General features: G+C 68.8%; 55 protein-coding genes and 3 pseudogenes (1 of these 58 running past the window's edge). 30 read left to right on the top strand and 28 right to left on the bottom strand.

Annotation, left to right across the window (positions count from 1 at the left end; translation table 11 throughout):
• The 7 genes from ACZ7M3_RS49035 to ACZ7M3_RS49005 all read left to right on the top strand — a co-directional run.
• Window positions 1–699: the final stretch of a sugar ABC transporter ATP-binding protein gene (locus ACZ7M3_RS49035; RefSeq protein ID WP_472072809.1), read on the top strand. 855 nt of this gene lie to the left of the window's left edge; the window shows 699 of its 1554 coding nt (coding positions 856–1554); the start codon falls outside the window, past its left edge; the stop codon is at window positions 697–699.
• Window positions 696–1706 carry an ABC transporter permease gene (locus tag ACZ7M3_RS49030; protein WP_351311521.1) on the top strand — a complete coding sequence of 337 codons (1011 nt, stop codon included), beginning with the start codon at window positions 696–698 and terminating at the stop codon, window positions 1704–1706. The genes ACZ7M3_RS49035 and ACZ7M3_RS49030 overlap by 4 nt, the downstream gene beginning before the upstream one ends.
• A gap of 27 nt (window positions 1707–1733) precedes the next feature.
• Entirely contained in the window at window positions 1734–2783 is a 1050-nt protein-coding gene (locus tag ACZ7M3_RS49025; RefSeq protein WP_472072807.1) for a substrate-binding domain-containing protein, read from the top strand.
• Between the two features lie 94 nt (window positions 2784–2877).
• On the top strand, window positions 2878–4089 hold the full coding sequence (locus ACZ7M3_RS49020) for a Gfo/Idh/MocA family protein (protein WP_472072805.1): 1212 nt from the start codon (window positions 2878–2880) through the stop codon (window positions 4087–4089).
• Window positions 4086–4979, top strand: a complete 894-nt coding sequence (locus tag ACZ7M3_RS49015; protein ID WP_472072803.1) for a sugar phosphate isomerase/epimerase family protein — start codon at window positions 4086–4088, stop codon at window positions 4977–4979. The genes ACZ7M3_RS49020 and ACZ7M3_RS49015 overlap by 4 nt, the downstream gene beginning before the upstream one ends.
• A 200-nt stretch (window positions 4980–5179) precedes the next feature.
• The gene (locus tag ACZ7M3_RS49010; RefSeq protein ID WP_472072801.1) at window positions 5180–6700 is read left to right on the top strand and encodes a sigma-70 family RNA polymerase sigma factor; all 1521 of its coding nucleotides are present in this window, start codon (window positions 5180–5182) and stop codon (window positions 6698–6700) included.
• Between the two features lie 844 nt (window positions 6701–7544).
• A complete protein-coding gene (locus tag ACZ7M3_RS49005; protein ID WP_472072799.1) occupies window positions 7545–11816 on the top strand; it encodes a discoidin domain-containing protein in 4272 nt (1423 codons plus the stop codon).
• Window positions 11817–11968: 152 nt separating this feature from the next.
• On the opposite strand, the gene ACZ7M3_RS49000 is transcribed toward ACZ7M3_RS49005, so the two are convergent.
• From ACZ7M3_RS49000 to ACZ7M3_RS48985, 4 genes are read right to left on the bottom strand one after another with little or no spacing between them, the layout of a single operon-like run.
• Window positions 11969–13159: an RNA-guided endonuclease InsQ/TnpB family protein gene (locus ACZ7M3_RS49000; RefSeq protein ID WP_472072797.1), complete on the bottom strand. Its 1191-nt coding sequence runs from the start codon at window positions 13157–13159 to the stop codon at window positions 11969–11971.
• Between the two features lie 22 nt (window positions 13160–13181).
• Complete coding sequence (locus ACZ7M3_RS48995; RefSeq protein ID WP_472072795.1) at window positions 13182–13430, bottom strand: helix-turn-helix domain-containing protein; 249 nt, start codon at window positions 13428–13430, stop codon at window positions 13182–13184.
• A 16-nt stretch (window positions 13431–13446) separates the two neighbouring features.
• Window positions 13447–13962, bottom strand: coding sequence for a DUF6879 family protein (locus ACZ7M3_RS48990; protein ID WP_472072793.1), 516 nt, complete (start codon window positions 13960–13962; stop codon window positions 13447–13449).
• Complete coding sequence (locus tag ACZ7M3_RS48985; RefSeq protein ID WP_472072791.1) at window positions 13934–14188, bottom strand: hypothetical protein; 255 nt, start codon at window positions 14186–14188, stop codon at window positions 13934–13936. The genes ACZ7M3_RS48990 and ACZ7M3_RS48985 overlap by 29 nt, the downstream gene beginning before the upstream one ends.
• A 233-nt stretch (window positions 14189–14421) precedes the next feature.
• On the opposite strand from ACZ7M3_RS48985, the gene ACZ7M3_RS48980 reads away from it, so the two are divergent.
• Together ACZ7M3_RS48980 and ACZ7M3_RS48975 are read left to right on the top strand one after the other, a co-directional pair.
• On the top strand, window positions 14422–14805 hold the full coding sequence (locus ACZ7M3_RS48980) for a DUF6415 family natural product biosynthesis protein (RefSeq protein ID WP_472072789.1): 384 nt from the start codon (window positions 14422–14424) through the stop codon (window positions 14803–14805).
• Window positions 14802–15002 (top strand): hypothetical protein, encoded by a 201-nt coding sequence (locus ACZ7M3_RS48975; protein WP_472072787.1) that lies wholly within the window; start codon window positions 14802–14804, stop codon window positions 15000–15002. Before ACZ7M3_RS48980 ends, ACZ7M3_RS48975 begins: the two co-directional genes overlap by 4 nt.
• 65 nt (window positions 15003–15067) lie before the next feature.
• Here the strand turns inward: ACZ7M3_RS48975 and ACZ7M3_RS48970 are convergent, their stop codons facing one another.
• The 4 genes from ACZ7M3_RS48970 to ACZ7M3_RS48955 all read right to left on the bottom strand — a co-directional run bounded on the left by ACZ7M3_RS48970 (window position 15068) and on the right by ACZ7M3_RS48955 (window position 17779).
• The gene (locus tag ACZ7M3_RS48970; protein ID WP_472072785.1) at window positions 15068–15502 is read right to left on the bottom strand and encodes a hypothetical protein; all 435 of its coding nucleotides are present in this window, start codon (window positions 15500–15502) and stop codon (window positions 15068–15070) included.
• A gap of 22 nt (window positions 15503–15524) precedes the next feature.
• Window positions 15525–16025 carry a nuclear transport factor 2 family protein gene (locus ACZ7M3_RS48965; protein WP_472072783.1) on the bottom strand — a complete coding sequence of 167 codons (501 nt, stop codon included), beginning with the start codon at window positions 16023–16025 and terminating at the stop codon, window positions 15525–15527.
• Window positions 16026–16519: 494 nt separating this feature from the next.
• A complete protein-coding gene (locus tag ACZ7M3_RS48960) occupies window positions 16520–17443 on the bottom strand; it encodes a response regulator (RefSeq protein WP_472072781.1) in 924 nt (307 codons plus the stop codon).
• Window positions 17444–17479: 36 nt separating this feature from the next.
• On the bottom strand, window positions 17480–17779 hold the full coding sequence (locus tag ACZ7M3_RS48955; protein WP_472072779.1) for an SbtR family transcriptional regulator: 300 nt from the start codon (window positions 17777–17779) through the stop codon (window positions 17480–17482).
• Here ACZ7M3_RS48955 and ACZ7M3_RS48950 point away from each other — a divergent pair.
• Window positions 17771–18526 (top strand): SDR family NAD(P)-dependent oxidoreductase, encoded by a 756-nt coding sequence (locus ACZ7M3_RS48950; protein WP_472072777.1) that lies wholly within the window; start codon window positions 17771–17773, stop codon window positions 18524–18526. The two genes, ACZ7M3_RS48955 and ACZ7M3_RS48950, sit on opposite strands and share 9 nt — an antisense overlap.
• Before the next feature lie 89 nt (window positions 18527–18615).
• Here ACZ7M3_RS48950 and ACZ7M3_RS48945 read toward each other — a convergent pair whose 3' ends face one another.
• Complete coding sequence (locus ACZ7M3_RS48945) at window positions 18616–19104, bottom strand: Lrp/AsnC family transcriptional regulator (RefSeq protein ID WP_472072775.1); 489 nt, start codon at window positions 19102–19104, stop codon at window positions 18616–18618.
• On the opposite strand from ACZ7M3_RS48945, the pseudogene ACZ7M3_RS48940 reads away from it, so the two are divergent.
• Window positions 19079–20443, top strand: a pseudogene (locus ACZ7M3_RS48940) (pyridoxal phosphate-dependent decarboxylase family protein); the annotation flags it as partial. The gene ACZ7M3_RS48945 and the pseudogene ACZ7M3_RS48940 overlap by 26 nt on opposite strands.
• A gap of 133 nt (window positions 20444–20576) precedes the next feature.
• Window positions 20577–21128, top strand: coding sequence for an MmyB family transcriptional regulator (locus ACZ7M3_RS48935; protein WP_472072844.1), 552 nt, complete (start codon window positions 20577–20579; stop codon window positions 21126–21128).
• Window positions 21129–21306: 178 nt separating this feature from the next.
• Here ACZ7M3_RS48935 and ACZ7M3_RS48930 read toward each other — a convergent pair whose 3' ends face one another.
• Window positions 21307–21720: a (R)-mandelonitrile lyase gene (locus tag ACZ7M3_RS48930; protein WP_472072773.1), complete on the bottom strand. Its 414-nt coding sequence runs from the start codon at window positions 21718–21720 to the stop codon at window positions 21307–21309.
• A 162-nt stretch (window positions 21721–21882) separates the two neighbouring features.
• Between ACZ7M3_RS48930 and ACZ7M3_RS48925 the strand changes: the two genes are divergently transcribed.
• The 4 genes from ACZ7M3_RS48925 to ACZ7M3_RS48910 all read left to right on the top strand — a co-directional run bounded on the left by ACZ7M3_RS48925 (window position 21883) and on the right by ACZ7M3_RS48910 (window position 24293).
• Entirely contained in the window at window positions 21883–22824 is a 942-nt protein-coding gene (locus ACZ7M3_RS48925) for a helix-turn-helix transcriptional regulator (RefSeq protein WP_472072771.1), read from the top strand.
• A 13-nt stretch (window positions 22825–22837) separates the two neighbouring features.
• A complete protein-coding gene (locus ACZ7M3_RS48920) occupies window positions 22838–23212 on the top strand; it encodes a nuclear transport factor 2 family protein (protein ID WP_472072769.1) in 375 nt (124 codons plus the stop codon).
• Window positions 23213–23279: 67 nt separating this feature from the next.
• Entirely contained in the window at window positions 23280–23846 is a 567-nt protein-coding gene (locus ACZ7M3_RS48915) for a hypothetical protein (protein WP_472072767.1), read from the top strand.
• Window positions 23847–23870: 24 nt separating this feature from the next.
• Window positions 23871–24293 (top strand): hypothetical protein, encoded by a 423-nt coding sequence (locus ACZ7M3_RS48910; RefSeq protein ID WP_472072765.1) that lies wholly within the window; start codon window positions 23871–23873, stop codon window positions 24291–24293.
• A gap of 72 nt (window positions 24294–24365) precedes the next feature.
• Here the strand turns inward: ACZ7M3_RS48910 and ACZ7M3_RS48905 are convergent, their stop codons facing one another.
• The 4 genes from ACZ7M3_RS48905 to ACZ7M3_RS48890 form a co-directional block, all read right to left on the bottom strand.
• Window positions 24366–25172, bottom strand: coding sequence for an SDR family oxidoreductase (locus ACZ7M3_RS48905; RefSeq protein WP_472072763.1), 807 nt, complete (start codon window positions 25170–25172; stop codon window positions 24366–24368).
• Between the two features lie 26 nt (window positions 25173–25198).
• On the bottom strand, window positions 25199–26038 hold the full coding sequence (locus ACZ7M3_RS48900) for an SDR family oxidoreductase (RefSeq protein ID WP_472072761.1): 840 nt from the start codon (window positions 26036–26038) through the stop codon (window positions 25199–25201).
• 123 nt (window positions 26039–26161) lie between these two features.
• Window positions 26162–26371 carry an SIP domain-containing protein gene (locus tag ACZ7M3_RS48895; protein ID WP_472072759.1) on the bottom strand — a complete coding sequence of 70 codons (210 nt, stop codon included), beginning with the start codon at window positions 26369–26371 and terminating at the stop codon, window positions 26162–26164.
• 5 nt (window positions 26372–26376) lie between these two features.
• A complete protein-coding gene (locus tag ACZ7M3_RS48890; RefSeq protein WP_472072757.1) occupies window positions 26377–26625 on the bottom strand; it encodes a low temperature requirement protein A in 249 nt (82 codons plus the stop codon).
• A gap of 237 nt (window positions 26626–26862) precedes the next feature.
• On the opposite strand from ACZ7M3_RS48890, the gene ACZ7M3_RS48885 reads away from it, so the two are divergent.
• Window positions 26863–27906: an NAD(P)-dependent alcohol dehydrogenase gene (locus tag ACZ7M3_RS48885; RefSeq protein WP_472072755.1), complete on the top strand. Its 1044-nt coding sequence runs from the start codon at window positions 26863–26865 to the stop codon at window positions 27904–27906.
• A 326-nt stretch (window positions 27907–28232) separates the two neighbouring features.
• On the opposite strand, the gene ACZ7M3_RS48880 is transcribed toward ACZ7M3_RS48885, so the two are convergent.
• The 4 genes from ACZ7M3_RS48880 to ACZ7M3_RS48865 all read right to left on the bottom strand — a co-directional run bounded on the left by ACZ7M3_RS48880 (window position 28233) and on the right by ACZ7M3_RS48865 (window position 32472).
• Entirely contained in the window at window positions 28233–29201 is a 969-nt protein-coding gene (locus ACZ7M3_RS48880; protein WP_472072753.1) for an alpha/beta hydrolase, read from the bottom strand.
• Window positions 29202–29335: 134 nt separating this feature from the next.
• Entirely contained in the window at window positions 29336–30232 is an 897-nt protein-coding gene (locus ACZ7M3_RS48875; protein ID WP_472072751.1) for an MBL fold metallo-hydrolase, read from the bottom strand.
• A 480-nt stretch (window positions 30233–30712) separates the two neighbouring features.
• Complete coding sequence (locus ACZ7M3_RS48870; RefSeq protein ID WP_472072749.1) at window positions 30713–31435, bottom strand: FUSC family protein; 723 nt, start codon at window positions 31433–31435, stop codon at window positions 30713–30715.
• A gap of 98 nt (window positions 31436–31533) precedes the next feature.
• Window positions 31534–32472: a helix-turn-helix transcriptional regulator gene (locus ACZ7M3_RS48865; RefSeq protein ID WP_472072747.1), complete on the bottom strand. Its 939-nt coding sequence runs from the start codon at window positions 32470–32472 to the stop codon at window positions 31534–31536.
• A 299-nt stretch (window positions 32473–32771) separates the two neighbouring features.
• Here ACZ7M3_RS48865 and ACZ7M3_RS48860 point away from each other — a divergent pair, with 299 nt between their 5' ends.
• From ACZ7M3_RS48860 to ACZ7M3_RS48830, 7 genes are all read left to right on the top strand, one after another.
• Entirely contained in the window at window positions 32772–33830 is a 1059-nt protein-coding gene (locus tag ACZ7M3_RS48860; RefSeq protein WP_472072745.1) for a hypothetical protein, read from the top strand.
• 156 nt (window positions 33831–33986) lie between these two features.
• Window positions 33987–34412 carry an organic hydroperoxide resistance protein gene (locus ACZ7M3_RS48855; RefSeq protein WP_472072743.1) on the top strand — a complete coding sequence of 142 codons (426 nt, stop codon included), beginning with the start codon at window positions 33987–33989 and terminating at the stop codon, window positions 34410–34412.
• Between the two features lie 548 nt (window positions 34413–34960).
• Window positions 34961–35206 (top strand): hypothetical protein, encoded by a 246-nt coding sequence (locus ACZ7M3_RS48850; RefSeq protein ID WP_472072741.1) that lies wholly within the window; start codon window positions 34961–34963, stop codon window positions 35204–35206.
• Window positions 35203–36399, top strand: a complete 1197-nt coding sequence (locus ACZ7M3_RS48845) for a DMT family transporter (protein ID WP_472072739.1) — start codon at window positions 35203–35205, stop codon at window positions 36397–36399. Before ACZ7M3_RS48850 ends, ACZ7M3_RS48845 begins: the two co-directional genes overlap by 4 nt.
• Before the next feature lie 462 nt (window positions 36400–36861).
• Window positions 36862–37557, top strand: coding sequence for a DUF4232 domain-containing protein (locus ACZ7M3_RS48840; RefSeq protein ID WP_472072737.1), 696 nt, complete (start codon window positions 36862–36864; stop codon window positions 37555–37557).
• 168 nt (window positions 37558–37725) lie between these two features.
• The gene (locus tag ACZ7M3_RS48835) at window positions 37726–38205 is read left to right on the top strand and encodes a hypothetical protein (RefSeq protein WP_472072735.1); all 480 of its coding nucleotides are present in this window, start codon (window positions 37726–37728) and stop codon (window positions 38203–38205) included.
• A gap of 555 nt (window positions 38206–38760) precedes the next feature.
• Window positions 38761–39234, top strand: a complete 474-nt coding sequence (locus tag ACZ7M3_RS48830) for a hypothetical protein (protein ID WP_472072733.1) — start codon at window positions 38761–38763, stop codon at window positions 39232–39234.
• A 4-nt stretch (window positions 39235–39238) separates the two neighbouring features.
• On the opposite strand, the gene ACZ7M3_RS48825 is transcribed toward ACZ7M3_RS48830, so the two are convergent.
• The gene (locus ACZ7M3_RS48825; protein WP_472072731.1) at window positions 39239–40918 is read right to left on the bottom strand and encodes an amidohydrolase; all 1680 of its coding nucleotides are present in this window, start codon (window positions 40916–40918) and stop codon (window positions 39239–39241) included.
• 241 nt (window positions 40919–41159) lie between these two features.
• Here ACZ7M3_RS48825 and ACZ7M3_RS48820 point away from each other — a divergent pair.
• Window positions 41160–41906: pseudogene (locus ACZ7M3_RS48820) on the top strand (IS982 family transposase); the annotation flags it as partial.
• Between the two features lie 63 nt (window positions 41907–41969).
• On the opposite strand, the pseudogene ACZ7M3_RS48815 reads toward ACZ7M3_RS48820, so the two are convergent.
• The 8 genes and pseudogenes from ACZ7M3_RS48815 to ACZ7M3_RS48780 all read right to left on the bottom strand — a co-directional run bounded on the left by ACZ7M3_RS48815 (window position 41970) and on the right by ACZ7M3_RS48780 (window position 51937).
• Window positions 41970–43113, bottom strand: a pseudogene (locus ACZ7M3_RS48815) (IS3 family transposase).
• A gap of 976 nt (window positions 43114–44089) precedes the next feature.
• The gene (locus ACZ7M3_RS48810) at window positions 44090–44311 is read right to left on the bottom strand and encodes a hypothetical protein (RefSeq protein WP_472072729.1); all 222 of its coding nucleotides are present in this window, start codon (window positions 44309–44311) and stop codon (window positions 44090–44092) included.
• Between the two features lie 399 nt (window positions 44312–44710).
• Window positions 44711–46450: an SMI1/KNR4 family protein gene (locus ACZ7M3_RS48805; protein WP_472072727.1), complete on the bottom strand. Its 1740-nt coding sequence runs from the start codon at window positions 46448–46450 to the stop codon at window positions 44711–44713.
• 166 nt (window positions 46451–46616) lie between these two features.
• Entirely contained in the window at window positions 46617–47894 is a 1278-nt protein-coding gene (locus ACZ7M3_RS48800) for a TolB family protein (protein ID WP_472072725.1), read from the bottom strand.
• A gap of 110 nt (window positions 47895–48004) precedes the next feature.
• Window positions 48005–49285, bottom strand: a complete 1281-nt coding sequence (locus tag ACZ7M3_RS48795; RefSeq protein WP_472072723.1) for a TolB family protein — start codon at window positions 49283–49285, stop codon at window positions 48005–48007.
• 376 nt (window positions 49286–49661) lie between these two features.
• Window positions 49662–50570: a hypothetical protein gene (locus tag ACZ7M3_RS48790; RefSeq protein ID WP_472072842.1), complete on the bottom strand. Its 909-nt coding sequence runs from the start codon at window positions 50568–50570 to the stop codon at window positions 49662–49664.
• Between the two features lie 376 nt (window positions 50571–50946).
• A complete protein-coding gene (locus tag ACZ7M3_RS48785) occupies window positions 50947–51522 on the bottom strand; it encodes a hypothetical protein (protein ID WP_472072721.1) in 576 nt (191 codons plus the stop codon).
• A 160-nt stretch (window positions 51523–51682) separates the two neighbouring features.
• Window positions 51683–51937: a hypothetical protein gene (locus tag ACZ7M3_RS48780; RefSeq protein ID WP_472072719.1), complete on the bottom strand. Its 255-nt coding sequence runs from the start codon at window positions 51935–51937 to the stop codon at window positions 51683–51685.
• 525 nt (window positions 51938–52462) lie between these two features.
• Between ACZ7M3_RS48780 and ACZ7M3_RS48775 the strand changes: the two genes are divergently transcribed.
• From ACZ7M3_RS48775 to ACZ7M3_RS48755, 5 genes are all read left to right on the top strand, one after another.
• Window positions 52463–52717: a hypothetical protein gene (locus ACZ7M3_RS48775; RefSeq protein ID WP_472072717.1), complete on the top strand. Its 255-nt coding sequence runs from the start codon at window positions 52463–52465 to the stop codon at window positions 52715–52717.
• A gap of 243 nt (window positions 52718–52960) precedes the next feature.
• Window positions 52961–53431 carry a helix-turn-helix domain-containing protein gene (locus ACZ7M3_RS48770; protein ID WP_472072715.1) on the top strand — a complete coding sequence of 157 codons (471 nt, stop codon included), beginning with the start codon at window positions 52961–52963 and terminating at the stop codon, window positions 53429–53431.
• Window positions 53364–54116 carry a Mu transposase domain-containing protein gene (locus ACZ7M3_RS48765; RefSeq protein WP_472072713.1) on the top strand — a complete coding sequence of 251 codons (753 nt, stop codon included), beginning with the start codon at window positions 53364–53366 and terminating at the stop codon, window positions 54114–54116. The genes ACZ7M3_RS48770 and ACZ7M3_RS48765 overlap by 68 nt, the downstream gene beginning before the upstream one ends.
• Entirely contained in the window at window positions 54113–54895 is a 783-nt protein-coding gene (gene istB, locus ACZ7M3_RS48760; RefSeq protein WP_472072711.1) for an IS21-like element helper ATPase IstB, read from the top strand. Before ACZ7M3_RS48765 ends, istB begins: the two co-directional genes overlap by 4 nt.
• A 129-nt stretch (window positions 54896–55024) precedes the next feature.
• Window positions 55025–55594 (top strand): hypothetical protein, encoded by a 570-nt coding sequence (locus tag ACZ7M3_RS48755; protein WP_472072709.1) that lies wholly within the window; start codon window positions 55025–55027, stop codon window positions 55592–55594.
• Window positions 55595–55771: 177 nt separating this feature from the next.
• Here ACZ7M3_RS48755 and ACZ7M3_RS48750 read toward each other — a convergent pair whose 3' ends face one another.
• Window positions 55772–56254 (bottom strand): DUF2690 domain-containing protein, encoded by a 483-nt coding sequence (locus ACZ7M3_RS48750; RefSeq protein ID WP_472072707.1) that lies wholly within the window; start codon window positions 56252–56254, stop codon window positions 55772–55774.
• Between the last annotated feature and the right edge of the window lie 214 nt (window positions 56255–56468).

The following is a 56468-nucleotide window of genomic DNA, read 5'->3' as shown; positions in this document are numbered from 1 at the left end:
GGGGAGTTCGAGGCGGTCGACTTCCGGCTCCGACCAGGGGAGATCGTCGGCCTGGCCGGCCTGGTGGGATCCGGCCGCTCCGAGATCCTGGAGACCGTGTACGGCGCCCGCAGGCCGACTGCCGGCCGGGTGTTCGTGGACGGCGAGGAGATCCGGCCCGGTGACGTCCGCGCCGCCGTTCGCGCTGGCATCGGTCTGGCTCCCGAGGAACGCAAGACGCAGGCCCTGCTGATGCTGGAGTCCGTCACTCGCAACGTCTCCGTGTCCACCCTCCGCAGATTCTCTCGCCTCGGCTGGATACACCGAGCCGCGGAGCGTACCGCCGCGCAACAGGTCACCCGTGACCTCGCGCTTCGCCCGGACAACCCGGACACCCAGGTCAAGAACCTCTCCGGCGGCAACCAACAGAAGGCCGTCCTGGCGCGTTGGCTGCTCCGGGGTTGCCGCGTCCTGCTCCTGGACGAACCCACCCGCGGCGTCGACATCGGAGCCCGCGCCGAGCTGTACGCCGTGATCCGGCGCCTGGCCGACGAGGGCCTGGCCGTCCTCATGGTCTCCAGCGAGATCCCTGAGGTCCTCGGCCTCGCCGACCGCGTTCTCGTGCTTCGCGAGGGCCGCGTCGTGCACACCGCCCCCGCCCGCGAACTGGACGAACACCGCGTACTCGATCTCGTACTCGAAGGGAACCACGCATCATGACGCAGTCCGCGGCCGCACCCGCCGCAGAGAAGCCCGCTCCCGTGGCGCCGCCGCCGCGTCGGCCCGCGCTCGGCCTCCGGCTCGATGTGCGTACTCTGTCGCTGCTCGGCGTGCTCGCGATCCTCGTGCTCGTCGGCGGAGTCACCAAGCCGGACGAGTTCCTCGCCGTGAGCAACCTTCAACTCGTGCTCACCCAGGCTTCGGTGATCGGCGTGGTCACGGTCGGCATGACCTTTGTGATCATCAGCGGTGGGATCGACCTGTCGGTGGGCGCGATCGTGGCACTGGCCTCGGTGTGGGCGACCACGGTCGCCACCCAGGACTTCGGATCCGCCGGAGTCCTGTTCACAGCGATCGTGGTGGGTCTGGGCTGCGGTCTGGTCAATGGCGTGCTGATCGCCTACGGCAGGATGGTCCCGTTCATCGCCACCCTCGCCATGTTCGCCTCGGCCCGTGGTCTCGCCCTGCAGATCACCGACGGGCGCACCCAGGTGGTGACCATCCGCGGCATCCTCGATCTGGGCAACAAAGACGCGTATGTCCTTGGCGTGCCGCCCCTCGTGATCGTCTTCGCGGTGGTCGTCGTCATCGGCTGGCTGCTGCTGAACCGTACGACGTTCGGACGACGCACCGTCGCCATCGGCGGCAACCCGGAAGCCGCCCGGCTCGCCGGCATCGACGTCCGCCGCCAGCGCGTCTACCTGTACCTGCTGTCCGGTCTGTGCTGCGGCATCGCCGCCTTCCTGCTGATCATCCTGTCCGGATCGGGCCAGAACACCAACGGCAATCTCTACGAACTCGACGCCATCGCCGCAGCCATCATCGGCGGCACCCTGCTCAGCGGCGGCCGCGGCACCATCACCGGCTCCGTCCTCGGTGTCCTGATCTTCACCACGATCACCAACATCTTCGCGCTCAACAACCTCCAGAGCGCGACCCAGCAGATCGCCAAGGGCGCGATCATCGTCGCCGCCGTCCTCGTTCAGCGCCGCACTGCCCACGAGTAGAGCGCCACGCCAAGGAGACACAGAAACATGGCACAGCAAGTGAACACCACCCGCAGAGGACTGCTCTTCGGTACCGCCGCCGTGTCGGCCGGCGCGCTGCTCACCGCATGCACCTCCAACGATGCCGGCGACTCCAAAGGCGGCTCGGCCGAACAGGCCCCCCTCGCCGACGACAAGGCCGGCAAGCACGTCACCATCGGGTTCGCCGGCCCGCAGGCCGACCACGGCTGGCTCAACGCCATCAACGTCAACGCCCGCGACCGCGCCAAGAGGTACAAGGACGTCTCGCTGGAGATCACCGAGGGCTCGAACGACACCGCCACTCAGATCGGCCAGGTCGAGACCCTCATCAACAAGAAGGTCGACGTCCTGGTGATCCTGCCTGCCGACGGCAAGGCACTCACCCAGGTCGGGCTCAAAGCCATGCGCGCCGGCATACCGGTCGTCAACCTGGACAGGATTTTCAACTCACCCCAGGCGTACCGCTGTTGGATCGGAGGCGACAACTACGGCATGGGCCTCAACGCCGGCCGCTACATCGGCGAGAGGCTCAAGGGCAAGCAGAACGCCCGTGTCGTCGAACTCGCCGGGCTCGACAGCCTGGAGCTGACCAGGCAGCGCACCAAGGGTTTCGACGACGCTCTGAAGAACTACCCGAACATCAAGAAGGTCGCCCGCCAGGCCGCTGAGTTCACGGTCGAGTCCGGCCAGTCCAAGATGGCGGCGCTGCTCCAGGCCAACAAGCACTTCGACGCATTGTGGAACCACGACGACGACCAGGGCGTCGGCGCGCTGCGCGCCATCGAGCAGGTCGGGCGGGACGACTTCTTCATGGTCGGCGGCGCGGGAGCGCTCCCCGCCTTCCAGGCGATCAAGGCCGACAGCGGCGTCCTGAAGGCGACCGTCCTCTACCCGCCGACCATGGCCGCCTCGGCCATCGACCTGGCGCGGGCGCTCGGACAGGGCAAGGGGATCGGAGGCATGGCGGAGTTCGAGGTCCCCTCTTCCGTCACCCTCTACTCGGCAGTCGTCGACAAGGAGAACGTCGACCGTTACATGCCGACCGGCTTCAACTAGATCGCTCCGAGGACTCACATCCATCGTCGCCGATGGTCGGGGCCGGCGTGCCGCACCGCGCCCGCCCCGACCGCGTCAAGGAGAACTCGCGCATATGGAATGCATCGTCGCCCGCAAGCCGCGACTCGGGATCGGCATGGTCGGCTACGCCTTCATGGGTGCCGTCCACTCGCAGGGCTGGCGCACGGCCGGCCGCGTCTTCGACCTTCCGAGCGAGCCACATCTGACCGCGGTGTGCGGCCGAAACCGGCAGGCGGCGCGCGCCGCCGCGGACAAGCTGGGCTGGGCATCCGCCGAGACCGACTGGCGGGACCTGATCAGACGCGACGACATCGATCTCGTCGACATCTGCACCCCGGGCGAAAGCCATGCGGAGATCGCCATCGCCGCGCTCGACGCCGGCAAGCACGTGCTGTGTGAGAAACCGCTGGCCAATACGGTCGAGGAGGCCGAGGCCATGGTCGCCGCGGCGGCACGCAACCCGGGCCGTATCGCCATGGTCGGATTCAACTACCGACGCACGCCCGCTCTTTCCCTGGCCCAGGCCATGATCGGGGCCGGTAGGCTCGGCGCGCTCCGGCACATCCGCCTCACTTATCTCCAGGACTGGCTGGTAGACCCCGACTTCCCCCTCACCTGGCGTCTGAGGCGCGAGACAGCCGGCTCCGGCGCCCTGGGTGATCTGGGATCGCACATCGTCGACCTCGCCCAGTTCCTGGTGGGCGAGCCGCTGGCCGGCGTCACCGCGCTCACGACGACCTTCGTGCCCGAACGCCCCGTCCTGGCAGGCGCGTCAGCGGGACTCACCACCTCCCCAGAAGTCGACCGCGGCCAAGTCACCGTCGACGACGCCGCCCTGTTCACCGGCCGCTTCCCGTGCGGCGCACTCGCCTCCTTCGAGGCCACCCGCTTCGCCCAAGGCCGCAAGAACGCACTGCGGCTCGAGGTCAACGGGGAGGGCGGCTCTCTCTTCTTCGACCTGGAGCGCCTCAACGAACTCCACTTCTACGACGGCACGGCACCCGGAGCCGAAGCGGGTTTCCGCCGCATTCTGGTGACCGAACCCGACCATCCCTACCTCGCCGCCTGGTGGCCCCCTGGCCACGGACTCGGCTACGAGCACACGTTCGTCCACCAGGCCCGTGACCTTGTTCAGGCTGTCGCCGACGGCACCCGGCCCTCCCCGTCGTTCGCCGACGGGCTCCAAGTGCAGCGGGTGCTCGCCGCCGTCGAGGACAGTGCTTCCAAGGACAGCGTCTACACACCCGTCTCCCCTTCCAAAGACGGAGAAGGACGTGCGTCATGACCCATCGTTTCACTCTCTTCACCGGTCAATGGGCGGACCTGCCTCTTGAGGAGGTCTGCAAGATCGCCCGGGATGCCGGGTTCGACGGCCTGGAACTCGCCTGCTGGGGTGACCACTTCGAAGTGGGCAAGGCTCTCTCCGACCCGGCCTATCTGGACTCCCGTCGCAGGCTTCTGGAGAAGGACGGCCTGAAATGCTGGGCCATCTCCAATCACCTGGTCGGACAAGCCGTCTGTGACGCGATCATCGACGAGCGTCACCAGGCCATTCTCCCGCCCCAGATCTGGGGCAACGGTGACGCCGAGGGAGTCAGGCAGCGGGCGGCCGCCATGATGAAGGACACGGCACGCGCGGCGGCCGCTTTCGGCGTCGACACCATACTCGACGTCTTTGAGGCGGAAGGCGTCCGCTTCGCCAACGAGGTGCATCCCCGTGAGATCGCCTACGCCTACTGGACCACCGACCGTGCCCTGCGCGCCGTGGACCACCGTCCCGGCTTCGGCCTCAACTTCGACCCATCGCACTTCGTCTGGCAGGACATCGACCCGGCAGGTTTCCTCTACGACTTCCGTGACCGCATCTACCACGTCGACAGCAAGGACGCCCGCAAACGCCTCGCCGGCCGTAACGGACGCCTTGACTCCCACCTGCCCCGGGACCACCCACGACGTGGCTGGGGCTTCGTCTCCGTGGGCCACGACGACGTGCGCTGGGAGGACATCTTCCGCATGCTCCGCTTCATCCGATACGACGGCCCCGTTTCCGTCGAATGGGAAGACGTCGGCATGGACCGGCTCCACGGCGCTCCGGAGGCGCTGGCCCGTCTGAAGGCGTACGACTTCAGTCCACCGTCCTCCTCTTTCGACGCGGCCTTCGGGGGAAGCCGCTGAGCGGGCCCTCGCCGGAATCGATGTTCGCGCGGCAGTACATCTCCGCGTTGCCGAAGTCCGCACCGGGTACACACGCTGCACCTCGCTCACAAAAGTCATGTTATCTGGCGCTATTTATAGATAATCGCTTCCCAATCTTCACAACAGGCACCACACTGTCTCCCGCATCACGACCGACGCACTCCCCGGGGGACGAACCCATGCCGGCATCTGACGGAGAACTGACCCGCGCCATCCGGGAGTCAGGACGGCACAGCGACAGCGCGGCCGGTGCCCTCGATGAGCTCTACCGCCGACACCGCCCGGCCGTCCTCGCCTACGCGCGCACCTGCTGCCGCGATGGACACACCGCCGAGGACCTGGCGTCCGAAGCCTTCGCCCGCACCCTGCAGGCGGTACAGGCCGGCCGCGGTCCCGAGTCCGCGTGGCGCCCGTACCTCCTGTCAGTGGTCCGCCGTACCGCCGCCGACTGGGCGGCCACCGCCCGCCGCACCGCCCTTTCACCGGACTTCGAACGCTGGATGGAGTCCGCCCCGGTCGAAGAGAGCGGCGAGGAGCGTGTCCTGCGCCAGGAGGACGATGCCTTGCTCGTGCGCGGCTTCCGCTCCTTGCCGGAACGCTGGCAGGCGGTGCTGTGGCACACGGTCGTCGAGGGCGAGTCGGCCGAGCAGGTCGGCGCGCTCCTCGGTATCAGCCCCAGCGGAGTCGGCTCGCTGGCCGCCCGTGCCCGCGAGGGCCTGCGCAAGGCCTACCTCACGGCACACATCGAGTCCGTCGAGTCCGCGGACCAGCCGGAGTGCCGGCACTACAGCGGTCTCCTCGCGACCGCCATACGCCGCCCCGGCGGACGGCCCAACAAGGACCTGACCCGACACCTCGACGGATGTGCCGACTGCCGCCGCGCCATGATGGAACTGACCGACCTCAACGAGCGCCTGCGGATCGTCCTGCCCGGCGCGCTGCTGTTGTGGGCGGCCCCCGCGTACCTCACCTCCCGGCTGGCACAAACCGGCACAGCGGCCGGCGGCACCGGGCATGCCGCTGTCCACCCTCCGAAGTTCACGCTGAACCCGCTGGGCGCCGGCCTCGCGGCAGGAGCCGTGATAGCGGCGGCTGCAGGAGGCTTCCTGGTCCTGTCCGACTCAGGAAACGACACCCACACCGCAGCAGCGCCTGCCTCCGCACCCAGTCTCTCGCCCACACCCTCGAAGACCACCTCCCCGTCGCCGAGCCCGCCCCGCACCAGTCACCCGGTTCGCACGCGGACACCGACCCTTTCCAGTGACAGCAATCTCCCGCAGAGCGGCACGGTCACGGTCAACGGCGCGGTCCGGACCGGGCAGATGGTCTCCGGCGTCGCGGCCGACCTCTGCCTGGACAACCACTGGGCATCCGCCGCTGACGGATCGCCCATCACCATCTACCGCTGCAACGGCACCATCGCCCAGAAGGTGACCGTGACCAGCGACCACCGCCTCAAGATCCAGGACAAGTGTGTCGACGTCTCGGGCGGCGGCACTGCCAATGGCACGCCGGTCCAGCTGTTCTCCTGCAGCAGCGACAACCCCGCACAGGTCTGGATGCCGCAACCCGACGGCTCCCTCCTCAATCTCCAGTCGAACAAGTGCCTGGACGATCCCGGCGCCACCCTGCAGGAAGAAACACAGCTGCAGATCTTCGACTGCAACAAGACCGCCGCACAGCGCTGGCGCATCCCCTGACCATCCCCCTCGAACGTGGCATTCCGCCTGTACGGCGCTCCCTGGTTGGCAACTTCAAGAAGGTCTCTCCGTCGCCCGGGCCTGCCGTAACTGACACAGTTCCGTGCACCTCACGGGGCCGGCCCCGCCCGAGGATCAGCGCAAGTCCAGGCAATCAGCCCTCTCCCCCGCCCGCACCGGCACGCACGCACGCACGCACGGACAGTCGCACAAGGCCAGGCTCAGCGTGCACGCGGACGCTGCCGGACTTCCTGACTACTCGCCAGCAGAGTCAGCAAGAGGTCGGCAAGTGCCTGATCAGGCTTGGCTCTGTGCGATCTCGGCCTCGGTGGAATGGGCCGCGCACAGGCCGGAATCGAGCGGCCCAGGAGCACGCCGAGGACGAGGACTTTGCCGCGTCGGTAACCCACCACCCATGACGCATGGATCGCGCAAGAATTTGCGCACCTTGCGTTCACTTGCGGTCTCGGAGCGCAAGCCCGCAACCGCCGCCGACTCGCGGACCGGACTGGGCGGACCCGTAAAACCGGCCCCGACGCCTGCCATTTGACCGCTTCAGCTGCTCGGAAGTGGCGCCCGCGCCGCCATCACTCCTGAGTGATGGGTGCTTCTGGTGAATATTGTGCCGTTCCGGCTGTAGACCCATCCATGCGGCTCTGCAATATTTCGATGAAACGACGCAAAATACTGCCTCCCAGTGCCCATAACGCGGTGCCGAACGCACTGCACCCCGCTCCGCACCTCACCGCACAGTTCGCCCTGCACCTTTCTGCACCACTCCGCCAGGAATGAGCCGCCCTCGCCGCCCCACCGGCGCGCGAGCCTCCGCAGGAAGTGACCCCGCATGACTCGACACAAGCAGAGATCCACAAGACGCCGCGCAGCGACCGCCGCGCTCGCCTCCGCCGTCATGGTTCTGGGCCTGCCCGCCGTCGGCGCACACGCGGCCGGCGGCCCCCACGCCGCCGCGGACGCCGTGACCACGGCGGGCAGCACCCGCGGCGCACACGCCGCAGCCAACGTCACCGACGGTGACACCGACACCTACTGGCAGGCCGGAAAGAAGTCGGCCCAGTGGGTGCAGACCGACCTCGGGCGGACGAAGCGCGTCCGCCAGGTCGTGCTGCGGCTGCCCGAGGACTGGCAGACCCGCAAGCAGACGCTGGCGCTTCAAGGCAGCGCCGACGGAAAGAGCTTCGCCACGCTCAAGTCGTCGGCGCAGTACGTCTTCAGCCCCGGCAACGACAACACGGTGAAGGTCTCCCTTCCCGCGACTCTCGCCCGGTACGTACGGGCCGATTTCAGCGCCAACTCGGTTGCCGGCACCGCTCAGCTCGCCGAGATGCAGGTCCTCACAACGGCCGCCGCGACCCCCAACCTCGCCCAGGGCAAACCCTTCAGCGAGAGCGGGCACGCCGACGTCTACGGCGCTGCCAACGCCGGTGACGGCAACCGCACCACCTACTGGGAGAGCACGAACAACGCCTTCCCGCAGTGGCTCCAGGTCGACCTCGGCTCCTCGGTCAAGATCAACCAGGTGACGTTGCGGCTGCCCAGCGGCTGGCCGAGCCGCAGCCAGACCTTCAAGGTCCAGGGCTCGACCGACAATCAGAACTTCACCGACCTCACGGCCTCGAAGGCGTACACCTTCGACAGCACCAACGACCAGTCGACGACCATCAGCTTCGACACGACCACCACGCGATACGTGCGCGCGCTGTTCACCGCCAACACCGGCTGGCCCGCCGGGCAGGCGTCCGAGCTGGAGGTCTACGGACCGGCGACCGGCGACACCCAGGCACCCACCGCACCGTCCGACCTGGGCTACACCGAGCCGGCCACCGGGCAGATCAAGCTGACCTGGAGCGCGGCCACCGACGACACGGCCGTCACCGGCTACGACGTCTACGCCAACGGCCAGTTGCGGGCGAGCGTCGCCGGGAACGTCCTGACCTACACCGACACCCAGCCGACCGGCAGCGACATCACCTACTTCGTGCGGGCCAAGGACGCCGCGGGCAACGTCTCCGCCAACAGCAACAGCGTCACCCGCAAGGGATCGAGCGGCGACACCCAGGCCCCCACCGCACCCGGAAACCTCGCCTACACGCAGTCCGGCAACGACGTGAAGCTCACCTGGCAGGCGTCGAGCGACAACGTCCAGGTCACCGGCTACGACGTCTACGCCAACAACCAGGTCGTCAAGACCGTGGCGGGTGACGTCACGACGTACACCGACACTCCGTCGGCGGGGGCCACGGTCACCTACTACGTCAAGGCCAAGGACGCCGCCGGGAACGTGTCGGTGGCGAGCAACAGCGTCACCAGGACCGGTTCCGGCGCCGGTTCCGACCTCGCCCAGGGCAAGCCCATCGAGGCCTCCTCGTACACCTTCACCTACGTCGCCACGAACGCCAACGACGGGCAGACAGCGACCTACTGGGAGAGCGCGGGCGGTGCCTACCCGGCCACGCTCACCACCAAGCTGGGTGCCAACGCCGACCTCAGTCAGGTCGTCGTCAAGCTCAACCCCGATGCCGCCTGGTCCACGCGCACGCAGAACATCCAGGTGCTCGGCCGCGACCAGGACGCGACGGCGTTCACCAGCCTCGTGGCCGCGAAGGACTACACGTTCACCCCGGCGAGCGGCAACACGGTGACCATCCCGGTCTCCGGCTCCGCCGCCGACATCCAGCTCAAGTTCGCCTCCAACTCCGGTGCTCCGGGCGCTCAGGTCGCCGAGCTCCAGGTGATCGGCACCCCGGCTGCCAACCCGGACCTCAAGGTCACCGGCATCACCAACACACCCGCGGCCCCGGTCGAGTCGGATGCCATCAGTCTGTCGGCGACCGTCACCAACAGCGGCAGCAAGCCGTCCAAGGCAACCGACCTGAACTTCACGCTCGGCGGCACCAAGGCCGCCACCGCGGACGTCCCGGCCCTCGCGGCCGGCGATTCGACGACGGTCACGGCGAGCATCGGCACCCGGGATGCGGGCAGTTACCCGGTCGGCGCCGAGGTGGACCCGTCGAACAAGGTCATCGAGCAGAACGAGGGGAACAACGTCTTCACCCGCTCCGACGCCCTCGTCGTCAAACCGGTCTCCAGCTCCGACCTGGTCGCCGCACCGGTCGCCTGGACCCCGTCCAGCGCCTCGGCGGGCGACAACGTCACGTTCACCGTGGCGATCAAGAACCAGGGAACGGTGGCCTCGGCCTCCGGCGCCCACAACGTCACGCTGACGGTCCAGGACTCCAACGGCGCCACCGTCAAGACGCTCACCGGCTCCTACAGCGGCGCCATCGCGTCCGGCCAGACGACCGCACCGGTCGGCCTCGGCTCCTGGACGGCCGCCAACGGCAAGTACACCATCAAGACCGTCATCGCCGACGACGCCAACGAACTGCCGGTCAAGCGTGCCAACAACACCACCACGCAGGCCCTGTTCGTCGGCCGCGGCGCGGACATGCCGTACGACATGTACGAGGCCGAGGACGGCACCGTCGGCGGCGGCGCCAAGGTCGTCGGACCGAACCGCACGATCGGCGACATCGCGGGCGAGGCGAGCGGCCGCAAGGCGGTGACCCTCGCCGGGACCGGCCAGTACGTCGAGTGGACCACCCGGGCTGCCACCAACACCCTGGTGACCCGCTTCGAGATCCCGGACGGCACCGACACGACGCTCAATGTCTACGTGGACGGACAGTTCCTCAAGCCGATCGACCTCACGTCGAAGTACGCCTGGCTCTACGGCAACGAGACCTCTCCGGGCAACTCGCCCGGCTCCGGTGCCCCCCGCCACATCTACGACGAGGCGAACCTGCAGCTCGGCAGGACCGTTCCGGCCGGCTCCAAGATCCGTCTCCAGAAGGACGCGGCCAACACCTCCACCTACGCCATCGACTTCATCAACACCGAACAGGCGACAGCGATCCCGAACCCGGACCCGGCCGCCTACACGGTCCCGGCCGGCTTCTCCCACCAGGACGTGCAGAACGCGCTCGACAGGGTCCGCATGGACACCACGGGCAAGCTCGTCGGCGTCTACCTGCCCACCGGAGACTACGAGACCTCCAGCAAGTTCCAGGTCTACGGCAAGGCGGTCAAGGTCGTCGGAGCCGGGTCGTGGTTCACCCGCTTCCACGCACCCGCCTCGCAGGAGAACACCGACGTGGGCTTCCGGGCCGAGGCAACCGCCAACGGCTCGTCATTCACCGGCTTCTCCTACTTCGGCAACTACACGTCCCGGATCGACGGTCCGGGCAAGGTGTTCGACTTCTCCAACGTCTCGGGCATCACCATCGACGACACCTGGGTCGAGCACATGGTGTGCCTCTACTGGGGCGCCAACACCGACAACATGACCATCAAGAACTCCCGCATCCGCGACACCTTCGCCGACGGCATCAACATGACGAACGGTTCCACGGACAACCACGTGGTCAACAACGACGCCCGGGCCACGGGGGACGACAGCTTCGCGCTCTTCTCGGCGATCGACGCGGGCGGCGCCGACGAGAAGAACAACCTCTACGAGAACCTGACGTCGACGCTCACCTGGCGCGCGGCCGGTATCGCCGTCTACGGCGGCTACAACAACACCTTCCGCAACATCCGGGTCGCCGACACCCTGGTCTACTCCGGCATCACGATCTCCTCGCTGGACTTCGGCTACCCGATGAACGGCTTCGGGACCGATCCGACGACGATCGAGAACGTCTCCCTGGACAGAACGGGCGGCCACTTCTGGGGCTCGCAGGTCTTCCCGGCCATCTGGGCGTTCTCGGCCTCCAAGGTCTTCCAGGGCATCCGGGTCAACGACGTCGACATCGACGACTCCACCTACGGAGGCGTGATGTTCCAGACCAACTACGTCGGCGGCCAGCCGCAGTTCCCGGTGAAGGACACGATCTTCACCGACATCTCCATCACCAACTCCAAGAAGAGCGGAGACGCGTTCGACGCGAAGTCCGGGTGGGGCATCTGGGCCAACGAGCTGCCCGAACCCGGTCAGGGACCGGCCGTCGGTTCGGCCACCTTCGTCAACCTGCGGATGAGCGGCAACGCCCAGGACATCCGCAACACCACGTCCACCTTCACGATCAACGTCCAGTAGCTCCGACCATCACCCCATGAAGCGGGGCCGCCCTTCCTGACGAGGGCGGCCCCGTTTCGCGATGTGTCCGTGCCTACCAGCCGACGGCGACCAGGGGCCACTGCGGGTTGGCGTGGGAAATGACTTCCTCCCCCTCGTAAACGAGGGGATTCCTACGGCTCGCGCCGTGGGATTTTCTGCTTCGTCGCCGACTGCCCACCCAGAGTTGTCCGTTGAGGTCTTACACCAGCTCCACAGACAGACACCGCCAGCCCGGCGGCCAGAAGGTTCTTCGCCGCGTTCACGTCCCGGTCGTGGACCGTTCCGCAGTCGCACGTCCAGGTGCGGACATGCAGCGGCATCCTGTCCTGCAAGGCACCGCAGTGGGAGCACAACTTGGAGGAGGGGAAGAAGCGGTCCACAACCACCACGTCCCGCCCGTACCAGACGGCCTTGTACTCCAGAAGGCCCCGGAACTCTGCCCACGCGGCATCGCTGATGGCGCGGGCGAGTCTCCGGTTCCTGACCATATTGCGCACGGTCAGGTCCTCGATCACGAGCGTTTGGTTTTCGCGCACGAGTCGAGTGGTCAGCTTGTGCAGGCCGTCCCTGCGCCGGTCCGTGATCCGGGCGTGAATCCTGGCGACCTTGCGGCGTGCCTTCTCCCGGTTCGCGGAGCCCTTCTCCTTGCGGGCACAGTTGCGCTGTGCCTTGGCAAGGCGAGCGCGGCCGCGGCGTTCGTGCCGGGGGTTGGCGATCTTCTCACCGGTCGACAGGGCCAGCAGGTGGTCCAGGCCGACGTCGATCCCCACCGCCGCATCCGTGGCCGCGAGCGGTTTCACCGTCGGGTCCTCGCACAGCATCGACACGAACCAGCGGCCGGCCGCGTCCCGGGACACGGTCACGGTCGTCGGCACACTGCCCTCGGGCAGGGGGCGGGACCAGACGATGTCCAGCGGCCCGGCCATCTTCGCGAGCTTCAACCGGCCGTCACCGAACGGGAACGCCGAGCTGGTGTACTCCGCCGAGGCGCGGGACCTCCGCTTCGACTTGAACCGTGGGTACTTGGCGCGCTTGGAGAAGAAGTTCGCGAACGCCCCTTGCAGGTGCCGCAGCGCCTGCTGGAGCGGAACCGACGACACCTCGTTGAGGAAGGCCAGTTCCTCGGTCTTCTTCCAGGCCGTCAGCATTGCGGAGGACTGGTTGTAGTTGACCCGCTCCTGCCGCGCCCACGCCTCGGTACGGGCCGCGAGCGCCATGTTGTAGACCTTCCGCACGCACCCGAACGTGCGCGACAGCTCCGCCGCCTGCGCATCCGTCGGACAGAAGCGGTACTTAAACGCCCGCTTCACGTGAATGGCCACAGCTCACAAACTATCGCATCAACTAGTGGCTTACTGCGGGTAGTTGGCCGCGAAGGACGATCCGTCCTGGCGGCGGATCCTCTTTCTCTGCCCTATCGGCATCGGACGGCGGTGTCTTCGCGCTCTCGATCCGGCCGGACTTGGACTCGTGCCGGCCGCATCGGACGGCCAGCTCACGCTTGGTCAGCCCGCCGTCGAGCCGGATGTCCCGCAGCCGCGCGGCGAGACGCTCGCGGGCCTGCTGGACGCTCGACGACGGATGCACAGACATGAGCCGGCCGTGCCGATCAGGCGGTGAAGCGGTCGTGCGGGACGGTGCGCTCCCACACCGCCTCGAAGGCGTCGGACAGATGCTTGATCAGCGCCAGGTCCTCGGTGAACGCGTCGTCGACCACAGCCCCGTCACCGTCGAAGTGATGAACGCGCGCCAGGCGGTTGTCGAAGAGCCAGAAGTCGTTGCCGGGCAAGGACAGATCGGTCGTGGCCCGCCGGGGCAGCCAGCGGACGTCCTCGCCCGCCTCGGTCAGCTCCCGCGTGACGTAGTGCTCCCAGCGGATGTAGTCGGTCACCGGCTCCGAGACGACGCGGGCGCGGCGGATATCGACGCCCCGGCCGACCGTGTCGGCGATCATCTGAAGGTAGGAGTCCCACCAGGAGGTGCGGTCCTCCCAGTTGATGCGCTCACCCCGCCGCCAGGCCTCGAAGCGCTCGGTCGGCGCGTACACGTCGCGCATCTCCAGATGGACGGCGGAGTCATCACAGCCCGCCAGGAGCTCAGCGAACGTCGGCGCGCTCAACGGCATCGCACGCCTCCCTGATCATCGGGATCATCCGGACCGGGATGCGGATGATCGCTTCGGTGTCCGGCACGGAGCCGTTCGCCGGGCTCGTCGACTCGCGCACGCTCTGCGTCGCGGCGTCCGGCTTCCAGCCCTGCGAAAGGATCTCCTGTGCGTCGGTGTCAGCCCACACGGTAGGGCAGTGATCGCGGTCGGTGTCGGGGTCGATGCCCACGAACTCAATGGCCATGATGATCTCCCCTGGTCTCCTGTGTCCACGGGACTTGCTCGTGCTTGCACACCAGCGTCACGGCCTGCCACGACAGCGTCAACAGTGCGTCCGGCCCAGGGAATTGGTGTGCAAGTCCGTGCAAGTTCGTAGCAGGCCGGAGCGCCGTCTTCCTAGCGTCGACAGACACGAGAAGACCCCGGCGACCGCTGACACGGTCCCGGGGCTGGCCGACGCTTCGAGGGAGCGACGACATGCCGCACCGTACCGCCCCACCACCAGCCGTGACAGAGCAGGTGGAAGCACTGCCGATGGACATCGAAACCATGCGAGAGAGCGCCCGGCGGCTGCTCCCCGACGACGCCGAGGTGCCCTCGCCGGAAGAGCTGGAGATCCTCACGCTCCGGCTGCGCGGGCACATGATGCTGGCGATCCCCGAGGTGGAGATTGCCGCCGGTCGCCTCCCCGAGGACGACATCCCCCGGTACTGCGCACTCACCCGCGTCGGGGAAGCACGCATGCGGCTGAACCTGGAGCCGGGGCGGACACTGCCCGCCGGGATCGCCCACGCGCAGCGTCTCGCGCGGTCGGTCAACGCCCTCTGTGATCACGCGGTGAACCTGGGCGGCCACTCGTGACCCGCGTCTGCCGGTACTGCGACGAGCCGATCACGGAGCCGTCGGATGCCGTCGTCGTCGCTCACGAGCTCGGCAACTCGGTCCCCGGCTGGGACGTCTGGGCCCACCGTGATCACGCTGAGCTCGTCGAGCTGATCGACCCTGATCTCCTGCGCATCATGATTCGCATCTGGGCCGCACAGGCGGCAGCGCAGTAGCCGCCCACCACAGCGAAGCCCCGGACCCATCGGCGTGGTCCGGGGCTTCGCCGTGTGCTGTTGCGTCAGGCTTCGGTCACGGCCCACTTGATCCGGTCGGCGACCGCGCCCGCGCCCGCAGCGCGGGTGATGCGCACCTCACCGAGGACGTCAGGCGTGAGCAGCAGAGCGGCGAGCTGGCGCCGAACGGCAACGGGCGTGGCCTTCCACCTGTGCTCGACGTCGGGCCCGTGGTCGAACAGCTCGGCGAGCGCCGACGGCCGGGGAGTCAGTGCGGTCTCGCGGGCCTCCAGGGCTGTGATCTCGTCCTCCAGCTCTTCGATCATCGCGAGCAGGGCGACCTTGGCACGGGCGCCGAAGGGGCGGGGTGCTGTCTCCAGTTCGCTCAACTCGGCACGCTTGCCTGCGAGTTGAGCGCGCACCGAGTCGAGTTCGGCTCCGCCGTCCTCGGGGAGGACTGTTGAAGCAACGCGATGGGTATTGCGCGTTCTGATCACCAAGACCTGCGAGTGCCCTGTGTGGTCAGGACCTGGCCTTGTCCCGCAGGAACCGGGCGACCTCGGTGAAGTCGGCCATGGGCAGGCCTTTGGCAGCGAGTAGACCGACCTGCGTCAGTACCGCGGCTTGGTCCCAGTAGAGCCGTTCGCTCTCCATCAGGTCGTCTCGGAATGTCACGATCACCACCAGGGGCACTTCGACGGTCCGTCCGGTCGGAGCGAGTCCGGGCAACAGGAACGGGACCTGCTGGTCGTGAGTCATCCGCATGATGATCTCCTCAACGAGGAAGTCGCCGCCCACCGACCGATCCACCGTCTCAGTCGAGGTGTTCTGCGGAATGCCCGGAATGAAGACGTCGCGGTAGTAACCCCGTAGGTAGTTCTTGCCGAAGCCACCGCTCATCGTCGGCAGATGCATCACACTGGCGTCCTCCACCATGGTGGTCACAGCCAGATCGGCGTCCTTGACGACAAACTCGTACGCCGTGTGCTGCTCCCACAACGCGACCATGTCCTCTTGGTCCACGATGTCTCCTCCAGAGATCCGTCCCATCGACGGGGCTCCTCACTGACCGTCCCCGGCCGACCAACGAACACCGCCAGCGAAAGGATGCGACCAGGCATCACCGAACGTACGAGAGTCGTCCCGGTGGCACGGGCCGCCACGTCTCTACGGGTGCCGGGGCCGATTCGCGACCGGTGTTCCGCCACCCCACGGGTCGCATCTCGAAGGTTGACCAAGACGACGAATCACTCAACGTGCCAGCGCCACAAAAGTTGAGCCAGAACCCGCTGAACAACGTCACAGCCACGCCGGCCCCGACCTGAACAGTCTGCGCCCCGACCTCACAGCGATCCCACTGGACGGAGTCGAACCCAGCCACGTCGTCCTCGCCACCCGCTCCGACGACCGCAGCCGACTGGTGGCCGCCTTCCGCAAATACGCCCAGGCCCACCTCACCACTGCGGGCGCGTGCCCCCCGGCATTAGGGCCGGGCACGAGGCCGGCGGGGCCGTGACCTACGTTGGATCCGCTTCCCGCGTGAGCCCGCCCGGCACCGCGTAGCCGTGGTCGTAGGCGTACCGGACGGCCGCGGCCCGGTCGGCCGATCGGGTCTTGGCGAAGATGCGGTTGATGTGGGTCTTGACGGTGGACTCGCCGATGTACGGCTTCCTGGCGATCGCGCGGTTGGAGGCGCCCTCGGCCACCAGGCGCAATACCTCGACCTCGCGGGGAGTGAGGTTCTCGGGCGCGGGCGCGTGCCTGGGGGTGGCGGCCGCCGCGGCGACGAGCCGCTGCTGCACTCGCGGATCCAGGACGGCCTGGCCGTGCGCGGCGGCATGCAGGGCGCGGCCGATCTGCCGTCGGTCGGCGTCCTTGGTCAGATATCCGAGGGCCCCGGCCTGCAGCGCGGCCACGATCGTGTCGTCGTCGGCGTAGGTGGTCAGCACCACGACCTGCGTGGCCGGGCTCTGCGCGCGGATCCGGTGGGTGGCCTCGATGCCGTCGCAGCTGGGCATGTGCAGGTCGAGCAGGGCCACTTCGGGTGCGGTACGGGCCACGGCCTCGACCGCGGCGTGACCGTCGGCGGCGCTCGCCACCAGGATGATGCCCGGCAGGGTCTCCAGCAGCAGCGCACGACCTTCGCGTACGGCGGCCTGGTCGTCGGCGAGGACGACACGGACGGACGGTTCTCCGGGTTCTTGACTGCTCACGGGTTGTTGACTGCTCACGGGTTCCTGGCAACCCTCGGCTGCGCTCAGGTTGACCGAGAGAGCCGAGAGTGAATGGGCGAGGATGTCGTGGATCCCGCGGGCGATCCGCGCCCGTCCCTCCAGAGCCACGGCCTGTTTCTCCGCCGCGACGGCGCGCCTCTCCTGGGCGAGCGCGTACTCGGCCTGCTCGGCCCGCTGACGATAGGAGCGCCGCGCTACGCCGATCACCCAGCAGGCCCGACAGCCTGCGGGGGTCGTGCGGGTTCAGATCGCGGTCAAGTCCTTGGTCAGTGCGTCCACGAGGAGATCGACGAGTCGGCGGATCTGCTCCTTGGTGCAGTGCTGCACCGAATAGGAGACGCCACCGATAAGGAGCAGAACGTCGGCGGGGGTGACGTCGGTACGCACACTGCCGTCCCGGGCGCCGGCGTCGAGGAGGGTGGTGACGGCGTCAGTCAGGAGCGCACTGCTGTCGGAGTACGGGTCGGCTCCGGAAGTGATGACGGTGTTGAGTGCTGCGCACATGTCGCTGTTGGCCGAGGCGTGGTCGAGGAAGTGTTCCATCCACGTCCGGGTGGCCTCGGCGGCGAGGCCCTGGACGACCTGCGCGAGACCTACGGCGACCGGCTGACCGTCGAAAGCCTCGACCTCACCCGGCCGGCCGACGTCGGCACTGTGGTCAGCCGGACCCTCCGGTCCGGACCGGTGGACATCGTGGTCAACAGCGCCGGATACGCCGTCATGGGCGCCGCCGAGGAGATGACCGTCGAGCAGATCCGCGACCAGATCGAGGTCCTGCGGCTCTCACCGATGCTGATCACCCGGGCCTTCCTGAAGCCGATGCGCGAGCAGGGTGGCGGCCGGATCATCCAGATCTCCGGCGCCGGTGGCCAGATGGCCATGCCGGCGCAGAGTGCCTACCGCACGGGCAGGTGGGGGCTGGAAGGCTTCACCGAGAGCGCCAGCGGCGAAGTCGCCGACTTCGACATCCACCTCACTCTGGTCGAGCCCGGCGCCATCCACACCGGCTTCAACTCGGCCCTGCGCTACACCACCGAAACGGCTGCCTACCGCGCAGGCTCCGTCGGCCAGTTCCGGGGCTACATGCAGAACGCCGACCACAGCACATTCACCGGCGACCCGGCCAGGCTCGCCGCCGCCGTCTACGACACCACCCGCCACCCGAACCCGCCCCTGTGCCTCGCCCTCGGCGCCGACGGCCACCACATCATGCACAGCGCACTCAACGCACGGCTCCCCCAGCTGGAAGCCCTGAAGGACCTTGCGGCATCCGTCGCCATCACCGACTGACGAGCGACACAGGACTCCAAGCCCCTGTTCTCGTGCACGGTCCGTTGTGCGCCTGAACCCGCCTCGGTGCAAGGAGCCGGACGATTGGGTCATGGGTGTGGGGTGGGCCAGGAGGTGAGGGGGAGGGGGCCGCGGTCGATGACGGTGCGGATGCAGAAGGTGCTGCGGGCGTCGCGGACGGGGCCGATGGCCAGGATCTGATCGGTGAGCACTTTCTCGAAGGTGCGCAGGTCCGGTACGGCGAGTTCCACGAAGAAGTCGGCGTCGCCGGAGACCACGTGGCAGGCGACCACGTGGTCGATCGCCTTCAGTGCCTCTTCGACCACCTGGGAGGTGGTGCGGGAGTGCTCGACCTTGAGGGAGAGGAACACCGTCAGCCCGAGGCCGAGGCGCTCGCGGTCCAGATCGGCCCGGTAGCCGGACAGGACTCCGTCCTCCTCCAGCGCCTTGGTGCGGCGCAGGCAGGACGAGGGGGAGAGGCGTACGGCCTCGGCGAGGTCGACGTTGGGAGTGCGTCCGTGGCATTGGAGGTGGTCCAGGATCGCCCGGTCGATGCGGTCGTACAGGGGGCGTGGCATGAAATGCAGCGTATCGGCCGGATCAGCGAACAATCATGCGCCGCAGTGCCGTCCGGGCGCTGACTACGCCATCGTGTGCCGCGTTTGGCGGCGCATTCTGGTCACGCGTTCCGGCCGCCGGCTAGGCCGGACCGCCGCCCCCGTACCCCTCTCACAGCTACCGGACTGCCGCATGCACCCCTCGCCTCAATTCCCTCTGGAACCCGACCGCGCCGCCATGACCGAGATGGGCCGTCTCGTCCTGGACCGTGTGGTCGACCGCACCGAGAACCTCGCGGCCCGCCCCGCGACCAGCCCCCTCTCCCCGCAGGCCGAGACCGGCCTGGTGGAGTCGTTCCTGGCGCCGCCGCCCGCCCGGGGCGGCGACCTGAAGACGCTGCTCGCGCGCCTGGACGAGGCCGCCGACTGCGCCCTGGAGACCGCCGGACCCGGCCACCTGGCGTACATCCCGGGCAGCGGTCTGTACTCGGCCGCGCTCGCCGAGTTCTACAACCGTGCGGTCAACCGTTACGGCGGCCTGGCCTCGGTGGCCCCGGCCCTCGCCGCGCTGGAGGAGAGCGTGATCCGCTGGATGGCCCGCGAGGTGTGCGGACTCCCGGAGGGCAGCGGCGGCCTGCTGACCAGCGGTGGTTCGATGGCCACGTTCTCCGCGACGGTCGCCGCCCGTCATCACAGACTCGGCGAGGATCTCGCGGACGGCACCGTCTACACATCCGCCTTCGCCCGCCACTCCGTCGCCAAGGCCGCCCGCCTCGCCGGCATCCGCGCCGCCCATATACGCACGGTCCCGCACACCGCGGACCTGCGGATGGACCCCGACGCCGCCGCGGCGATGATCCGCGCCGACCGGGCGGCCGGGCTGCGGCCGTTCCTGCTGGTGGCCACCGCCAGCACCACCGACACCGGCACCATCGACCCGCTGGCCCAGCTGGCCGACCTGGCCCGCCGCGAGGACCTGTGGTTCCACGTCGACGCGGCCTACGGCGGCTTCTTCCGCCTCACCGCACGCGGCACCGAACGCCTCGCCGGCTTCGAGGAGGCCGACTCGATCACCCTCGACCCGCACAAGACCCTCTTCATGCCGTTCGGCACCGGCGCCCTGGTGGTCCGTGACCTCGCCACCCTGCACGCCGCGCACGAGGGCACCGGCAGCTACCTCCAGGACATGGGGGCGGCCGGGAGCATCCCGGACTCCGGTCACCTCGGACCCGAGCTGACCCACGAGATCCGCGGTCTGCGGGCCTGGCTTCCCCTGCACCTGCACGGAGTCGACGCCTTCCGCGAGGCCCTGGACGAGAAGCTCGACCTGGCCGAACACGTCCACCATGTGCTGTCCGGCATCCCGGAGCTGGAGGTCCCGCACCGCCCGGACCTGTCCACCGTGATCTTCCGCCTTCGCCCCGCCGACGGCAGCCGGGCCGCCGCCGAGCGGGCCGACGAGGCCAGCCGCCTCCTCCTGGAGCGAATCAACGATCAGCGACGCGTCGTGCTCTCCAGCACGGTCGTCGACGGCCGCTACACCCTGCGCGTCTGCGTGGTCTCCCACCGCACCCACCAACCCGGGCGGGCTGCGTCTGTTCCCGGGGATCGCCGACTGGCCGCCACAGACGCGCAACGTGGTGCGCTACGTCTTCCTGCATCCCGCCGCGACCACGCTCTTCGACGACTGGGACGAGCAGCTCCGCGCCGTGGTCGGCCGTCTGCGCGCCTTGTCGAGCCTGGAGCCCGACGCCCCGGACCTGACGGAACTCGTCGACGAACTGCTCAGCAAGAGCCCGGAGTTCACCGACCTGTGGGAGCGCTACGACGTGCGATGGCACACCCACGGCAGCAAGACCTTCCATCACCCCGAGGTCGGCGACCTCACCCCTGAGTACCAGTCCATGCAGCTCGAAGGCACCCAGGGCCAGCGGTTCATCGCGTACTACGCCAAGCCCGGCACCCCCGACCACGACAAGCTGGTCCTCCTCGACATGGCTGAGGCCGTACAGGGCGCGGTGCACCCGGCGAAGGACGCCACCTGACCGTGCCCGGCGATCAGTGACGGCCGAAGGTGTCCAGGCCGATGGTCTCGTCGCGGGGTGCCGCAAGGTCGTAGCCGAAGATCATGCGCCCATGCAGCCCAGGCCGATCACGCCGACCTCGGGGCCGTTCGGTCCGAGGGTGGTGGTGCGCATGAAGTCCTTCCTTCTGCCGGGTGGCTCAGTGAGCGGGGGTGCGCGGGGCGCCGTACTGCTCGTCGGTGACCTTCTCCAGCCACGTTGTCTCCGGGCTGCCGTCGCCGAGGCCCTCCCACAGGGCGAGGTGCTCCATGAAGGCGTCGGGAGCGGCGCCGTGCCAGTGCTCCTCACCCGGGGGTGTGTGGACGGTGTCGCCGGGGCGGGCCTCGATGACCGTGCCGTCACGGCCGCCGATCAGGGCGACGCCGGAGACGATGTGCAGGGTCTGGCCCAGGGCGTGGGAGTGCCAGTCGGTGCGGGCGCACGGCGCGAACCGGACCAGGTTGAGGCGGGCACGGGACGGCTCCTGACCGGCGTGGATCACATCCCACCAGACGTCGCCGGTGAACCAGTCGGCCGGGGCCTTGCTGGTGGGCTGCCGCTTGAGGATCTCCACGGTGGTGCTCCTTGCGCGTGAGGGGAGGCAAGCTGGTCTCCAGCCTCCCCCGGGATCTCCGCGCGCGGCAGGCCGTGGCGTGCCGGGGAGCGCCGTTCGGGGGAGCGACAGAGCCCCCCGGGCACCTCCCGCGCAGGTCATCGCATGTCCACACTGGAGAACATGACACGTGAGACCACCTCCGGCGGAGGCACCGAGCTGGGGCGCTTCCTGCGTGCCCGGCGCGCTCGGCTGACGCCCACGGAGGCCGGACTCGCGGCAGGCGCCGGGGTGCGGCGCACACCCGGGCTGCGCCGCGAGGAACTGGCCACCCTCGCCGGTATCAGCATCGACTACTACACCCGTCTGGAGCGCGGCAAGGAGACCCGTCCGAGCCCCCAGGTCGTCGACGCCCTTGCCCGGGCCCTTCAGTTGGAGGACGACGAGCACGAGCATCTGCGCAGCCTTGCCCAGTTGGCCGCCCGCACGGTCCCGGAGGCTCCCGCGCCGCCCTCCCGCACCGTGCGGCCGGGCGTGAAGCTGCTGCTGGAGTCACTGCGGCCAGGCCCCGCCTATGTGGTCAGCCGGACCAACGACCTGCTCGCGGCCAACCCCGGCGGCCTGCGCCTGCTGGCCGGCATCGAGGAGTGGCCGGTCAGGCAGCGCAACATCACCCGGTACGTCTTCCTGCACCCGGCCGCCCGCGAACTGTTCGACGACTGGGACAACCAGATCCGCGGTGGCGTGGCCCGGCTGCGTGCCCTCGCGGGCACCGACCCCGACGCCCCTGACCTGGCGCGGCTCGCCGGTGAACTCCTGCTCAAGAGCCCGGACTTCGCCCGCCTGTGGGAACGCTACGACGTCAAGGGCCACGCCCACGGCCGCAAGACCTTCCACCACCCCGAGGTCGGCGACCTCACCCTCGGCTACCAGAACATGCTGCTGGAGGGCACCCCCGGCCACCGCCTTCTCACCTACTACGCCGAACCCGGCACCCCCGAGCACGACGCCCTGGTCCTGCTGGACCTGCTCGGCTCGCAGTCCTCGTCGGAGAGGCCGACGAGGACAGTCCGGTCTCCGGCCGACGGCAAGGGCCGGGGCGAAAGCACGTCGACCACCTCTTGACGGAGCCTCAGCGATGCGCACATCCGATCCCCGCACCGGGGTCACCGACGCTTACCGCGCCTACTTGCGGGCGATGGCCGACGGCGACACCGGCGCACTCGACGACCTGCTCGACGGCGACTTCACCCTCACCCACATCACCGGCTACGTACAGCCGAAGGCCGAGTGGCCGGCGCAGATGCGGGCCGGACAGTTCGTCTACCACTCGGTCGACGAGAAGGACATGACCGTCGAGGCCGAGGGCGGCAGCACCCACGTCGTCGGACGGATCGTCACCGACGCGACCGTGTACGGCGCACACGCGGACTGGCGGCTCCGCCTGACCATCGACTACACCCGCCGAGGCGACACCTGGACCGCACTGCGCGCGGTGGCCACCACCTGGTAGGGCCAGGATCTGCCCAGCCCGTTTACGGGTCTCCTCCCACTCTCCCCTTCACCCTCAAGGAAGCACCATGCCTGAAAGATCAACCTCCGTGAAGAAGCAGCTCCGGACCGCTCTGGTCGTCGCCGCGACCACAGCGGTACTGGTGTCCGCGCCGTCCGCCTTCGCCGCTTCCTCGGCGCGCGACCGGCAGCCCGTCATCGACCACGTCCGGACCATGGCGAAGTTCGACTACGCCGTCGGCGAGATCCCGGAGAACATCACCTTCAACCCGGACCGCTCCGTCACGCTGTCGATGATCGGCGCGCCCGCCGGCAAACAGCCCTCTCTGGTGCGCGTCTCCCCCTCCGGCCACCGCACCGTCCTCGCCACCTCCGCCCAGGGCGACGGCATCACCGGCAACATCCGTAGCAAGGACGGCACGGTCTACTACAACGTCTGGTCCTCCGACGCCACCCGCTCCGGCGTGTGGAAGCTGTCCCCCGGCGGCACCCCGACCCACCTGGCCGCCCTCCCCACCGACGGCCTGCCCAACGGCATGGCACTGGACCCGAGCGGCCGTACGATCTACGTCGCCGACAGCCTCAAGAGCACCGTGTGGTCCGTTCCCGTGGCGGGCGGACCGGCGAAGGCATGACTGACGGACAAGGCCCTCGCACCGGTGACCTCCGAGGCCGTGCCCTTCGGCGCCAACGGCCTGCGCTTCCACAAGGGAGCCGTCTGGGTCTCCAACCTCGCCCAGGACAGCCTACTGCGCATCCCGGTCACGGCCGACGGCAAGCCCGGCCGGATCCACACTGTCACCAAGAGCCTCGACGGGGTGGACGACTTCAGCTTCCTCAACGAGCGCTCCGACGTGGTCTTCGCCGCGCAGAACGCCCCCGACCTGGTCTCCGTGGTCCACCCCGATGGCAAGGCCAAGGCCGTACTCACCGCATCCGACGGCCTGGCCTCGCCGAGCGCCACCGGAGTGCGTGACAACCAGCTGTACATCATCGACGGCGGGCTGGTCGCCCCGCACCACGCGCAGATGCAGCGCGGCAAGATCAACCTCGCTGCCCTGCTGCCCCACCAGGAGCACTGACCCACTCGACGACGGGCACCAAGTCAGGCCCCCTGCAAGTGCAGGGGGCCTGACTTCCCGTCGCGCTTTCGTTCATGTCTGCGAGGTGCTCGCCGAACTGTGCGCCCTGACGCCGTCGAGGTCCTCGCGCACGCGTTGCGGCTCCAGTTCCAGCGGCATGTTGGTCTCGTCCCGCACCCCGTCCAGGGCGGCGGGCGCGTCCCGGTCCAGGGCGGCGAACAGCGAGCTCATGTCGTCGGGGGCGGGGCCGGATTCCGCGACGAGTTCGAAGGTCTTGCCCGCTGCCTCCTGGTCACTGACGGCCTGGACCAGCACCTCAGCGATCTGCTCGCGGGCGATGACGCCGTCGGAGGGGCTGCCGGAGCGCCGCTCGTCGCCCTGGAGGAAGACGAGCCGGTGCTCGTCGGGGCCGTTCATGTCGAACCAGCCCGGCCGCACGATGGTGTACGGCAGTCCGCTGGCCCTGACCAGCCGCTCCGAGCGGCGCTTCCAGTCGAGGAGATGGTCGTACGCGCTGCCCCGGGCGGTGACGCCGATGGCGGTCATCAGCGCGATGCGGGGCGTACGACCGTGCAGCGCGGCCAGGACGTTGCGGACTCCGGCGTAGTCGACGGTCTCCGGCGTGGAGCGGCCGGAGCCGTCGGATCCGAGGGTCAGCACGATGGCGTCGGCGCCCGCGACGGCCTTGGACAGCGTCTCGGGCCTGGTGACGTCGCCGACGACGACCTGCGTCTCGGCGGGGAGTCGGCGCTCGGCCTTCGCGGCGTCGCGTACCAGCGCCCGGGTGGTGTACCCGTGCGCGATCGACTCGGCGACGACGAGCCGTCCGATGCCGCCGGTCGCGCCGACCACCAGCACGGTCATGGGTGTGTTCGGCATGGGTTCGCTTCCGTTCTCAAGAGCTCTCAGGGGATGGTCAGTTCGCCGGTGCGCAGGGCCGCGGTCACGCCGCCGTCCATCAGCAGGTCGGCGCCGGTGATGAAGCCGGCCTGGCGGCCGAGGAGGAAGGCGGCCGCGTCGGCGACCTCGTCGGGGGTGCCGAAGCGCCCGGCTGCCGACGTCTTGCGCACCTGCTCGAACCACTCGCCGCGAGGCCCGGACAGTTCGTCGAGCGCCAGCGGCGTGATGATCACGCCGGGGCTGACGGCGTTGACACGAGCCCCGCGCCTGCCCCACGCGACGGCGGCGGTCTGCACCCGCAGCGAGTTGGCCCGCTTGGACAGCGCGTAGGCGTGGACGGTCGAACCCACCTGGTCGGGCTGGAGGAACGGCAGCGCGAGCAGGTGCGACGTCTCGGTCGTGGCGAGCGCGTGCTCGACCTCCGGCGCGTAGGGGCTCTCCCGGTGCCCGGCCATGCTGGCGATCACGATGCCTGCCCCGCCCCGCGCGACGACGCGGGCGAAGGCGTCCAGGACCATCGCCGTACCCACCAGGTCGACGCGCAGGATCCGCTCGATGCTCGCCTGGGTGGGCGAGACGCCGGCGGTGTGTACGACCTGGGTGACCGGGCCGAGCGCGGCGGCCGCGTCGGCCAGCGCCTCGACCGCGGCGTGGTCGGAGACGTCGGTGACCCGGGTCCTCACGTCGTACCCCTCGCCGCGCAGGCGTTCGGCGACGGCCTCGGCGGCCTTCTCGCTGTAGTCGGCGAGCAGCACGGTACGGCCGGCGGCGATGCGCCGGGCGATGGCCAGACCGATGCTGCCGGAGCCGATGATGACGGCTACCTCGTTCACGTCGTCGTCCATCCGTCCACCCTTCTCTCCGAACTGTCACCAGCCTGCGAGAAGGGCGCGAGAAGTGGCAGGCCGTGCGGTGCCGGGGAGCGACAGGTCCCCCCACGCGCTTCGGCGAAGAGGATCCGGAGTCGGTCAGTCGAGGCCGGTCCTGCCCGGGGTCCAGTGGGGCTTGGTGGTGAGGGAACGGCGTGACCAGCCACGCTCTTGGACCAGGTGCGCCCGCACCGCCTGGATCGCTCGGGCCTCACCGGTGAGGTGGGCCGTGCCTCCGCTCGCGGGCGGTTCGAGAGCGGACAGGGCCTCCAGGAGCGCCGCTCCAGGGGGTGCCGGCGGTGTTGTCACCGGTGTCACAGGACGGGGGAACCATGACACGTGACACCGGCCATCGCCAGCCCCATGCCCGCTCGTACGATCCCGAGGTCGGCCCGGGCCTGGTTGCCGAGCCACGCGTACGCCGACCACGACCACCACAGCAGCGCGAGCAGCAGCATGCCCTGAAGCACGCCCGCGCCGGTGTGCGCGTGGGCCATGTACGCGGTGACCTGGGTGAGCGCGAAGACGTACACCAGGTCGAAGAACAATTCGAACGTGGTCACGCCGTGGCCCACCGTCACCGCGGGCACAACCGTCGCCGTACTGCCGTATTGCTGTCCGTCGCCATCTTGCACCCCACCAGTGGAGCCCTCCGGTCGGACCGGTGGGAGGCCCTGTCACACCCTGGAACAGCGCTCCCCCGAACAGACCGCCCTGGTTGAGGCCGACCGCGCCCCGCAGGCTCGAAGAGCAGGTGACGACGAACCGTCGCCCCTTCGCCTCGCACCACTGGAGAAGCCATGCTCACCGTCCACGCCTACGGAGCCACATCCGTGGCCGAACCGCTCGTCCCGATGACCATCGAGCGCCGTGAGGTCGGCCCGCGCGACGTCCTCATCGAGATCGCCTACTGCGGGATCTGCCACTCCGACATCCACTTCGCCCGCGGCGAGTTCGGCGACATCCCCACCCCGCTCGTCCCCGGCCACGAGATCGTCGGCACCGTCACGCAGACCGGCTCGCAGGTCACCAAGCACGCCGTCGGCGACCGCGTGGGCGTGGGCTGCATGGCCGACTCCTGCCGCGAGTGCACCAACTGCCTCCAGGGCGAGGAGCAGTACTGCCTGAAGGGCCACACCCTGGTGTTCGGCAGCGTCGGCAGGGACGGGCGGATCACTCAGGGCGGTTTCTCCACCCATGTCGTGGTGACCGAGGACTTCGTGCTGCGCATCCCCGACGGCCTCCCCCTCGACACGGCGGCACCCCTGCTCTGCGCGGGCATCACGACGTATTCGCCGCTTCGGCATTGGGGCGCGGCCCCCGGCAAGAGGGTCGCGGTGGTGGGCCTCGGCGGCCTGGGCCACCTCGCCGTCAAGCTCGCCAAGGCGATGGGCGCGGAGGTCACCGTCCTCTCCCAGTCCCTGAAGAAGCGGGAGGACGGCCTGCGCCTGGGTGCCGACCACTACTACGCCACCGGCGACCCGGCGACCTTCGAGAACCTCGCCGGTAGCTTCGACATCATCCTCAACACGATCAGCGCCAAGATCGACGTCGACGCCTACCTGTCGCTGCTCGCCCTCGACGGCGCCCTCGTCAGCCTCGGCGCCCCCGGCGAACCGCTCCCGGTCGACGTCCCCTCCCTGTTCGCCAACCGGCGTTCCTACGCCGGCTCGCTCTTCGGCGGCATCCGCGAAACCCAGGAGATGCTCGACTTCTGCGCCGAGCACAAGATCGGCGCGGACATCGAGGTCGTCCCGGCCGACCGGATCAACGAAGCCTTCGACCGCGTCCTCGCCTCCGACGTGCGCTACCGGTTCGTGGTCGACACGTCCACTCTGGCCTGAACCCCCTCCGTGTGCTCGCGCAACGGCACTCTTCCGGCCGCCTGCCGAGAGGGTCCTACCGCGTACTCAAGCCGACGGCGCGCGCGACCGTGCCCATAACGCCGGTCAACCACGGTCGACAGCGGTGCGATCATGCGCTCCGAGGCACCACCTCGGAGCGCATACGCCCGGTTCAGACGCCATCTGCCCGTAGGAGGCCGCATTCAGCCGCTTCCTTGCCCGTCACCTACGCGGACAGGCCCAAATTGGACTAGGCAACAAACAAACCCCAGGTCACTGACCTGCGGTTTCATCATGGAGCGGGTGCGAGAATCGAACTCGCGCTCTCAGCTCGGGAAGCGACGGCGCCTGGGGGGGCAGCGATCTGCCGCGTCCGCCTGTCGGCTCGTGTTCGGCGCCAGGTGGCTGCGGAAGAAGCCGGTGGCCGCGGCCGAGGCTTGAGCGAACTCGGTGGTGTACGGGCTGAAGTGCCCTCCGGAGAGCATCACCAGCTCTTTCGGATGCAACGCCCGGTTGTAGGCGGCGAAAGCGGTGTCGGTGAGGGTGACGGTGTCCTGCTTCCCGACGATCACCAGCAGCGGGGTGGGAGAGACGCGATCGACGAACGCGCCCGGCTCGTACATACGCGCCTTGCGGGTGGAGCGGACGGTGACGGAGTTGTCCCAGCGGGTGCCCTCGGGGACCCGGCCGTCGCCGCCTCCTACCGGGCTCCGGACGCCGTCAGCTACTACCTCCAGGAGCTCGGCGCTGACCAGAGCCTGGGTGTGCGGTGGTTCACCGGCCAGTTGGGCACGTTCGTCGGCGTCGAGGGCGGCTTCCAGGGCGGGGAGGTTGTCGGGGGCGACGCGGCGCCTGGACTGCTCGAAGCCGCTGATGGTGGGTACCTGGGCGACGACGGCCTTCAGGCGGCGGTCGGTGGCGCCGAGCACGAGGGCGTGTCCGCCGGCGTAGCTGGATCCCCACAGGCCGATCCGGTCGGCGTCGACTTCCGGGCGCGCTTCCAGATAGGTGAGGGCGCGCCGCCAGTCCTCGATCTGCCGCCAGGGGTCGATGTCCTGGCGCGGGGTGCCGTCGCTGGCGCCGAAGGTGCGGTGGTCGTGGACCAGGACGGCGAAGCCGGCCCCGGCGAAAATGTCGGCGAGGCGCAGGAGGGTCTGTTCCTTCACCGCGCCGTACCCGTGGGCCATGGTGATCGCCGGATGCGGGCCAGGGCCGTCGGGAAGAGAGAGCCTTCCGCGCAGAATCAGGCCGTCGGGAGCCGGAACCTCGACGTCAAGATGGGTGGGCTGGCTCATGATCGCTACTTCCGGGGTGGGCGTCCGGTGTCGTCGGGCGTGGCATTCGCGCCTTCCACCTTCGCCCGCGGAGTCCCGTCGGGCAAACGGACCCGCAGCGGGCTGGGGCGGGTACGGAACCGGGAGGAGCGGTGTCAGCGTGCGGGGACGGGCAGGAGGCGGTAGGCGTCCTGGTGCGTGATCACGCGGCCGGCGGTGGGCGGCGCGAAGTGGGTGCCGAGGACGAGGGTGCCGGACCCGGCGAGCGAGGCGAGCAGTCGGCGGCGCGTGGCTTCGGCTTGCTGCGGGTCGATGTCGACGCGGGAGCCGATGGCGGGGTGGGTGAGCTGGACCGGGTGGTGGATGCAGTCGCCGGTGATCAGCGCCGTTTCCCCCTGGCTGGTGAGCTCGACGGCGATGTGGCCGGGGGTGTGACCGGGCGTGGGCAGCAGTCGCAGGCCCGGCGCGATCACCGCACCCTCGGCCGGGACGTCGACGAGGTCCAGCAGGCCCGCCTGCTCGACCGGCAGGACCGAGTCGCGGAACATCTCCTTGCGGGCTTCCTCCATGTCGTAGCCGGCCCAGAACTCCCGCTCGCTGCGGGAGGTGATGTAGCGGGCGTGGGCAAAGGTGGGGATCCACTGGGCGTCCACCTCCTGAGTGTTCCAGCCGACGTGGTCGGCGTGGAGATGGGTGAGGATCACCAGGTCGACGGAGTCCGGGTGGAAACCGTCGGCGGTGAGGCGCGCCAGGAAGTCGGTCTGTAGGTCGTGCCAGGCAGGGTCGGCCCGCTGCTTGCCGTTGCCGATACCGGTGTCCACGAGGACACGCAGCCCGCCGACGACGAACGCGAAGCTGTGGCTGTCGATGTACAGGATGCCTTCGTCGTCGGCGAAGCGGGGGCGCAGCCAGTCCTGGCCGGCCACCACCTCGGGAGTGGCCTCGGGCAGGAGCCATGGTCCGGTCGCCGGCGGCAGGAGGATCTCGCCGACGCGGTGGACATGGACGTCGCCCACGCCCCAGGAAGGGACGGGGGAAGCGGGGGTCTGCATGACCGTCATTTCCTTTGCTCTCTTCAGCGGAGATGGTCGTACGCGCGGTGGGCTGCCGCTGCCGACCGACCGCCACGCCGCAGTTGCGACGGTCGCCGACCACATCCGCTTTCAAGCCGAAGACCGACAGGCTGCCGCCTCCGGGAGCGCATGGCCGGCCGTTGGGATCGAGACTGCGTGGGAGGGGATTCCTGCCTCGATTGCCCCGCCCGCGCGGATGGGCCCGTTTGAGTTGCCGGCGAGGAGGCCGAGGCTCTCGTGCACCTTGGTCAGATGCCCTATCGCGGCCTGTGTCCCGTCACGGTCCATGGCCATGCCGTGAGTCCGGGCGGTGGCCTCGCTCAGTAGGGCGCCGACTGCTTCGGTCCGCTGCCTGACATCATCGGCAGCGCCGGTCGGTTCCGCAACGACGCGAGCGAGGTCACGCAGTATTTCGCAGGCGCGTCCCAACGTCTCCGCGAGACCCGTGTCGGACGGTACCTAGGCGCTACGGGCCAAAGCGCGGGCGTGCATGGCCAGCGCACCGTAGTGGGCGAGGCGGCGTGTGCCGGTCCGGCTGACCGGCAGGACTACCGGAACGTTGTGAGGGCGGGTGACCGCCTGGATCTGCCGCCTGGCGGCGTCGACGATGCGGGCGTGCACGTGCAGCGTCGTGTCGACACCAGGTTGGCCGCGTACCAGTGCGGCGGCTGTGTCCAGGAGATCGCCGACGGCGTGGAACATCGCGCGGCGGGCGGCATGGTCGGCCGCCGGGGTTCGGGTCGGGAGGACGGTGAGGACGACGACGGAGCTGATGACGGTCCCTGTGGCCGTCTCCGCGAATCGGAGCACCATCAGGTGGTTGCTGAGGGCGCCAAAGGCGCTGTACAGCGGCCCGAGCGCGACGGTCAGGCAGAAAATGGTGAGGGCGTACGAGAATTGAATGACGCCGATGCCGAGCGAAATCACGGGCAGGATGATGACGGTGGTCGTGATCGGGTTCACACTGGCGATACCGGCGACGGCGATGGCAGGCAGCAGACCCAGGGCAGTTCCCACCGTGCGGTGGATGGACCGTGTGACGGTCTCCCCGCCTGTGGCGGTGCCGTTGAAGACGACCAGGCAACAGGCAGCAGCCCAGAAGAAGAAGTGCTGCGCCCACCCCTGCATTGTCAGCCGCTCGTCCTCGGACAAGACCAGCGGCTGCAGCCTGCTGTCGCCCACTCCTCCAGCAGACCGCAGCCGGCAACTACCGTCACCGCCCAGACCGCAATCTGAAACGAATCACGACTCACGTGGCGAGACGTGAACTCAAGACCAGATCACCGGCTCCGGCTGTCCGCCCCGTCCCGTGGGGCTCCCGGAGCCTCGGTGCGCCCCGCCTGCCGCACGGTCGGAACAGCGGTCGGAACACCGGCCTGGGCGAGGAGACACAGGGCTGCAGCTGACGTGGTGCCGGCGTCGGCGGTCGCCACGACTATGCGCTGGCCCTCCTCCTGCGGGACGTTGAGGGTCTGGAGGTTGAGCTGCATGCGGCCTACGAGCGGATGGTGCATGCGGTACGTCGCAAGGTCCCACTTCCTGACCCGGTGCTCGGACCACATCGTGGCGAACTCCGCGCTTTTCATAGCCAGTTCACCGATCAGCGCGGCCAGTCGAGGATCGTCCGGATGCTGCCCGACGGCCAGCCGCAGCTTCCCCACCGCGTCCCTGGCCTTCTTCGGCCAGTCCACGTCGTACAGGTCCCTGGTGTGCGCGTCCAGGAAAACCAGCCTGGCCGTGTTCGGGCGCTGGTCGGGCTGATCGGGGATGTGCGGGTCCAGATGCCCGGCGAACAGTGCGTGTCCCGTGCGGTTCCAGGCCAGTACGTCGCTGCGGCGCCCGAGCACGACCGCGGGTGCGTCGCCGAACGCGCCGAGCAACTGCTGGGTCGTGTCACCCGCCCGCTCCGGCGCGGGCCTGCGCCGGGTGCCGGTGCGGCGCGAGGCTCGGGCCAGGTCGTGCAGGTGGGCCCGCTCCACCTCGTCCAGCCCGAGGGCACGGGCCAGCGCGTCCAGCACCTCCGGTGATGCGTTGAGCGAGAGCCCCTGCTCCAGCCGCGTGTAGTAGGACAGGCCCACCCCGGCGAGCTGTGCCAGCTCGTCGCGGCGCAGGCCCGGCACGCGGCGGCGCTCTCCGAAATCCGGGAGTCCCACGTCCGCCGGCTGCAACTGCGACCGGCGGATCTTGAGGAACTCTCCCAACCGCGGCTTCTTGTCCATGCGCCGAGTATCGAGCACCAGGACTCCAGGCAGCCTGCCCCTGGCAGGGGCAGGCTGCAGGCGGCCGGCGCCAGCACACTCGGAGCCACGAGCAGGACACAGGGTCGGCCCCGGAACGGAACACGGGCGGGGCCGACCGGCGTCACCGGCCCGGAACCCGGTACGGCGGCTTCGCCGTCCACGCGGCGCCGACTTCGACTCGGCCCGACTCACTCGGACACGGCATCCCCGCCCACCACGTCCCGGACGCGATGTCCGGCGTACCGGCCGGACCGTGTCTTCGAAAGGAAGCACGACCCATGAGGCTGAAACATTCCGCGATCGCCGTGGTCCTCACCGCCATGACGGCCCTCGGCACCGCGCTGACCAACACCGCCGACGCCACGCCCGGCCGACTCGCCAGCACGTCGGCCCACAGCACTTCCCGTCCGACGGCGGCCGTCATCGAGGCCAGGGGGCCGAGGGTCTTCCCTCATTCAGTGGACTACGACCCGGATTCCCGGAAGTTCGTGGTGGGTTCGCTGGCGCACAGCACCATCTCCTCTGTCAGCCAGGACGGGACGGTGCGTACCCTCGTCGACGACCAGGCCCTGGTGTCCGTGCAGGCCGTCCGGGTGGACTCCGAGCGGAACCGGATCCTGGCCACCGACGTGGACTACGGACTCGCCGACCGCTCCGCGCCCGCCACCAGGTTCCGGGTCGCCGGTGTCGCGAGCTACGACGCCGACGGCGGACGCCGGGAATGGTACGCCGACCTGAACAGGGTCGCGGGCGACGGCAAGCAGCATCTGGTGTCCGACGTGACGATCGCTCCGGACGGCACGGTGTACGCCGTCGACGAGCTGACCCCGACGATCTTCCGCATCGACCGCGACGGGCAGGCCTCCGTCCTCCTGCACGACGACCTGCTGGCCGGGAAGCTGGATATCCCGGGCTTCCTGAACGACGTGGGCATGAGCGCCGTCGCATGGATGCCCGGGAACATCCTGATCGTCGCGATGGCTGACGGCAGCCTGGTGCGGGTACCGGTCCACCACCCCGAACGGGCCGCCGAGGTCCGGCTCTCCACCGGTCTCAAGACCATCACCGCAGGCATCCGGGTCCTGCCGGACGGGTCGATCGCCGCGATCAGCAGCGGACTGCTCAGCGGCCAAGCCGCCGTCGTGCAGCGGGTGCGCCCCGGTCGGCACTGGAAGTCCGCCACCGTCACGGTCACCGACACCGTCGCCGACCCGGTCAGCAGCGCCGTCACGGCCGGCCCGCGGGGCACGACCTACGCGCTCAGCGGCGGCCTGGCCGCCCTGCTGGCCGGCCGACCGAACGACGGCTTCACACTGCGCCCGGTGAACGTCCGCTGACCGCACTACCCGGTCGGGACCACCCCGGGACCACCTGGTCGGGCCGGCCGAGCCCGGTGCCCCTCTCCCCCGTGCCGGTTCCGAAGAAACAGCGGCCCGAGCGTCCGCACCACACCTGCCCACGACCATCCGTGGCACCCACGAAAGGGAAACAACATGTCCGCGCTGTACACCACCGAGGCCCTGTCGACCGGTGACGGTCGCAACGGCGAAGTCCGATCCCTCGACGGCGTCCTGGACGAAGTCCTGGCGGTCCCGAAGGAGATGGGCGGCCCCGGCGGCGACAAGACCAACCCGGAGCAGCTCTTCGCCGCCGGATACGCCGCCTGCTTCCACAACGGACTCCGCCTGATCGCGCGCGGACAGGGGGTCGAACTGTCGGCCTCGACCGTGCAGTCGAAGGTGAGCCTGCTCGCGCGGGAGGCCGACGGCTTCACCCTGGCCGTGTCGCTGACCGCGCACCTGCCGGGCCTGGAGCAGTCCACCGCCGACCAGTTGATGAAGGCCACCCATGCGGTGTGCCCGTACTCCAACGCCACCCGGGGGAACATCGAGGTGACCCTCACGGCCACAGTCCAGTAAGGGACTTCGGACGGCTGACGCCCCCGAGGAGACTCAACGGCTGCCGTCGCCGCGTGGTGGCGGCAGCCGTGCCCACCAGTCCCGTGGCCGCCGCAGCCGGGGTCCGTCCGGCCTGCGGGACCACCCCGGTCGGGGCACCGCCATGGCCCTGGCGGGCATGATCCTTGTCCTGCGGGGCGTCTTCGGTCGCTGGTGCTTGCGCGGATCCGGTACAGGCCGATGGAGTGGCACCTGCGCCACGTGATCTGGTGGAACGTGGTGCAGCCGCGCCGTTCGCGTTCCGTGACACCGGGGCCGGCCGAACCCTTACCGCGCGGCGGAACGTCCCGCCGCCCACACACAGACCGGGCCGCCCGGCAACCCCGGCACTTCACTCTCCTTGCCGCGCTCCTGGTGCCTACAGCCTCCTGCCTGAACGACGAGGACACGTCGGCGCCGAACGGTCTCACCTCCGCTGACGAAGTCCCAAGTCGCCGCCGCCACTTCCCAGCACAGAAACCGCGTGCCCAGTGACCAATATCGGACATACCACCGATGATTCATTCGCCTTGTTCGCGCTGACCGACGGCACGTCGATGTCCGTGGCCCCGTGGCAGTTCGTGCGCGTACGCCACGGAACGCGGCTGGGCCCGCACGGCATGGACGTCTTCGATCGCGGCCGCGGCGGGCGGGACGGTGCGGAGTACCGTCATGCGAACGCCCATGTTCCGGCGCCGCGTTCCCCGCGCGACGGCATCGGAACCCCGGCATCCGCCGCCGCCCGGTCGACCGTGGACGGCGGTACGAACGCGTGAAATCCAGGCTCGATCCGCTGTCCATGGCGGCGATGGCGGTCACCGTGGTCTCCGTCTCGGCCACCGCCCCGCTCACCGCCGCGGCCTCGGCGTCGCCGCTCGCCATGGCCTTCTGGCGCAACTGTCTCGGCTTCGCCGTACTCGGGCCTCTTCTGCTGTTACTGCGCCGTCGCGAGGTCGTACGCGTCGCGCGCGGCGAGCGCGGCATCCTGCGCCGGGAGCAGTGGCGGCCCCTGGTCTTCGGCTTCCTCGCGGCCACGGCGCTGGCCCTGCACTTCGCGGCCTTCATGACGAGCACCCGGCTGACCTCGGTTGCCATGTCCACGGCGCTCGTGGCCACCCAGCCCGTCTGGCAGGCCCTCATCGCCGCGGGCCAGGGTGTCCGGACGTCCCGCCGGACCTGGGCGGGTCTCGCGCTCGCGGTGGTGGGAGCGACCGCGGCGGGCGGTCTCGACATCAGGTCCGGCGGTACGGCGCTCCTCGGCGACCTTCTCGCCCTCGCCGGAGCCGTCGCCCAGGCCGGGTACACCGCGCTGAGCGAACGCTCGCGGGCGGATGTGAGTACACCGCTGTATTCGACGTTCACTTCGCTGGTCTGCGGTCTGGAACTCCTCGCCGTCTGCCTCCTGGCCCACATCCCGCTCACCGGCTTCGACAGATCCACCCACCTGTCGCTGCTCGGGCTGCTCGTCCTCCCCCAGATCCTGGGGCTCGGCTCGCTGAACTTCGTCCTCGGCAGGACGTCGGCGACGACCATGAGTGTCCTGCTCCTGCTGGAGACTCCGGTGGCGGCGCTCGCCGCGTGGTGGTTCATGGGGCAGGGCATCAAACCCGCGACGGTGCCCGGGCTTCTGTTGATCATCGTCGGCGTCACGGTCGTGGTGACCAGCGGCAGCGCGGCACAAGCCATGGCAGAGCAGGGGATCCACCGCAGTACGGGAATTGCGGGAATTCCGCCGTACCCGTCCTACGCCCCGTACACGCCCCAGCCCCTGCCCATACGGCAGCGCCGGACGTTCCCGGACCCCGCCGGACGAGATCCCAGAGTGGACTGGGCGAGGCACACCGGGGACGACAGCCCTACGGTCACCCTCAACCTCCCCACCTATCACGGTGCGGGGGCGTTCGACACCCTGCTCTTGCGCATGCCGCGCATGCCGGACGGCCAGGAGCGGGCCGGGGACCCCTGGTAACCGGAGGCGCCGCGCCGCCGCGCGAATGGCACGGTGAGCCGGGCTGTGCGTCACACCTCGGACAGGCGTACCGTTCGACGCCGTCAGCGTCCGACCGGTCGGTCGGAGTGGTGTGCGTGCTGGAGCAACTGCACCGTGCCCTGAACCGGCGCGACGTGTTCGCCGCCCCGTCCAACCGGTGGGCGGACCCGCGCGCGAGGCCGCAGTGAGGCCGAGGAGGGCCAGGTGGTTGCGCGGTCGACTGCACCGCGTGTGCCTTCAGGGCCCGGCAGCCGTTGCCATGGCCCCGGTCTGTGCTTGTTTCTGCGCCTTCCCGTAACGGCGCGTCAACTCAGGTGTCACAGCGGTGTCTTGGCTCAACTCCTACGGCAACGCATCGCCCGGCACGGGCCTCCTATGACACAACCGTGGCCGCTCAGCGTGAGCGAGCGGCCGATACGACACCGCTTCCCAGGAGTACCGATGCGCGTCAAGAAGATGTCCGCCCTCGCCCTCATCGTCGCTGCTGCCGGCCTCTCGCTGACCGCATGCACCAGCAGCGACGGATCGGCCGCTTCCACCAACACCAGCGCGTCCACCACCGCGAGCAACTCCACCGCCGCGAGCAGTTCCACCACCGACGGCACCTCCACCGGCGGCCAGGCCTCGCCCTCAGGTTCCTCCTCCGGCTCCACCGGCTCCACCGGCTCCAGCAAGGGCAGCGGAACCGCCGCCCAGCCCCAGTCCTCGACGTCGGGCTCCAAGTGCAAGACCGACAATCTCGCCCTCAGCACCTCCTCCACCGGGACCAAGGACGAGATAGTCGTCAACCTGAAGAACACCGGTTCCCGCACGTGCAGCATGCACGGCTTCCCGGGCGTCCAGCTCGTGGGCCCCGATGGACTGGGCGACACCGGGCCCGACGCCGCCCGCACCGACGCCTCGGCGTCCACCGTCACCATCGGGCCCGGCGAGGAAACCCGCTTCCTGCTGCACTACAGCCCGGACACCAGCGGCTCCGGCAAGACCTACACCCGGCTCTCCGTCACCCCGCCCAACGAGACGGTCTCGGAGATCGTGAATCTCAACGATCTGACCATCACCGTCGCCGCCGCCAGCGGCCACGTTCCGGACGTCTCCGTCGACCCCGTCGGCTACCACGTCGGCTCCGGCAAGTGAGCCCAGCAGCCGCACCCCCGCCCGAGCTGCCGGCCCGTAGCCAAGGCGTTGTGCGACATCCCACGGGTTCGTCCTGGCTTTCGTCTCCATGCCGCAGGTCGGTCTGCAGACGGGGGTGGTGGGTTCGTGCGGATCACGATGGTCCTTCGGAATTCCTGATGAATCATCATGATCTACACGCAGACGTGTAGGCCGAGGGCGGCGAATCGCCTGATAAGACCCCCGCCCCGAGGAACTGAGGGTCCCGGCGAACTACGGGATATTGCACATACGGCCATCGACGGCGACGTCCTGGACTCCGCGATCGGCCGCTACCTCCAGGAGCGTCGCCCCGCGCCCGACGGCAAGGTACTGCGCGGCCCACGCACCCCGGACAGAGCCGCGACCGCACGGCCGGCCGCGATGGACCACACCGGCAGCGTTCCTGGCCCAGTAGCAGGTCGCCGACAAGAGCACGAGATCCCCGCCTTCGCCCCGCCGCTCGACCCCCTCGACCTGGAACACACCGCGCTCACCGCCGGTGCCCCGCACGCCCAGCACGCGCACGGCGCCCACCTGCGTGAACGCGGCGCCCACTGCCTCGCCGTCGTCAAGAAGAACCACCCTGAAGCGAGTGTCGAGGTGACCTTCGGACCGCATACGCTGTGACAGGAGTGTGCATCTGCAAGCCGACCATGTCGGGGACGTCCCACACCCACAGGTCCAGCACCGCAACGGAGCAGTCGAGCCCCCGCACACCGTCCCCGTGTGGGCGCGTGCCCAAAGCGTGCCCATAAGACCGGACAACCACGGTGAGCAGTGGTGCGAAGCCGGCTCTCCGGAGCCGCCCGGCGGCGACATAACACCAGGTCAGAAGCGATATCAGGAGCCAAGCGCCGTCGCTTCCCAAGCTGAGGGCTCTGGCGCCGCCGTCACGAGTCGGCCGTCGCGGCTTGCTCTGGTCGACGGCGACGTGGCTGAGGCCGCTGGGAGTACAGCGAGATACACGCGTGCCTGGTTGGCCGACTGACGCCGTCGTGGCTGACTGTCGTCGGCTGAGGTTCAGATGGGGCCGTGTCGAAGGCGCCCCACCGTCAGTCGAACGCGGCCCCGCGCTGGGCAAAGCCGGGCCGTCCGAGGTATCCGTGCCGATGGTGCAGACGAGGATTCAACTCCGCAGACCGGGGAAAATCCTACAGGGGTTTCGTGTCGCGAGGGGGGACCTTGAGCACTCTGATCTTCGGCGTCATAGCTTCTGCAGCAGCCGTATTCTCGATTCTGTTTTCTGCCCGGCAAATTCGCCAACTGACGCAGCAAACAGCTATCACCAACGGAATCGCAGCCGCATCAGCCATTTATAATAGCGTCGAAAGACTCCACAATGTCGGTACGCTCATCTTTCAGCATCCACAGCTGAATCGGTATTTCTTTCACGGTGCCGCTGTGCCGGAGCCTGGCGATGAGAGGGAGCAGGTCCTGACTCTAGCTCACATGTTCGCCGATGCTCTCGACTATGGCCTCATGATCAAATCGCTAGCCCCGGGGACAGGTGCGTACGATTGCTGGGATCATTACGTGGCCGGAATGTTCGCATCGTCTCCTGCCATCCGACAGGTTGTGCTCGACCACCCTTCCTGGTGGCCGACGTTGGCGCCGCACCTTCCGGCGTCGCCGCCAGCCACTGTGCCGCCGGTTTGATTCGCTAGCTTTCGGCGTCGTAGACCACGGAGCCGCCGGCCACCGTGATATGCACGCGTGCATCTGAAATGGGTGCCGCATGTTCCGTGACGAATCCTGGGGCGAAAATATCGGTGTCCAGCAACACAAGGTCGGCGCGGGCGCCCACCGCAATGCGGCCACCTTGGTCGTCGTGATTAACGTATGCGGAGCCAGCGGTGAATGCGTCTAGGGCATCGTCCAGGCTAATGCGTTGTTCGGGGAGAAATGAGGGGTAGCCACGGTCCTGGGGTGAGGTTCTGGTGACAGCCACCTCAAGTTGCTCGAGAGGGTCCGCCGTGGTCACTGCCCAGTCGCTCCCCATGGCGAGTCGAGCTCCTGAGGCGAGCAACGCAGCAAACGGAAACTGCAGCTTAGCCCGCTCCGCTCCAAGGAAAGGGATTGTTAGACTGTCCCTTTCGCTTGCGCTCTGCGCCCAAAATGTTTGGCAATTGGCGACAACCTCTAGTTCACTGAAGCGTACTACGTCGTCTGGCTGGACTACCTGCACGTGGGCTATATGGTGGCGTTGATCATTCTTGCCATTCGAGGAGCGGGCGCGGGAAATCGCATCGAGACTTTCTCGTACGGCACGGTCTCCAATCGCATGAAAGTGGACTTGAAATCCTTGAGCATCGAGCTCAGTGACGGCAGCAGTCAATAAATCGCGATCTAGATAAGTGACACCCCGTTGGTCATTATGTCCACCACACCCGTCACAGTACGGCTCCAACAGGGCTCCTGTAAAGTTCTCCAGCACGCCGTCCGCCATAATCTTTACTGACGTCGGGAAAAATCCCGATCCCAAATGTGCCATGGGTGAGGCAACATCGAGTCCATGTTCCCGGCGCTCCAATAGATCAGGGAGCTGTTCCATTTCTCGTTTCCTGTCCCACCACAGTGCGCCGACGACTCGGGCTGTCAATCGCCCTTGAATGGCTAGTGACTCGTAGGCGGCTTGGGTGGCGGGGGTGACCCAGGCGTCCTGCCAGCCAGTGACGCCAAGAGAGTGCAGGTAACGCTGAGCATTCAGAATGGCTGCTTCCCATTCCTCATGTCCTGGCTGCGGAACAAAGTGGTCGTTCACCCAGTACGCCGCGCCTTCCTGCAAGGTCCCCAATGGGTCTCCGGTAACTGGGTCGCGCTCGATGCGACCGTCGACAGGGTCCGGGGTTTTCTTCGTGATGCCAGACACCTCAAGTGCACGAGAGTTGAGCCATGCTCCGTGCAAATCTCCATTGAATAGAAATACTGGCCGGTCAGGCACGATAGCGTCCAAGTCCTCCTTCCGTGGACAACCATTAGGAAAGTGTTCCGCCGCCCAACCACCACCAACGATCCATGAATCCGAACGATGCTGCTGGGCGTAGGTGGCGATCGCCTCAAGGTATGCGGATCGCCCCTTCACGTTATGAAGAGCGAGGCGTCGTCTATCAAGGCCCGCGAAGGGCGCATGGACGTGGCTGTCTTGAAATCCTGGAACAACCAGCCCCCCAGGTGACGTAATTACCCGGGTACGAGGTCCGATCAGATCGCGAACGCTGTAAAAATCGTGCCCGATTGCGACAATTCTGCCCCCGCTTACAGCTACCGATCCAGCCCAATGCCCCCGACCGAGACGGACCCGAGCTCCAGCCAGAACAAGATCTGCGGTCGACCTGCGCATGCGTCCTCCAAGAGCGTTGGCCCTCTTATCGTGGCGTGCATCAGACCAATTGACACTCACGGTGAAGGCTTGGCTCTCCCTCTTGGTCGCAAGAAGCCTCCCGCTCGGAGCAGATGTACGTCGATCGGCTGGCAACGTCAAGTCAATTAAAGGTGGTGCAGGCGCCCATGCGCACGATTGCACCGTGCTTGCGGCCGTGATCCGCTTGAGCGATGGTCCCATGAATTGACCGCGGCTCGGCATGACGCAGCCGAGGGAGGTGCTAAAGGAGCGTCCGGACTTGGGGCCGTGGCGGCCGCCCGTAGGGATCGGTCCGCAGCTCACCGACGCCGAGCTGGTCACCATCGCGATGATGCAGGCCATGCTCGGTTTCACCTCCGAGGCCAGGTGGCTCCTGCATGCCCGTGGCCACCTGCGGCATCTGTTCCCGTACCTGCCGCAGCGATCCGGCTACAACAAACGGCTACGCAAGGCCGCCGAGCTGCTGCGCCGCGTCACCCGGATCCTGGCCGCCAGCACCTCGGTATGGAGCGACGACGTGTGGATCGTGGATTCCACCCCGGTGGAATGCGGCCGCTCGCGGGAGACCGTCAAACGCTCCGACCTGGCCGGATGGGCCCAATACGGCTACTGCGCCAGCCACAGCCGCTTCTTCTGGGGCCTGCGGCTGCACTTGGTGTGCACCCTCCAGGGCCTGCCCGTCGCCTTCGCCCTGACCGGGGCCAAAGCCGACGAGCGCGAGACCCTGCTGGACCTGCTGGACCTGCTCGCAGCCGAACCGCACCTCGTCGCCACCCGGCCAGGCCGGACGCTGATCGGCGACAAGAACTACTTCGGCCGCGACTTCGAACACGAACTCGCCCAGCACGGCATCCAGTTGCTACGGCCGACCCGCAAGGGCGAACGGCAGCGGCCCGGCGGAACCCTGTTCAAACCATTGCGGCAAGTCATCGAGTCGGTCAACGAGACCTTCAAGGGACAGCTTGAACCGTTCCGGGTTCAGTGGAGAGTCCGGACTGTCCCGAGTTGGGTGGAGTCGAGTTGCTTGGTTTTAGGCTACTGGTGGGGTGCGAAGTTCGGACTCCACCGGGGTGAGCATGCCCAGCGCGGAGTGTCTGCACTGGCGGTTGTGGAAGATTTCCAGGTACTCGAAGAGCGCGGTGGACAGCTCCAGCCGCGTCCGCCACCGTCTGCGATTGAGCAGCTCGACCTGAACTCGGCCCAGAAGGACTCCATCATCGCGTTGTCCACGCAGTCTCCGATCGAGCCCACCGAGGGCAGCAGGCCGGAGGCCCTCGCGCGCTGGGTGAATGCCCAGAAGCCGAACTGCACTCCGTGGTCGGAGTGGATGATGGTGCCGCCCGGCCGCGGGCAGCGGTTGCCGATGGCCATGTCCAGGGCGTTGGTGGTCAGCGCCGCAGTGGGTGAGGCGTCGATCGACCAGCCCACCACGCGCCGCGAGAGCGTGTCCAGGACGACCGCGCAGTACACCTTGCCCTCAAAGGTGGGGTGCTCGGTGATGTCGGTGACCCATAACTGGTCCCGGGCGTGACGGGTGAAGTTCCGTTCCACCAGGTCGGCAACCGACGGAGTCACGTGCTTGGAGCGGGGACGCCGGTTGCCGGGCAGGCCGTGCAGGCTGGCGCGCTGCATCAGCAACTCCACGGTGCCGTGGCTGACATGGATGCGCAGGCCCAGACCGAGCACGGCGTGCACCCTGCGGGAGCCGTAGGTGCCGTGGGAGGCGGTGTGGATGCCCACGATGGCCTCGGTCAGCCAGGCGTGCTTGACCAGGCGGTTCGACGGTGGACGGTCCCGCCAGGCGTAGTACCCGGACTCGGCGACATGCAGCACCCGGCAGGCCAGTTGCGCCGGCAGGTGCTCGCGGGCCATCACGCGGATGGCTTCGAACCGCCTTTTGGGGACGTCACCTCATCCAGCAGTTCGACGGCACGGCGGTGGATGGCCAACTCGGTCTCCAGCTCGGCGATACGTTTGCGGGCCGCAGCGAGTTCGGACTGGTCGGTGCTGTTCGTGCCGGGCAACTGTCCCATGTCGATGAGGTGCTGGCGTCGCCAGACTTAGATCGTCTGGTCGCTGATACCGAGGAGCCGGGCGACCTCGGCGACCTTCCTTCCGGATGCGACGAGATCGAGAACCTTGCGGCGGAACTCGGGCGGATAGCTGCGGGGCATCACGGCCTCCGAAGATTGCTGGATCGTCAATTGTCCAGCAACCTGACTCCATCAGAAGCGGAGCATACCATCTCCACCAGTCCCGGAACGGTTCATCTCGGCCTCCTCCGCCGCACCTTGGCGACTCAAGAAGTTGGCTAGACGCGCCATCTCGACGCTGCTGCCATTCTCTGCGGACCGGCGGTAAAAGGTCTCAGCTTCTTGATCCTCCGCAGCCCTGCGGGACCGCTCCTCTGCCGCAGCTCTGTGGTACCGCTCCTCTGAAGAGGAGCCAGCCTCCCCCCCAACCCCTATGGTCGTTCGCCCATGGATCCGCCATAAGTCGCCCCCTTGAGTCCCTAGTGAAGTTCCGTGACTGAGTGTGCCTGCATTGATCCAACACATGGGTCCAATGCACGAAATCCGCTTCCGCGGCTCGACGCCCTGCCGGTCGTCGTGTCCCAGAACGGGTGTGAGGCGAGCTGGGCAGACGGCTCCTGCAAGCGACGACGCAGTGCTGTGGCGTGGAGCGGCCGTCTGGCCAGCGCTTCGAAGGTGCGGCGCGAAGGGATCGCGGAGCGCGGAGAGGCCCCCAGGATCCCGGAGATTGGCCAGTGCGGCTGGGATGCCGAAGGCAGCGACGGCCGCTGCTGAGATGGCGCCGATTCCCCGTCCCGCCCCTCGACAGACCGCCCACGTAATGGGGACGTAATGATCTTGGTCGGCAGGCCCTACGGGTCCCGCTTCCCCGCAGGTCGGACTGCGGGAAGACTCTCGGTCTCACCTGGCCTCCGGAGACGCGTACCCGTGGCCCCATCGGCTTCCCCGGGTCCATCGGCGTCGGCGCATGGTCCTGGCCCGTCACCCGCGCTCGTCGCTATGAGAAGGCCGTTCGGATCACCCGCACCGTGGCGCCGATCCGAACGGCTTCAGAGTGGGGAGACCTTGACGGCCGGCCCCCGCTCATCACTGGACGTGGGAGGTCACGCCCAGCCGCTCAGATGGTGACGCAGATGTTGTCCTCGATGGTGCGGCCGTCGCGCTCCAGGCCGCCGCAGACGAGACGGTTGGACTGCTCGTAGCCCACCGTCCACTTGTGGGATGCGGCGCTGACTCGAGGGGAGCGGAATTCGCCCCAGTAGGCACGCAGAGTCCCAGGCAGGCCGTCCTTGGTGTAGACGGTGATGTCCTGGACGAACTTGCTCTGATGTGCGGTCATGACGCAGATGTACTTGCCGCAGTGGGAATCGACTCCGCGCGTCGCCGCGCCGGCTGGCACAGTGGCTGCAAGGGGAGCGACGGAAAGCGCCGCTGCAAGGATGAGGCCGAAGCCAGTGATCTTCATGCCCGGCCCAACGCCCCAAGTAGCCGGCAAACACGCAAACATCCCCTTCCGGCTCGCTGTCGCACCGCCGACTGCGGCCGTTCCCACACGTGGACACCGCGTTTCCCGCGCGTCGGGTCCACCCCGGCCTATGCGGGCGGCAACCGGCAGGGCAGATACCCAGATCCGTCCCCTCAAGTATCGGTAGGGATCTGGCAGGACCGTGGGACGCCTCCGTAGAGGCGCCCTGCTCAAGCTCGCCAAGTCGGTCCCTCGCCGGCATCGGCAGGCCTCTCACCCCTCCAAGTCCGCCGCCAACTCCGTCCTCCAGTGCGCGGACATCCGCCGGCTCAGGATCGTCGCGGCAGCCGCCGGCGCCCCCGCATGGACGAACTCGCGCAGTGCGCGAGCCGCCTCCACGCGCAGGGCCCACGCGCTGAAATCGGACTGGGTCACGGGGTCGCTGTCGTCGTGCCAGGCGCGCTGCCCACTCACCCTCTGCCGGGCCGCCCACGCCTCGGCGGTGAGTGTACGCATACGCAGGTCAAGGAGGCTGTCCGGGGTGAGGTCGACCGTCTCGCCGCGCGATGTGCGGGCCAACGCGTCGCTCACCTCGTCGTACACGTCGAACCGGGTCTCCGCCGCCAGTCGCCCCAACTGAGCGGCCATCGCCGTACGCAACCGGGCAGGCGGTGTCCGTTCGATCAGTGCGGCCAGGTCGAAGTCCCGGACCATGCCGACGTACTGGCCGGCGGCCTGGTCGACGTCCTCCAGCACGGGCAGGAGCAGGGCGCTCGTCAGCTCCGCGTCCGTATCGTCGTCCGGCCGGTACGTGATGCCGAACTCCCCCTCCAGTTCGGCCAGGAAGCGGGCGTACGCCGCCGTCGACCCGGGCCAGGAGTCACCGCCGCCCTCGCGCGGCGACAGGACATGACGCACGCCCTCCGGCCCCGGTACGCCGTCCCCAGCGACCGTGACCTGGACCTCCGGCCCTCGTCTGGTGAGGGCGACCGCGCGCGTGTCCGCGGACACCCTGCGCAGCACCTCCGGGCGGGTGAACTGGGCGGCGCCACCCTCCTGGGTCGCGTAGGCCCATCCGCCGACGCTGCCCGCGCGAACCATCGGACGGTACGCCGCCCACGTCGAGTCCGCCGCCTGCCGGGCCCGGGCGCGCGTGCGCGGGCGGACGGTGTCGGGGATCGCCCCCAGCCTGCGCAGCAGTTCGGCCGGGGTGAGGTGCTCCACGAAGACGACGTCGGGCTGGTTCGGCCGGGGCGGTAGAGGCGTCCTGTGCCGGACCATGGCGAGGTACGCGCCGTTCGACCGGCCCACCGGAACGAAGAGCGGCTCCGAGGGGGTCGGCGGCTCCGGCTCCGGTTCGGCGGACTCGGCGGCCAGTGCGAGCGGGGAGACCGGGTCGGGGACGGCGGTCGTCTCGTCCTCCCACAGCAGGGCACCCTCGTACGCCAGCGGTGACCGGCCGTGGAACGGGCGGCCGCTTTCCAGGGCGTCCGCGAGGTCGGCCAGTGCGTGGCGCAGGGACGCCCATCCCGTGAAGGAGGGCATGTCCTCGTCGAAGTAGCGGCCGAGGCGGCCCCAGTTGCGGCCGGGGTGACAGGAGAGGAACAGGCCGTCGGAGGACTGCCAGCCGACGCCAAGGGTGATGAGCAGCCAGTCGTGATGCCAGTACGTGGCAAGTTCGTCGTAGTCCTCGTCATCCTCGTCGAGGGCGTCGTCGTCCGGGACGTCCGCGCTGATGCCGCGCAGGAAGGAGGTGCTCTTGACGATGTCCGCGACGCAGGACAGCGGGCCGTAGTGTGTCAACACGGGCGCCCCCGGCTGGAGTTCCACACCGTCGTGGCAGCTCAGCGAGGCCACCAGGTCGGAGTGGAAGCGGACCCCGAGCGCGCGCTCGGCAGCCCTGATGTCCAACGGCGACGCCGGCGGCCGCAGCTGGGCGTGGCTGACGGGCGCGTGCCGCAACAGCCACGCGTCGATACGGCCCCACGAGTCCTCAACGGCGGGAATACTCATGATCGGACCCTACGCGCCGCCACTGACAACGGGCCCGGGCAAGGCGCAGACGGCCTTCCACCGGTCTGCCGCCGCCCTCGCGCGGTGAATCGAGCGGGGGGTGGGGGCAGACCGGTGCCGCGCGGGCCTCAGGTCCGTCTCACGCGTGACCCAGTCTGATGTTGTCTCATGATCCCGGCCCGACGAAGACGTCGACGGTGTCGTTGGTGTCGCCGCGGACGAGGTTCGTGGCCGCCGAGGAGAAGGCGATCCGGTGGTCGCCGAGCGACGTGGAGCCCACCGCCGGCCGGTCCGCCTCGGTGCCGTCGGCCGCCACGCTCACCCGCTCGACGGTGCCGGTCCTCAGGTCCTTGACGAAGACGTCGGCGAGGCCGTTGGTGTCGTCGGGGACGAGGTTGGTGGCCGCCGAGACGAAGGCGACGCGGCGCCCGTCGCCGCTCAGGCTCGCGGCGGAGCTCACCCCGTCGGCCTGGGTGCCGTCGGCCGCGGTGCTGACACGCACGGTCGTCTGCGTCTTCCGGTCGAAGGCGAACACGTCGGTGACCTTGTTGGTGTCGTCGGGCACCAGGGAGGCGACGTTGGAGGAGAAGGCGAACATCCGGCCGTTCGCGCTGATCGACGAGTCGAACGAACTCTCCTTGTAGACGAAGCGGGTGGGTCGGCTGATCTGCTCCGTCGTGCCCTTCAGCCGGTCGCGGACATAGATGTTCCTGGCGTGCGTCCAGTCGTGGTTCGGGTCCAGTTGGTCCGCCGTCTCGAAGGCGACATGGCGTCCGTCGGCGCTGAGCGACGCCGAGAGGGAGTCGCCGTCCCCGAGAGTGCCGTCGGTGCGGTACTGGACCAGTTCGTTCTTCCCCGTGCGCCGGTCGTGGACGATCACATCGTCCCGGCCGTTGGTGTCGCCGGGGGCGGCGTCCGGGGTCGCGGTGGTGTAGGCGACGATCCGGCCGTTCGCGCTGATGGCGGGCGAGTAGTTCAGGCGGCTGCGGGGCGGGGCGTCCGGGTGGCCGTGGCTGATGCGCTCGGTCCGGTGGGTGCGGCGGTCGTAGAGGTAGATGTCGTCGAGGCCGTTGTCGTCGTCCCCGGTGAGCGCGGCCGTGGTGGCGAAAACGACGTTACGGCCGTCGCCGCTGAGCGCCACGCCCGTCGCCGGGCCCTCGGCGATGCGCTGGGTGCGGCCGGTGCGCAGGTCGTGCACGAAGACGTCGGCGACGCCGTTCGTGTCCCCTCGGACCAAGTTGGCGGCGGCCGAGACGAAGGCGATGTAGCGACCGTTCGCGCTGAGCACGGGTTCGGCGGAGGCGCCGTCGGCCTGCCGCCCGTCGGTGGCGACGCTGGCCCGGGCGGGGCCGGGCGAGGAGTGCTGGGCGGCGGCCGGCAACGCGGTGCCGGCGAGCGCGGCCACCACGGCGGCGCTCAGAGTGGTGCGGCGTGCCAAGTGCATGGAAGCCCCCTGTTGTTCCGTGCGAGTGCCATGTCGGCCGGGCAAATGCCTTTGATGTTCCGCGCGAGTTCCTTGCTGTTCCCCACAAGTCCCGTGGAGGACCGGGGAGTTCAGCGGAGGCGACGCACGAAGCCGTCGTAGTGACCGTTGGTGTCGTCGAGGGCGAGTTGGGCCGATTCGCTGCCCAGGCCGATGCGCCGGGCCCCGGCGCTCACCGAGTACACCGCCACGGAGACGTCCGTGACCGGCTCACCGGTGACGGACTCGCTGACCAGACGGGTGGTGCCGGTGCGCAGGTCGCGGAGGTAGACGTTGGCCGGCCCGAGCTGTCCGTCCGCCAGACGGGGATCCGCCTGATAGCTCAAATACCGGCCGTCCGGGCTGAGCTCGGGCTCGCGCACCCGGTTCTCGTCGGCGGGACCGGCGTTGACGCGCCGGGTGACGCCCTTGCGCAGGTCGCGGACGTAGACGGTGGAGGCGGCACTGGGGGTTTCACCCGGGACCAGTTCCTCATCACCCCAGTAGTCGAATGCGATGGTCCGGCCGTCCGCGGAAAGCGAGACGGGCATCGCGTATCGCTGCGCCGGGGTGCCGTCCGGCTTGACGTTGACCTGTTCCTCGGTGCCGGTGCGGCGGTCGTGCACCCACGTGCGACCGTACGAGCTGCGCGGCACCAACTGCGTGTACGCCACGTAGCGGCCGTCGGCGCTCAGACCCTGCAGGAGCGCGGGGTTGTCCGGGCGGTTCCGGTTGGTGATCCGCTCCACGACGCCGGTGCGGCGGTCGAGGACGTACACGACTCCGAAGAGGTCGCCGGGGTCGGTCTCCATCCGGTCGGCCTTGGCGTTGAAGGCGATGTAGCGGGCGTCCGCCGACATGGTGGCGCCGGCCGCGAAGGCGGAACCTCCGTCGAGGGCGACGCTGATCCGCTCCGTGGCGCCGGTGCGCCGGTCGTGCAGGTAGATGTCGTCGGCCGCGGGGTTCGTGGGCGGATGGTCCCAGCGGACCAGGTTCCTGGCATTGGAGCGGAACAGGATGTACCGCCCGTCGGCACTGACGGCCTGCGCGGACGACTCGCTGTCGGCCTGCGCGCCGTCCGAACTGACGCTGACCCGCTCGACCGTCCCCTTGCGCAGATCACGCACGAAGACGTCACCGAAGCCGTTGGTGTCGCCGGGCACCAGGTTGGACGCGTACGCCGTGAAGACCGCGAAGCGGCCGTCCGCGCTGAATTGCGGTCCGAACGAGTCGTCGTTGCCCTGCTCCCCCGTCGCCGACAAGGTGATCCGCTCGGTCTCCGGCTTCGGTGCCGGCGTGGCCGACGTCGCCGACAGCGCGACCATCGCCCCCGCGAGCGCCGCGACGGACACCCCACGCATGGTTCTGAACACGATTCCCCCTGTGTTTCCCCGTTGACGCATCTCCCCCGGCCCCGCGCCGAGGGCTCTCTTCGAGGCAAGCGCACCACCATGCACAGGGTCAATCCCTAGAATTGAGTACAACTCGGGCACAACATCAGGCGTCCGCGAGGAGACCTCGTCCAGGAGGTCCCGTACATGGCCGAAAATCCACGCCCGGTCCGTTGTAACTGGCGTGCGTCGGACCGCCGTTCGGGGTCGCCGTCCGGGGCGCACGCTCAATCCGGTCGGCGTCCGGGGGCCGGCCTTCCCCAGGAGCGGTTCGGCCTGCCGCCCGGTCACGATGTCGCCCGCCACAAGTCCGAACGCGGCCAGGCGGCATACCGCTGACACCCCAGTCCGGCGTTGGTCAGTCGGACTGTTCGGGCCCCGTGGACGGGGTGCTTTCGGCCGGCCCCCCGAAGTCCGGGCTCGTGAAGTCCGGGCTGGTGAAGCTCGGGCGCGGACCCGCCGCGGGTCCGCCGTCGGGGCTGCTGAACCCCGGCCGGTCGTAGCCGAGGTGCGGCATGCGGCCGGTGGTCGGTGTCGGTGACGGACGGGTCAGTGCCGCCGTGCCCGGATCGGCGAGGGCCTCCCGGAGGAACGGCATGATGCCGCGCTCCAGCAGAGCCTCGCGCCAGGCTTCCCTGGCCCGGGCCACCTCCACGTCGAGCTCGCCGGGCGCTCCGGCCTGGAGCGAGGACGAGCCGTTGCGCAGAGCGGTGAGCAGCAGCCCGACCGCGGCGACCAGGATCGCGGCCACCGTGACCGCACCGAACACCCACCCCATGGTCAGCAGGGTCTGGGCGAACGCCAGCTCGGGGGTGAGGACCTTCAGAACGAACCCCACGAGCAGGAAGATCGCCGCGGCTGTTCCGGCGAGGACGGGCGCGAGCACCGCGACGACGGCGATCGCGCCCGCTCCGGCGGTCTCGTCGTGCTCTCCCACAGTGGCCGCGAGCCCCAGCGCGCCCGCGTCCGGTTCCACGGAGCCGGACGCGTCGGCGGACCACGGGGTGGACGGCGCCGGACGGCTCAGTTCCTCGCGGACATGGGCATAGTGGCGGTACTCGGTCGCCGCGGCCGCCGTGATGAGTGCGGTGGCGTTGAGCGCCATGGTGCGCAGCTGTTCGGTGTTGAGCCGCCGGCCGACAGCGGCGAGTTCCGGGCGGTGTGGGGCGGAGCGCAGCGCCTCATCGAGGATCCGCTCGTATTCCTGACGGTCCTCGCTCAGCAGATACCGCGGAGCCGGGTCCTCCCACCGCGAGCCGTGTCCCAGGCGGTCCTCGCCCGGCTCGCGGGGCGGGACGGGGCTGCTCGTGCGGTCGATGAACTGTGCTTTCTGCTCCCCTTCCGACCCACTCCGCACGGATGCGTCGGACGCCTTCGCCGGGTGCACCCGGATGCCCCGGACTGGAGTCAGCAGACGGCGCGCAAGGGGAGGTCGGCGCGGGCTCGCGACACCACTCGGCTTTGCCGCAGCGCGGTTCGTGTCGGTTCGGGTTCCTTCGGGCGGTTCGGAAGTGCTGGTAGGCGAAGGAGTTGGCGAGATGACGGTCCGTACCCGAGTGTCGACCGGCCTGAACGACCCGGTAGGCGGCCGAAAGCCTGGTGAGCGGCGCGAAATGACGGCCAGGACGCGGCCGACGAAGGATTCAGCGGCCGGCGTCATACCTGCCCCCTGCGTCTGATGATCCCTGTGGCGCGGTGATGCCTGTGTCCGGCTGCGCACTGTCTGCGGGAGGGCCTGCTACCTGTGGCCGGAGAGGAACACCGTTGGCGTGGCCGTAACCGTACGCCTGCTGTGCTTGCCCCTGAAGGGCTTGCTGCTGTGCCTCCTCGGCCACACCGCCCAACGCGGCCCGGCCGGCGCTCTTGACCGCCAATGGCACCAGCGTGGCGAGCTGTTGAACGGCCGACAGTGCCCCTAAGCCGACCATGTAGGCCACAAGCGGGTTCACACTGTGCGGGTAGGTCGCGGCGAGAGCGCCCGTTGGGGCCCCACTCACGAACAACCGCAGCACCGCGGCAACGCAATAGCCCGGCCAGCCGGGCGCGGGCAACTGCTCCTCGCCGGGCCGCACATCGGGCCGGCGCCGAGGAGGCTCGATCGTGTCCGGCTGCACGTTCCATGGCATCTTGCGGTGCCACTTGACGGACTTGATGACGTCGACGGCCTCCATGGTGGCACCACCAGCCACCCCCACCCACGCGGCCATCAACCAGTCCATAAGCTGAGATTAGAAGGTCGCGCAGTGTCAGGGAACGACCTCGCAGTATTCGCCAAAGTCACACGACATCTTCACCCTGCGTGATCGCGACGGGCAACATCACCGACCACGCCGACCACACTGAGCAGGGCAGCATGATCCGCCGCTCCATCATTTCGCCTCACCAGAGATGCAGAAAGCTCCGGACGTCATCGAGGCCGCCGAGCGCCCGACCGTCCACGTCCGACGAATCCACCTCGGCACGCGCCGCCAAGTAATACGCCAGCGCGATAGCCTCATCGCTGAGATGTCCGAACCGTCGAGCGGTATGCCCCAGGCACAAACCGGCCAGCCCAAGCAGCGGGCTGCCGGACACAGCCCGCGTTCCGACCTGCACGCACCAGTGCTCGACGAACTCCCGGTCGTCGCCGTTCAAGGCCTCCCGACCAGAGCGCCCGCCGCCTCGGGCTCATGCGCCTGCTCCCCGAGCGCCCTCTCCAACGTCCCGACCACCACGTCATGCGGCAGGGCAGGAGGGTTGTGGAAGGTCAGATGTGAATGCATGCCGCGAGAGTACGCATTCCACTGCGGCGGTACAGAGCGGGTGATCGCGACGCCGTGCTCGACGGCGTCGCGACATCCCCGGCAGCTGTTGCGGATGAGGGAGATGTTCCAGCGTCCGCGGACCCAGTAGAGACGGTGCGGCAGCCGCGCGTGGAACAACCGCCCCTCAGCCGTGTGACCGCCCGGCCTGTTCGATCGCCCACCGTCCCAGCAGTCCCCCCGTTCTGTCTCCGCGAGTGGAGTTCCCGCAGGTCAGCATCTGACGCTTCCCGGGAAGCGGTCACTTCCCGGCCGTCCCTCGCGGCCTCAGGGGCGGGGCCGCCACCGTCGTAGGAGCAAAGGTCGGCACACAAGGACTCGCCGCCCCGGACCCAGGACGAAGGAATTCGAAACGATTATGAACGTACGCATCCGCATCGCGGTCTCCTGCGCGACGCTCGCCGCGGTCGCCGAGATCGCCGCGACCTCCGCCGTGGCGGCCGCCGCCACGCCGAACTCCGCCGCCAGTGCCGTCACCTGCTCCAAGTGGAAGTCCATCTCCGCGGACCACAACTCCGTCGGCGTGCGGTACATGGAGTGCGACCGGAAGGTCGGCGGAAGGCAGCAGCCCAGCGCTGCCCTCTATATCTGGGACAACAAGACGGACTGGTAAGTACGCCCGGGTGAACGTGGCCACGGGGTACGCCCACTGGAACGGTCTCGACCAGACGTGGTTCCGCTACCGGACTTCTTGCCTAGTGCTCCAGGCTTCAGCCTGGGGGGTGAAGCTCATCCGGTGGCCGCGACGCGGAGCGTCGCGGTGCCGGGTGGAGCGGGCGCGGAGCGCCCGTAGGGCTGCGCGGCGGAGCCGGGCAGCCCTACGTCTGGGCCGGTGTCGCCCGCGTGACGGCAGTGCATGAGTGGTCCGGCGGGGCTGGGTTCGGCTGATCAGATGGGGTTGTCGGTGGTGGGTGTCAGCGTCCGGATCATGCAGCTTCGGTATGCCTTCCGCCTCGACCCGGAGCCCGGTCAGCGCGTTGCGCTGGCGCGGGCGTTCGGGTGTGCGCGGGTGGTGTACAACGACGCGGTCGCCGCCCGGGAGCGGGCCCGGCGGGAGGGTGCTGCGTTTCCGAGTGCGGGCGCGCTGTCGAAGACGCTGATCACCGAGGCGAAGCGGAGCCGCGAAGGGCGGCGTCGAGGGCCAGGTCGGCTACTGGCGGCGCAACTACCTCACCCCAGTCCCGCGGGTCGACTCCCTCGACGAGCTCAACGACGCCTTCGCCGCGTTCGAACAGGCCGAGGAATCACGGCGGATCGGCATGCGGATCCGCACCATCGGCCAGGACTTCACCCACGAGGCCCCGCTCCTGCTGCCTCTCCCCGGTGAGACGTTCGAGACCGGGCTGGCCTTCAACCCGCGCGTCGACCGCTACGGCATGGTCGCCGTCCGCGTCTGCCGCTACTCGGTCCCGGTCCGCTTCATCGGCCGCACTGTCCACGTCCTGCTCCGTTCGAATGAGGTCGTCGTCTTCCACGGCCGCACCGAGATCGCCCGCCACCCGCGCCTGACCACGAAAGGCGCCGAACGGGTGATGCTGGACCACTTCCTGGAATTCCTGCTGGCCAAGCCAGGAGCCCTCGCGGGCTCCGAGGCTCTCGATCAGGCCCGTCGCGCTGGCACCTTCACTCCCGCCCACGAGGCGTTCTGGTCTGCTGCAAAGCACACCCTCGGCGAGACCGACGGCACGAAAGCCCTGGTCCACGTCCTGCTGCTGCACCGGCACCTGCAGCACCGCGACGTTGTCGCCTGCATCCGGGCCGCGCTCGCGGTCGGGGCCTGTACCGCGGATGTCGTCGCTCTCGAAGCTCGCAAGGCCGCCGAGACCGAGGGCCGTTCCCCGACCGTCACCGTCACCGTCCCGCTACCCGAACCCGTCGCACCGCCCGAGCTGCCGCTGCCGAGCCTGACCGAACGCCGCACCGCCCGCCTGCCACCCGACCAGCGTCCCCTGCCAGCGCTTGAGCGCTGGGACCAGCTCCTGCACCACCGACCCGGAAGGGACCCCCGATGACCGTCCCGCACCACACCCTGACCGAGCCCGCCTCCGACGCCGCCATCGACACCGCCTGCCGCGTCCTCAGGTTGCCGACCATGCGGGCCCAGTTCGCCGACACCGTGACCCGCGCCGAACGCGAGCACCTGTCCTACCGCGGCTTCCTCGCCGAACTGCTGATGGCCGAGTGCGAGGACCGCGACCGCCGACGCTCCGAGCGTCGCATCCGCGCGGCCGGCTTTCCTCGCTCGAAGTGGCTGTCCGATTTCGACTACACGGCCAACCCCAACGTCACACCGGCTCTGGTCAACAACCTCGCCACCTGCGAGTGGGTCAAGAGGGGTGAGCCGCTCTGTCTCATCGGCGACTCCGGCACCGGCAAGACCCACCTGCTGATCGGACTCGGGTCCGCTGCGGCGATGGCCGGCTTCCGGGTCCGCTACGCGCTCGCCGCCCGCCTGGTCAACGAGCTCGTCGAAGCTGCCGACGAGAAACAGCTGACCAAGACGATCGCCCGCTACGGGCGCGTCGACCTCCTTTGTATTGATGAGCTGGGCTATCTCGAACTGGACCGCCGCGGCGCCGAGATGCTGTTCCAGGTTCTGACGGAGAGAGAGGAGAAGAACAGTGTTGCGATCGCTTCGAACGAGTCGTTCGGAGGCTGGACCAAGACCTTCACCGACCCTCGGCTGTGCGCGGCGATCGTCGATCGGCTGACCTTCAACGGCACGATCATCGAGACCGGCACCGAGTCCTACCGACTTGCCCAGACCAGGGCCAAGCAGCAGCGAGGCTAGCCGCCTGGAACTCACTGGGGTCCCTGGCAGGCTGGGCGGAGCTCACGCCCGGCGGCACCCGGCAGGCTGCTGGTCAGCGATTGACATGATGGGCGGTGGCAAGATCTCAGGTGTCTCCAAGGGGCGACTATGACGTTCAAGACCGAAGCCGATTCCGGAGTCGCCGATCGGGATGAGTGGTCCTATGCACCCACGGTGGGCGTCGGACCGCTCCGGTTCGGCATGACCGTCGACGAAGTGGTCGAGGCGGCTCAGGTTCTCGGCCAGACAGAGGTCAGCGATTGCCCACGGGACCACGCGATCTTCTCGCCGACTTGGAAGATCGAGGTCCGTCGTGGGGTGGCCCCTTCACCGCCTGCCGTCACGGCCTACGTGAGCCAGGCTGTGGGGTTGTTCTGCATCGCAGCCGACGCCGTCCACGGTCCTCAGGTCGGGCACGACGGAATCTCGCTGGTCGGAAGGGACCTACTGGAACTGGAGAGCGACGAAATCGCGCATGCCGAGGCGGTGGACGGGCACTTTCGCTACATGCCCGAGGGATACGCAGGACCGGATGATCCCGGGGTCGTTATGCGCGGGCAACTCGTCGGGCAGGTCGTGAGATCGCGTCCGTTGTTCATGGTGACGCGCGACGGCGCCAATACCGAATGGGACTCGATGCCTTCGGAGGAGTACCGCCACGGTGGGTCAACGACCTGACGTGGTGTGACTCGTGACGAGGGGTGAAGGAGATCGCCGACCATCGTCGGCTGGAGCCACGCGTGACCGGAAGCCGGGGCCGCGTCAAGCCGGAACGCAGACTCCTAGCACGACGGCATGGGGCCACCTGGAGCCGGAAAAGTGGGGCCAGTTCAGACCGTTAATGCCACGCGGTGTCTACCAGGTCTGGGACGTCGGGCGGTTCCGTGAACTGCGCCTGACGCGGTCACCCTGGCCCAGTGCCGCCGGTGAGGGCGTCGGCCCAGCTGTCGGACTCCGACACCCCAGCTGGTAGTGGGCCACGACCACGGCGGCTCGCGTCGCATCGGGTCCGCCGGGGATCATCGCCGTCCACGCAGCACCCGCGGGCGCCGTCTGCCGCGCTCCGTCGTCCCCGGCGACCAGCAGCCCCGAGGTTCCCTGGGCCGGCTCGACCTCGGCCCAGCCGGCGTGACAGGCCGGGCTCCAGCGCAGCGTCAGGGTCCGCCCGAGCGCCCGGAGACGGTGCACCGTGACCGCGTCCTGGTCGCACCGCTGCCGATACGGATCGAGCCCCTGGCAACCGACCGGCCCGCACGGCGTACCCGACGGGGACGCCGTCGGGTGCAGCGGCCAGGGCCAGGTCGGTGCGCCGGCCGGCGCACCCCGCAGAACCGGCACGTGGTCTCCACCCCAGTGATGCCATACCAAAACGGCCGCCAGCGCACACGCCCCGACCGCCGCGGCCGCCGCGTGCCGTCGGCCGCGTGAACGCGCCGTCGGACGCGACGCCGCTTCCTCCCCCCGTTACCGTCTTCGTGGCTCCGCAATGGGGCCTCCGGCCTTCGGGTCCGGCATGACTTCCCCCTCCTGTTGTTGATGATCCGGGGGGTGG

The sequence above is a fragment of the Streptomyces sp. NPDC111656 genome, assembly GCF_055656965.1.
The sequence above is the reverse complement of the archived record's forward strand: the minus strand, read 5'-3'. Positions and strand labels throughout refer to the sequence as shown.

Coding starts and splice junctions, on each gene's coding strand:
- ACZ7M3_RS49030 (WP_351311521.1), top strand. CDS start 696: ATGACGCAGTCCGCGGCCGCACCCGCCGCAGAGAAGCCCGCTCCCGTG.
- ACZ7M3_RS48900 (WP_472072761.1), bottom strand. CDS start 26,038: ATGGACGACGACGTGAACGAGGTAGCCGTCATCATCGGCTCCGGCAGC.
- istB (WP_472072711.1), top strand. CDS start 54,113: ATGACCGTCCCGCACCACACCCTGACCGAGCCCGCCTCCGACGCCGCC.
- ACZ7M3_RS48840 (WP_472072737.1), top strand. CDS start 36,862: ATGCGCGTCAAGAAGATGTCCGCCCTCGCCCTCATCGTCGCTGCTGCC.
- ACZ7M3_RS48810 (WP_472072729.1), bottom strand. CDS start 44,311: ATGACCGCACATCAGAGCAAGTTCGTCCAGGACATCACCGTCTACACC.
- ACZ7M3_RS48880 (WP_472072753.1), bottom strand. CDS start 29,201: ATGAGCCAGCCCACCCATCTTGACGTCGAGGTTCCGGCTCCCGACGGC.
- ACZ7M3_RS49015 (WP_472072803.1), top strand. CDS start 4,086: ATGACCCATCGTTTCACTCTCTTCACCGGTCAATGGGCGGACCTGCCT.
- ACZ7M3_RS48835 (WP_472072735.1), top strand. CDS start 37,726: ATGATCTACACGCAGACGTGTAGGCCGAGGGCGGCGAATCGCCTGATA.
- ACZ7M3_RS48925 (WP_472072771.1), top strand. CDS start 21,883: ATGACACGTGAGACCACCTCCGGCGGAGGCACCGAGCTGGGGCGCTTC.
- ACZ7M3_RS48785 (WP_472072721.1), bottom strand. CDS start 51,522: ATGGACTGGTTGATGGCCGCGTGGGTGGGGGTGGCTGGTGGTGCCACC.
- ACZ7M3_RS48865 (WP_472072747.1), bottom strand. CDS start 32,472: ATGGACAAGAAGCCGCGGTTGGGAGAGTTCCTCAAGATCCGCCGGTCG.
- ACZ7M3_RS48765 (WP_472072713.1), top strand. CDS start 53,364: ATGCGGATCCGCACCATCGGCCAGGACTTCACCCACGAGGCCCCGCTC.
- ACZ7M3_RS49025 (WP_472072807.1), top strand. CDS start 1,734: ATGGCACAGCAAGTGAACACCACCCGCAGAGGACTGCTCTTCGGTACC.
- ACZ7M3_RS48945 (WP_472072775.1), bottom strand. CDS start 19,104: ATGCCACGCCCCCTGTACGACCGCATCGACCGGGCGATCCTGGACCAC.
- ACZ7M3_RS48995 (WP_472072795.1), bottom strand. CDS start 13,430: ATGTCTGTGCATCCGTCGTCGAGCGTCCAGCAGGCCCGCGAGCGTCTC.
- ACZ7M3_RS48985 (WP_472072791.1), bottom strand. CDS start 14,188: ATGGCCATTGAGTTCGTGGGCATCGACCCCGACACCGACCGCGATCAC.
- ACZ7M3_RS48825 (WP_472072731.1), bottom strand. CDS start 40,918: ATGCGCAGGTCGACCGCAGATCTTGTTCTGGCTGGAGCTCGGGTCCGT.
- ACZ7M3_RS48875 (WP_472072751.1), bottom strand. CDS start 30,232: ATGCAGACCCCCGCTTCCCCCGTCCCTTCCTGGGGCGTGGGCGACGTC.
- ACZ7M3_RS48755 (WP_472072709.1), top strand. CDS start 55,025: ATGACGTTCAAGACCGAAGCCGATTCCGGAGTCGCCGATCGGGATGAG.
- ACZ7M3_RS48990 (WP_472072793.1), bottom strand. CDS start 13,962: ATGCCGTTGAGCGCGCCGACGTTCGCTGAGCTCCTGGCGGGCTGTGAT.
- ACZ7M3_RS49010 (WP_472072801.1), top strand. CDS start 5,180: ATGCCGGCATCTGACGGAGAACTGACCCGCGCCATCCGGGAGTCAGGA.
- ACZ7M3_RS48920 (WP_472072769.1), top strand. CDS start 22,838: ATGCGCACATCCGATCCCCGCACCGGGGTCACCGACGCTTACCGCGCC.
- ACZ7M3_RS48980 (WP_472072789.1), top strand. CDS start 14,422: ATGCCGCACCGTACCGCCCCACCACCAGCCGTGACAGAGCAGGTGGAA.
- ACZ7M3_RS48885 (WP_472072755.1), top strand. CDS start 26,863: ATGCTCACCGTCCACGCCTACGGAGCCACATCCGTGGCCGAACCGCTC.
- ACZ7M3_RS48800 (WP_472072725.1), bottom strand. CDS start 47,894: ATGCACTTGGCACGCCGCACCACTCTGAGCGCCGCCGTGGTGGCCGCG.
- ACZ7M3_RS49020 (WP_472072805.1), top strand. CDS start 2,878: ATGGAATGCATCGTCGCCCGCAAGCCGCGACTCGGGATCGGCATGGTC.
- ACZ7M3_RS48915 (WP_472072767.1), top strand. CDS start 23,280: ATGCCTGAAAGATCAACCTCCGTGAAGAAGCAGCTCCGGACCGCTCTG.
- ACZ7M3_RS48855 (WP_472072743.1), top strand. CDS start 33,987: ATGTCCGCGCTGTACACCACCGAGGCCCTGTCGACCGGTGACGGTCGC.
- ACZ7M3_RS48805 (WP_472072727.1), bottom strand. CDS start 46,450: ATGAGTATTCCCGCCGTTGAGGACTCGTGGGGCCGTATCGACGCGTGG.
- ACZ7M3_RS49005 (WP_472072799.1), top strand. CDS start 7,545: ATGACTCGACACAAGCAGAGATCCACAAGACGCCGCGCAGCGACCGCC.
- ACZ7M3_RS48860 (WP_472072745.1), top strand. CDS start 32,772: ATGAGGCTGAAACATTCCGCGATCGCCGTGGTCCTCACCGCCATGACG.
- ACZ7M3_RS48905 (WP_472072763.1), bottom strand. CDS start 25,172: ATGCCGAACACACCCATGACCGTGCTGGTGGTCGGCGCGACCGGCGGC.
- ACZ7M3_RS48955 (WP_472072779.1), bottom strand. CDS start 17,779: ATGGAACACTTCCTCGACCACGCCTCGGCCAACAGCGACATGTGCGCA.
- ACZ7M3_RS48775 (WP_472072717.1), top strand. CDS start 52,463: ATGAACGTACGCATCCGCATCGCGGTCTCCTGCGCGACGCTCGCCGCG.
- ACZ7M3_RS48770 (WP_472072715.1), top strand. CDS start 52,961: ATGAGTGGTCCGGCGGGGCTGGGTTCGGCTGATCAGATGGGGTTGTCG.